Genomic DNA, 56,373 nt, shown 5'->3' on the forward strand with positions numbered 1-56,373 from the left:
CCTGCTTAACGGCTTCGATTTTGAATTCTTCAGTGTAACGGGGACGGCTCATGGATCCTCCTAGATACCTTTAGTATAAGGCCTGGAGGTGTCTAGAATACCCGGGGCGATTCACAGCAACGGTGTACTGATTTGTGAAGCACGATCAGAAGATTTTCCGATCATCTACGTTAACCCTGCTTTTGTAGAGATTACCGGCTACGAGTTAGAAGAAGTACAAAACCGCAACTGCCGTTTTCTGCAAGGCCCAGATACAGACCCTGCTCAGATCAACGACATTCGCCAAGCCCTTGTTCAGCAGCGCGATATCAGCTTGACCATTCGTAACTACCGCAAAGATGGACGCGCCTTCTGGAACAATGTGTTTATTTCACCTGTACGAGCCAACGATGGTCACGCCACCCACTTTGTCGGCATTATTAACGATATTTCAGAATATAAAGATCATGAAAATGAGTTGGCTTTTCACGCCACCCACGATGCTTTGACTGGGCTTGGCAATCGCGCGCTTTTTGAAGACCGCTTACAACACGATGTAGATTTGGCAAGACGCCATCACCAACAGCTAGCGGTGTTGTTTATTGATTTGGACGAATTTAAACCTATTAATGACACTCTCGGTCATGCTGTCGGTGACCAAGTCTTGATTCATGTGGCAAGACGTTTAGAGGAAGCCATCCGCCCTTCCGATACGCTGTGTCGCTTTGGTGGCGACGAGTTTGTACTGCTACTGCCCGATTTAGATGATCCTCACCATGCTCAGGAAGTTGCTGAACGCCTGCTGCTGGAGCTGGCACAACCCTATCGCATCGACCGTCATGAATTATATCTTTCTGCCAGTATCGGCATTGCGCTAAGTGATGAAGCGCTTGAAAATCCAGCGGCCCTGCTACAGCAGGCGGATATGGCGATGTATAAAGCCAAGCAGCAAGGCCGCAATACGCTGCAAACCTTTACCTACGACATTAATCAAAAACTCACCCAGCGGGTAACATTGCGCAATGATTTACAAGAGGCCATTACTCAAGAGCAGTTTGAACTGCACTACCAGCCGCTACTAACCCGCGATGGCGACATACACGGCTTCGAGGCGTTAGTCCGTTGGAACCACCCCGTCAAAGGCCCCATTTCACCTGGGCTCTTTATTCCGATTGCCGAAGAGACGGGGCAGATCATTGGCTTAAGCCAGTGGGTAATGGAGCGCGCTGCCAAAGATTTTTTAAAGCTACAGCCACTATTACCCAATCATTGCCGAATGGCGGTAAATCTTTCTCCGATGCAGTTTCATCGTCCCAGCTTTTTAAGCTCGTTACGCAAAACCCTTGAGGTCACCGGCTTACCTCCCACGGCGCTGGAGCTTGAGCTCACCGAGGGTATTTTAATGAATGACACCGAGGCGGCTATTGATACGCTCCATGCACTGCGCGGCATGGGGATCAGTATTACCATTGATGATTTTGGCACTGGGTTTTCCAGTCTGAGCTATCTGCGCCATCTACCCATCGACAAAATCAAAATAGATCGCAGCTTTATCTTGAATATTGTCGAAAGCAGCAAGGATGCGGCGGTCGTACAGGGGATTATTGCACTGGCACATCACCTGGAACTGAACGTGGTAGCCGAAGGCGTAGAAACCAGCGCGCAGCAGCAACACCTCCTGGCACTGAATTGCGATGTACTGCAAGGCTTCTTGTTTGCCAAACCCATGCCATTTGAGCCTCTGACCCACTGGTTAGCAGTACAGCAGCAAAACGCGCTTTAACACAGCCACCAATACAACCACTCGCAGCGCCAAGGCGCTGCTTTTTTTACGCCATTTATTTTATGAAAATACTTTCCATAAAATAATTTTTACGGCATACTAGCCATAAGTTTTATATACCAACGTCTATATAGCTGATCATTAGGAGTAACACGATGAAATATCAGGAACAGTTTCCCACCATTTGGGATACCCCAACGAAGCCCGCTAACACTCAGGCAACCAAAAAAACCGCTGCCAAGCCGCAACCCTCGGCTCTTAAAGAGGCTTTTTTAACGATTTGGGATAGCAGCAAAACGAAAACCGCTAGCTAACAGTGCATTCGCCAGCGGTCTAAGCGTACGCCAAGGAAGGCTACGGCAGGGGCTCAAACATGAAAATCACGACATAGGAAGAACGGCAATTATATGCTCTTCGAGTTGCCTTTCTGGCACCTCATCTTGGGACACAGCAAACCCTCTGACGCTGATGCCTTTTCGATGGACTCGTTCAGCATCGTTACTTAGTAATGGATGCCATCCTGCCAGCTTGCGACCTTCCGCCACTCGTCGGTACCCACAGGTTTGCGGCAACCAGGTAAACTCTTTTACCAGCGCTGGGGTCAGCTGGGTGCAGTCAGGCACGCTCTCAAAGCGGTTTTCATAATCGCTGCACTGGCAGCTATGAGTATCCAGCAGGCGGCACGCTACGTTAAGAATGGCCAGCTCTTGCGTCTCATCATCATGCAGCTTTAGCAAACAGCACTGACCGCAGCCGTCACACAGGGCTTCCCATTCTGGAGGCGTTAGCTCTTCCAACGAATAGCGTTCCCAGAAGCGCTCGCGCAACGCGGTTTCCATCGTCTAATCACCTCGGTTAAACATTAACGTTAGGCAGGCTATAGCAGCCAGCTAATCTCAGCTTGTCTTACCATCACTGGTCAGCGCCTCCCGGCACTCACCCCATAACACGCTGAAATCCGCCTCTAAAGCAGTGTAGTCTTCACGCAGCCAGGGCACTAATTCAGCCAGACGGTTGGGGCCGGAAAGGCGCTGCCCGATGCCCGCCACCGCACGACATGTAAAATCAAAATCAGCGTAACGGCGCAACCAGTCGTGCTCAACCAGCACCGGCATCATCGTCGCTAGACGTTGTGGCGCGGGCCACGCGCTGAGTAATCGATAGCAGCGATCAATCAGCTGATGTTGACTAGCCCCCTCCTGCTGGCGAGAAATAAAATGATCCCACACAACATCCAGCGCAATGCCCGCATAGCGTCTTTGAGCCTGAGGAGCGCGGTGCTTGGCCATCATAACGCTAGGGTGCTGGTCTACCCAGGCATCAACTCGCCGATGGTGGCGAATGCCACAGGCAACGCTTGGCGACCAAGCAGAAAGGTCGCTGCCTTTCACGCCATCGGCAATCAAATTACCGTAAAGAAAGCCGTCGTCCCCCGGCTGAGCCAGCCATGCGTGGGCAAGAAAGTTCATCGCTTTTGCGCCACGCTAATGCGCCGATAACTCACGAGCGATCTGTCGTCTGAGCGCGATGAATGTCTAGTAAATAGGGCTCTTTGGCAGGCGGCATTTGTAGGTAAAATCCCTGTTCCTCAATCGCAGCCATCACATCGGCAGCCTTCACGCGGGCAAGCGGCTTATCAGCAGTCAGAATCATCGTTAGCACAGGAACCGGCTTACCAAAGGTCTCCATCAGCGCCTCAGGCACTGTCTCCATTCCTTTACGCTTATCCACGTAGAGGTACATTTCGTCTTTGCGCGAGCTTTTAAAAATCTCGCATAGCAGTTTTTCGCTCATAAAGATGACTCCTCAAGCGCCTGATGAATAGCTTGCGTTAAGCAGGTATCGCGCCAACCACTCAGTTCTTGTAATGGCTGGTGTGCAAGCCGCTGCATGACCAGCGCCTCAATATCCCGGCGACGCAGCAACATTTCCGGAGCAATATTAAGAGCCGCTGCTTTTTCGGCAACCACTCCCTTAATCGCCTTGAAACGGCGCTTAAACGCAGGCTGCATGGGGTCTGGCCAACGCGTAGGTAAGTCGTTTTCTGGACAGTGCTGGGCCTGCTTCACTAGCGCCAGTAGAGCATCGCCCTCTTTTTTGACCAGCGGCGGCTTAATGCCCTCAACCTCGGCTAGCTCATAGCGGTTTTTGGGCATTTTTTCTGCCACAACGAACAGCAGCTTATCGCTCACCAGCCAATTACGCGGTAAATCTCGACGGCGGGTTTCGCCCTCGCGCCAAATCGTCATTAGTCGGTAGGCCTCAAGCTGGCGAGGCGTCAAACGCCAAAGCTGGCGCTGGCGGGTATACCACTGGCCGTCGTTTTCAACGCTGCGTCCTGCCTGTTCGATCAAGCTGGCGCACTCGCTGTCCAACCACTCACGCCGCCCTAAGGCGTCGAGTTTTTCCGCCTGAAGCTGCCACACTTTAAGCAAGTAAATCACGTCTAGCGCGGCGTACTCACATTGAGAAGACGTTAACGGACGCTCCAGCCAATTAGAGCGTGTCTCCTCTTTGGGAAGCGTTTCGCCTACCCAGTGCTCTACGAGTTTTTGGTAACCCATGCCAGGATTTTCGCCTAAGAAGGCTTGCGCCACCTGGGTATCCACCAGCGGCGTAGGCAACACGCCCGCCCAGTGTTGGAAGACTTCTAAATCTTCACTGCAGGCATGCAGCAGCTTCACCGCGCTATTTTGCAATAGCGCTTTAAAAGCGTTGGTGCAGGGTGTTGATAACGGGTCGACTAAATATGCCACTTCATGACTGGCAAACTGAATCAGCGCCGGTATGGGGAAAAACGTATTCTCGCGGAAAAACTCGGTGTCTAAGGCAATAACGCTGGCACCGGAAACCTGTTCACAGGCGGCGTCTAACGCCTCGGCGCTATCAATCCATTGATACAAAGCAGAAGTTGAAGAGGACAAAGCAATCTTCCGGGTTGGCACAACCGCATCAGCGCTTGCGTTTATTATCAGCATTAATCGCTAGCAAAGGGCTGGCGACCATTAAAAGCGCGGCTTAATGTACCGCCATCCACATACTCCAACTCACCGCCCATCGGCACGCCATAGGCGAGACGAGAAAAGGATACACCGTAATGCGCAAGCTGAGAGGCAATGTAATGCGCTGTCGCCTCACCCTCTACCGTAGGGTTAGTAGCAAGAACGACTTCACGAATATTGCCTTCAGCTACACGGCTTTCGAGCAACTCCAGCCCGATAGCTTCCGGGCCAATACCATCTAGCGGTGAAAGGTGACCATGCAGTACAAAATAGCGCCCTTGAAAACCGCCAGCCTCTTCAATCGCTAGCTGGTCTGCGGGCGATTCAACCACGCACAACAGTGCATCATCACGGCGAGAGCTCTCGCACAGCGCGCAAATATCGGCTTCGGTGAGCGTACGGCAGCGCTGGCAGTAGCCTACTTCCTCTATCGCCTGCTGAATCACTGCGGCTAATCGCTGGCCACCTGGGCGTTCACGCTCTAGTAAATGCATCGCCATGCGCTGAGCCGTTTTTGGCCCAACGCCTGGCAACACGCGAAACGCGTCCATCAATTGCTCAACAAGCGGAGAAAAGCGCATGGTTTAGAACGGCATCTTAAAGCCGGGCGGTAGATTTAAACCGGCTGTTGCTTCTTCCATTTTCGCTTTGGAGTTCGCTTCTACTTTGCGTACAGCATCGTTGACCGCTGCCGCCAGCAAATCTTCAAGCAGCTCTTTATCCTCTTCCAGCACGCTGGGGTCGATCGTGACATCGCTGACATCATGGCGACCGTTCATGATAATTTTTACCATGCCCGCACCCGCTTCGCCGTGCACTTCAGCTTTGGCCACTTCTTCTTGAACGCGCTGCATTTTTTCCTGCATTTCTTGGGCTTGCTTCATGATGTTGCCCATTCCGCCTTTAAACATGCGGTCTTCTCCTAAATCATTAATAAGCGAGTTGGTAGCCGTCGGCCGTTAGGAACGTGGCTCTGGCGCTGGTTTTACGGTTGACTCAATTAGCGTAGCCCCAAACGCCTGCTGCAACTTCTGAATATTGGGGTCGTGATGCAATAGATCAACAGCCTGCGCATGGCGTTCTTGCTGTAAACGCTCTTCCTGTTGCCGGGGTGTTTCCAGCGTGGCGTCAAGTTCAGCCACGCTGAACTGAACCCTTCTTGGTATGCCGATCTCTTTCAGCGCGCGCTCAATGCGCCCGTTATGAACCTCGGCCTTCATGGCGGACTGGCTGGGGTCAAGCCTCAGCACCACAGTGCCACCGTCATCACTGTCTAACTGGCAATGTGCCGCCAAGTTACGCGTTAGCCCGCCTAAACCTAAGGCGTCAAAACAAGCCAGCCATGCGGCGTGGTTTAAGAGATCTCCCGAGGCCAGCGATTCAGCCGAGAGAGAGGAAGGCGCCACCTTAGAGGATGAAGCGGGCTCTGGCTCTGGCTCTGGCTCTGGCTCTGGCTCTGGCTCTGGCTCTGGCTCTGGCTCTGGCTCTGGCTCTGGCTCTGGCTCTGGCGAGAGCGTAGCGGCGCTTTCTACCTCTTCAAGCGACCAGGGCGGCGGCGCATCATATTGCGGCTCTAATGCCTCGGGCGCCTCACTTGGTGGAGCTGCCTGCACCGCAGGCTCAGCCTCGGCAGCGGCGGGTGCAGGCTCAGGCTTTTTTGCGGCTGGCTCCGCTAACACAGGGGCGCTTGGCGGTGTTGCGGGGGCTGGCGTTGCATCTGCTGAAGGCGCAGGCTCAGGGCGTAGCGGCAGCGGCGTCGCAGGTGGCTTGGGAACGCCCTGAGGGCGGAAAGCCAGCATCCGTAACAGCGTCATCTCCAGAGCACTACGCAAGTCTGGGGCGTGTACCATATCGCCACGCCCCTGGATACCAATCTGGTAGTAGAGCTGGATATCTTCAGCGGTAAAACGGCTGGCCAGCTGCTGAATTTGCGCTCGGTCTCCGTGGCTATTATCCACTGCATCCGGCACCATTTGCGCCACGGCCAAGCGGTGGAGTATGGCAGTTAACTCATCTAGCACGGCGGCAAAATCAGGTCCCTGCTCGGCTAGCTGGGCCACTTCTGCCAGCAACTTCTGAACATCTACCGCTGCCAGCGCTTCAACCAAGGCCAGCACATGGCGATGATCCAACGTGCCCAGCATTGCCGCTACATCAGCATGGCGCACAGCCCCTTGGCCAAAGGCAATGGCTTGATCAGTCAGGCTCATTGCATCGCGCATGGAGCCTTCAGCAGCCTTGCCTAACAGCCACAACGCGCTTTCATCATACTCAACCCCCTCTTCGCCCAGCACATAAGTTAAGTGCTCGACTACCCGCTCAGGCGGCATATGCTTGAGCGTAAACTGCAAACAGCGGGATAGTACCGTGGCGGGGAGCTTCTGCGGATCGGTGGTCGCTAACAGAAATTTTACATGGGGTGGCGGCTCTTCCAGCGTTTTAAGCAGCGCATTAAAGCTGCTGGTGGAGAGCATGTGCACCTCATCAATGAGGTATACCTTGTAGCGCCCTTGGGTAGGCGCGTACTGAACGTTATCGAGCAGTTCGCGGGTATCTTCTACTTTGGTTCGCGAAGCAGCGTCGACTTCGATCAGGTCGACAAAACGGCCTTCATCGATGGCTTGGCAACTATCGCACTGACCGCAGGGTGTCGAGGTAATTCCCTCATCCCCGCGCCCATTAGCGGTACAGTTAAGGCATTTCGCCAAAATGCGCGCCAGCGTGGTTTTGCCGACGCCACGCGTGCCAGTAAACAGGTAAGCGTGGTGTAAGCGGCCCTGATCAAGGGCATTGACCAAGGCGCGTTGAACATGGGCCTGGCCCACGAGCTCGTGGAATGTACGCGGCCGCCATTTGCGGGCCAGAACCTGATAGCTCATTGAGCAAAACTTCCTTAGGCGGGCTGACTGTCGATGCTAAACAGCCTATCGTAAACCGTAGATGCTAATTGTTGGTGCTTCATAGAACACCATTCTAGCGGCTGCACCGCAGCCCGCCAACCGCCCGGCAGATGCCGAGCGGCATGAGGCGTTACGCTTAGGCGTTATCGCCACCTTCAGCGGCACCAGCACGTTGGGCGGCTTCTTTTACCAACTTTTCAAGCTCACCGTTTTGATGCATTTCAATCACAATATCGCAGCCGCCTACCAGCTCGCCTTCTACCCATAGCTGGGGAAAGGTCGGCCAGTTGGCAATTTTCGGCAGCTCAGCACGGATATCCGGGTTATCCAATACGTTGACGAAGGCAAAACGTTCGCCGCAGCTCATCAGCGCCTGCACGGTCTGTGCAGAGAAACCGCACTGGGGCAGTTGGGGGGTGCCTTTCATGTAGATCAAAATCGGGTTTTCGCTGATTTGACGCTGAATATTTTCGGCAGTGGTGCTCATGATGTGCTCCTAAACAAGTGATGTGATCCAAGCCAGTTTACGCAATTCGTCAACTGGCTTTAACCCCACGACCTAGTAATGCCATGGATTGGTGATTACACCAATACCCGAGCAAACTACTCGGCCTTAACGCGTGGGCGCCATTCTACGCATGCCGCCCGCGTTGCGCATCCCCTGCCGCATCGCTAGGATGGTGTTTTTGCGCGGAGAGAAGTCCATGGCGACACGCCATTTCCTTACCCTATTGGATTTGACCCCAGATGAGCTGGCGTATTTGATCCAGCGTGCCATTAAGATCAAAACGGATCTTAAAGCTAATGGCCCGGTGTACACGCCGCTACCAAACCGCACGCTGGCGATGATTTTTGAAAAATCGTCCACCCGAACCCGCGTCTCTTTTGAAACAGGCATGGCGCAATTTGGTGGCCATGCGCTCTTCCTCTCTCCTCGTGATACCCAGCTTGGCCGTGGTGAGCCAATCGAAGACACCGCACGCGTGCTCTCTGAGATGGTGGATGCAGTCATGATTCGCACCTTCTCCCACCAAGGCCTGGAAACCTATGCCAGCGCCAGCAGCGTGCCGGTGATTAATGCCCTAAGCGACGACTACCACCCCTGCCAACTACTGGCAGATGTGATGACCTGGACAGAGCTGCGCGGTAGTGTCAAAGGTCGCACCGCGGTGTGGATTGGCGATGGCAATAATATGTGCCACTCCTGGATCAACGCCGCCCGCCAGTTCGGCTTTCATCTGCGGGTCTGCTGCCCGGAAGGCTATGAACCACGCGAAGATATCATGGCCGCTGCGGGTGACTGCGTCACCCTGCTCCACGACCCACAAGAAGCGGCTAAAGGTGCTGACTTAATCACTACTGACGTATGGGCTTCCATGGGCCAGGAAGAGGAGCAGGCAAAACGAGAAGCCGACTTTGCAGGCTTCCAGGTAACTGAAGCTCTGCTCGACTCCGCTCAATCTGACGTGCTGTTTTTACACTGCTTGCCTGCCCATCGAGGCGAAGAGATCAGCCTCACGCTGCTGGACGACCCAAGGGCAGTAGTATGGCAGGAAGCCGGCAACCGCCTACACGCTCAAAAAGCATTGATCGAGTTTTTATTGCTAGGCAAAGTCGACGCATAACCTCTATCGCCTAACCTCTATCCCGCCCTGTATGCTTTGCAGGGCGGGCTTGTGCACAACGCCCTCGAAAGCAAACGCCACTACACCGGGTACAAAGCAAGCATAAAAAAACGCCACGTTATAAATAACGTAGCGTTTAGAAATATTGGTGGAGCCTAGCGGGATCGAACCGCTGACCTCAACACTGCCAGTGTTGCGCTCTCCCAGCTGAGCTAAGGCCCCACATGCTGCCAGTTTCGTGCAGCGGAGCGAATACTAATTCACAGTACTGTAAGAGTCAAGCATTAAAGCAAACCAGCATCATCTAATTCTCCTTTGCTGAGAGCTGTGGCACTCTATAGGTTCGCAGCGTGCGTATCGCTTGAGTCCACGATGATTACCTGCAGGAGCCAGACCTTTGATCAACGTTTTAATTGCCGATGATCACCACCTGGTGAGAACCAGCATCGCCCACCTGCTAAACGAAGAGTCCGATATTAAAATTGTGGGCGAAGTGGATGATGGAGAGAGCGCCGTCGCCCAGTGCCGACAACTAAAGCCCGACATTGTCCTCATGGATATTCGCATGCCGGGTATCGGCGGGCTAGAAGCCACACGGCGTATTCATCGCACCCTGGCTGACATTAAGGTTATCATTCTTACCGCCCACTTAGAGGACAGCGTCCTGAGGCGCATGCTTGAAGCCGGGGCATCGGGCTTTTTAAGCAAAGGGGCTGATGCGGTGGAAATGACCGATGCCATTCGCCAAGTCTTCCGCAACGGGCGCTATATAAGCCAAGAAATTGCACAGCGGCTAGCACTCGCCCACTTCACTGACGAAGATAGCCCATTTAACCAGCTCTCTGATCGCGAGCTACAAATTGCTTTGATGATCGTCAACTGTCAGCGAGTACAAGATATTTCTGACCGTCTACACCTTAGCCCTAAAACCGTTAACACCTACCGTTATCGCTTGTTTGATAAGCTACATGTCACCAGTGATGTCGAGTTGACCCATCTCGCCTTACGCCACGGTCTAGTCGAAGGTTTTGACGCCACTATGGGATAGACCTACCATCGCAGCTTCTGCCGTTTAAGAGCTCCAATGCCCAGCTATGACTTTTGATGCCAAGCAGTTTTTAAGCTCTGTCAGCACTTCACCCGGTGTTTACCGCATGCTGGATGAGGAGCAAAACACGCTCTATGTCGGCAAAGCGAAGCGTTTGAAAGCACGGCTGGCAAGCTATTTCCGCGGCCAGCTCAATACCAAAACCCAGGCGATGGTGGCACGCATTGCTGATATTCAAATTACGGTCACCCGTAGCGAAACCGAAGCACTGCTACTTGAACAAACATTAATCAAGGAGCTTCGCCCGCCCTACAACATCCTGCTACGGGATGACAAATCCTACCCGTTTGTGTTTGTCACTGACCGCCACCCCTACCCCGCTTTGGAATATAAGCGAGCACGCCAGCGTCGCGACGATGGCCGCTATCTGGGCCCCTACCCCAGCAGCGGGGCCGTAAAAGAGAGCCTGACGCTGATGCAGAAAATTTTTCGCATCCGTAACTGCGAAGACAGTGTTTTCGCCCACCGCTCTCGCCCTTGCTTGCAGTATCAAATTCAGCGCTGCAGCGCCCCTTGTGTTGATTACATCTCAGAAGAAGAGTATCGCCGGGATGTGGAACATGCGGTGATGTGCCTAGAAGGCAAAAGCGAGCACGTGACCCAGCTATTAACCCAAGAGATGGAAGTAGCCAGCCAAGCGCTCAACTTTGAAGAGGCCGCACGCCTGCGCGACCAAATCCAGCAGCTACGCCAGCTGCAGCAGCGCCAGTTTGTAGATAACGAGAGCGGCGACGCAGACGTTTTCGCCTTAGCCCAACGCCCTGGCGCACTCGGCATCTCCATATTGAGCGTGCGTGATGGTCGTCTACTGGGTGCTCGGCACCATACGCCAAAGAATGATCTAGACCTGCCGCCAGAAATGCTGCTGACCGAAGTGGTTAGTCAATACTATTTTGGCCAGCCGCATAACGTACCCGGAGAAGTAATTACTAGTCTCCCGCTGGAAGATAGCACTCTGATTGCCGATGCCCTCTCTCAGCAAGCAGGCAAAAAAGTCAGAGTAGCAAGCCAAGTGCGCGGGCATCGCGCCCAATGGCAGCACCTCGCCATGACCAACGCCGAGCAGCAGCTTGCATCACAGCTGGCCAATAAAACCCAGCTCACTCAGCGGTTTGAGGCACTGCAAAAAGCGCTGGGACTGGAAAAACTGCCAGAGCGGCTTGAGTGTTTCGATATCAGCCACAGCCAGGGCGAAGCCACCGTGGCGTCTTGCGTGGTGTTTGACCATCAAGGCCCGCGTAAAAGTGACTATCGCCACTTCCGCATTGAAGGCATCGCAGCAGGGGATGATTACGCCGCCATGCAACAAGCGCTGACGCGGCGCCTGAAGCGGGTAAAAAGCGGAGAAGCAGTGGCCCCCGATATTCTGATTGTGGATGGCGGCAAAGGGCAGCTCAATATGGCACGCGGGGTACTAAACGACCTTTCGGTCACCAACATCATTCTACTAGGCGTTGCCAAAGGAACCACTCGCAAGGCCGGGCTGGAAACTCTCTTCTTAGAGACCAGCGATAACCCGCTACCTTTAGATCCGGCTTCGCCGGCACTGCATTTAATCCAGCATATCCGCGATGAGTCCCACCGCTTTGCGATTGCAGGCCACCGGGCAGCGCGAGACAAAGCGCGACGCACGTCTACTTTGCAGGATATTCCTGGCATAGGCCCTAAACGGCGGCGTGAACTTCTGCGCTTTTTTGGTGGCCTACAGGGCGTACAAAAGGCCAGCCGTGATGAACTAGCCAGGGTGCCCGGAATTAATGCAGCCCTCGCAGAGAGCATTTATACGGCACTGAATGGATAAACTTGTTCTTAACATGGATGCAATGCGCTAAGGGGGATAGAATAACCCGCACATTACACTCCGACTTTCATGATTCTCCGGCAAGGATCGCGCCCTGCGATGAACATACCCAACATACTCACACTGGCAAGAATCGTCTTTATCCCGCTACTGGTAGTACTGTTTTATCTACCTTTCAGTTGGAGCATGCCGGTTGCCGCTGGTTTATTTGCCCTAGCATCGGTCACCGACTGGCTCGATGGCTATCTGGCCCGCCGCTGGAATCAGTCGACACCCTTCGGTGCCTTTTTAGACCCTGTGGCAGACAAACTTATGGTCGCCGTGGCGCTTGCACTGTTAATTGAGCGTTTTGACACGCTGATCCTGACGCTGCCCGCACTGGTGATTATCGGTCGTGAGATCGTTATTTCAGCCCTGCGGGAGTGGATGGCCGAAATGGGTAAACGCGGCATGGTGGCGGTCTCTTGGGTTGGCAAACTAAAAACCACGCTGCAGATGGTCGCCATTCTAGTGCTGCTGGCCTTCCCGCCAGGGCACGAAATCGCGCTACTGGGCGTGGTTGTTCTGTACGCTGCCGCTGCTCTCACACTTTGGTCAATGGCTCAGTATCTAAAAGCTGCTTGGCCGCACCTTAGTCGCTCAATGTAGGCAGCATAAATGTCAGCAGCACAGTAGCTCTTTGAACCCGTTGATAAATTGATTGTTTGACAAGCGCGCAGCGATGCGTATAATTCGCCCTCGAGTCGAGCGGGAATAGCTCAGTGGTAGAGCATCGCCTTGCCAAGGCGAGGGTCGAGAGTTCGAATCTCTTTTCCCGCTCCATTTGGTTAACGCCAATGACTTGTTAGGCTGGATGGCAGAGTGGTTATGCAGCGGACTGCAACTCCGTGTACGCCGGTTCGATTCCGACTCCAGCCTCCATTGTCAGTGTAGCGATTGCTGTTAAAGCGCCGATACACTGCCCGGATGGCGAAATTGGTAGACGCAAGAGACTTAAAATCTCTCGGAGGCAACTCCGTGCCGGTTCAAGTCCGGCTCCGGGCACCATGAATTGTTAGTAAGAACATGACGCTGCGAGATCTTCTGATCTACGCGGCTTTTTTGTGTTTAACGCCCACCCGATCAGTTACCTTTCGCTTTTTTGCCCACACCATCGCTAAGCGCCAGTGGTCACGCTATGATGCCATCCTCCCTGTGAAAGCGTGTTGCGCGCGCAGCTTTTGATAGCAAAAAGAAGGAGCGGGCCCCTATGAGCACGCCAACAACCGACCTACTTATTATCGGCGGCGGCGTCGCCGGCCTCACCCTAGCGCTAGAAGTTGCTGACCACTTGTCAGTCACGCTGGTACGTCCGGCAATGGATGATCAAGGAGCCAGCCGCTGGGCACAAGGCGGCATTGCGGCAGTGCTCTCTCCGGATGACAATCTCGACGACCATGTACGCGATACCCTCATCGCTGGCGATGGACTATGCGATGAAGACGCCGTTCGTTTTACCGTCACCCATGGTCCTGAGGCGATTCAATGGCTCATTGACAACGGTGTGCCGTTTACGCCCGACCCGGATCCAAGCGCCCGCTACCCCTACCACCTGACCCGAGAAGGCGGGCACAACGCGCGGCGCATTATTCATGCCGATGACGCCACCGGTCGTGCGGTAGTTGAAACCTTGGTCAATAAAGTCTCTGCCCACCCTGGCATTACTCAGCGCAGCGACCTGACGATTCTCACCCTGCTGAGCAACGCTGAGGGCCACTGCATTGGCGCCCAAGGTGTCGATAGCGAGCAACGCCTACAAGCGTTTTATGCCCATCACACCATTCTCGCTACCGGCGGCGCAAGCGGGTTATACCGGCACACCACCACCCCAGCACCCAGCAGCGGTGAAGGTATGATGATGGCGGCTGAGCTGGGAGCAACTCTTGCCAATCTTGAGTTTCAGCAGTTTCATCCTACCTGCCTATTCGACCCGGATGGCCCAGCCTTTCTGATTAGCGAGGCGGTGCGCGGTGAAGGCGGCCACCTGCTTAACGAAGCTGGCCATCGTTTTATGCCCGACCTCGATCCACGTGCCGAGCTAGCGCCTAGAGATGTGGTGGCAAGAGCCATTGATGCACAGATTCAGCAAGGCACGCTGGGGCACGTCTGGCTAGATATACGCCATTTAGGGGAAGCCTCAATACGCCATCACTTCCCTACAATTTTGGCTCATTGCGCCTCGCGGGGAATGGATATTACGCGCCAATCGATCCCCGTTGTGCCCGCCGCCCATTATAGCTGTGGCGGCGTCGCTACCGACCACTTTGGCGCTACCGACGTTGCCAACCTTTATGCCATTGGCGAAACGGCCTATACCGGCCTCCACGGCGCAAACCGTATGGCTAGCAATTCGCTGCTTGAGTGTCTGGTTTATGCGCGTAGCTGCGCCCGGCATCTGCTCTCCTTGCCCTCGCCACCCAATGAGCCGCTGAAGACAGGAGATGATCATCAAGCACCTATCATTCAGCCCAGCATTAACGTGGAACTAGAGGCACTTAGAAAGCTACGCCTCAAGATGCGCAGCGTCATGAGTCAATACGTATCGATAGTAAGAAGCGACCAAGGCCTTGCTGCCGCCAGTGAAGCACTGGCAGAAATCAAAAAAGAATTGGAAAAGCTAGATAAAGCGATGTCGCACCCAGAAAGTATGCGACTAAGGCAAGCCATTATGCTTGCTCAACTCACTGTGCTGGCCGCCTCTCAACGCCACGAGTCTCGGGGTTTGCATTACTCTATTGACTGGCCAGAACATCAGGCTACCTCCGGCCCTTCTCAACTGACACTAGATAGTTTGCGTTTAGCAGGGCTTCCGCACTAACGCCCTGCCAAACTATCGACCAGGCCGATGGAAACATCGGCGCAGGGCGCGCTGACTGTCGCCTGGGAGACTGTCTGGCCATAACCAGAGACACTGTGATCCCATACGAAGCCCTACTAGCCAAGGCCCTAGATAGTCACAGCTAACTCCTAATGTCGGCCCCGCCTCTCCAGTGGCTAGCAACCAGCATCCCTCTATCTGGCTGCCGTTCTTGGTGAGCTGAAGCGCCCCACCTGGCTGCGCACGATAGGAGCCATACACCAACGCCATACCAATGCTTAGCGTTAATACCCCTAACCAATGGCCTATCGCCCAACCTGCTAGTATCGCCAGCCCCAGCATCAACGCCCCGTAAAGCCCGCCTGCCAGCTTAGAGCGTGCGATAAGCAGTGTTATCGGTGGTTTCAGCATGCTCAACGATCATTTGCACAAGATGGCGCAAGTCAGGGTCTTCAGGCCACTCACGATGCATCAGCCAAACGAACAAATCTTGATCCTCTTCTTCAATCAAACGCTGATACGTCAACTGCTCCTCTTCGCTCAGCGTGTCGAAGCGTTTTTCTAAAAAGGGAATTAACAGCAGATCCAGCTCCCACATACCGCGCCGGGAGTGCCAGTAAAGCCGCTTACGAAGCACAGCGGCGGGGGAAGTATCGTCGCTCAACGTCAGCCTCTCCGAGTAGATGAAAATGAAAAGCCAGTATACCGAAGCTGTGGGGTCGCGCCAGGGCCAAGCTTCGCCTATGCTGTTAATCAGCTTCGTACTAACTTGCCTAGTACCTTGTTTTATCTGAATTGTTTTATGCGGTTATGCGCAGTATGCTGATTTCGAAGTTATCGAGGTCGCATGTGCATTACGGCCTTTAAACGCAGGGAGCCAACCGATGACCAAGTCTGAACTAATCGAACAAATTGCGATGCGTCAACCGGAGCTATCCGCCAAGGATGTCGAAACAGCGGTGCGTATTATCCTAGATGATATGACCGATGCTCTCGCCACTGGAGGACGAGTAGAGATCCGTGGTTTTGGCAGCTTTTCGCTTCATTATCGCGAGCCGCGCACGGGGCGTAATCCTAAAACCGGCGACCCGGTAGATTTAGACGGCAAATACGTACCGCACTTTAAACCGGGCAAGGAGCTGCGCGAACAAGTCGATGCGAGCCGCGCTTTAGGTTACTAAAGCGAGTTAATAGCGCCATCCGACCTTCTGCGGGATGACGTCGCGCCCAGACTCAGACACAATAGCATCATCGTGAACGTCACTGACTAGGAAACTCTCATGCGTTGGATCAAAGGGCTGATTCTGGCCGTCATTTTATTGGTAGTGCTGCTGGTGGGCATTCTGTTTGCTGTGAATAACCAGCAAGCCATTGCCTTAAACCTAATTTGGGCTGAACTGCCTGCCGTATCACTCTCCGTATGGCTACTAGCCACCCTAGCGGTGGGCGTCATTGTTGGCATGCTGGCCATGCTGGGTGTTTATGTTCGCCTGAAAGCACGGCTTGCCCGCAGTGAGCGTCACAATAAACAGCAGCGCAAAGAGCTAGACCGGTTACGCACTCAGGGGTTGAAGGAACTGGCGTAAATGCATGATGCTGTGCTGCTAGGCGTACTCTTGGCAGCCATTGCCATCGGCTTTGGCCTAGGCATCCGTTACGCCTACCGCCGCCAGCAGCACTCCCCCGCCTCGCGTACTCCCGGCTTATCACGGGAATACTTCGTCGGGCTGAACTATCTGCTGAACGAGCAGCCCGACGAAGCGATTAACACCTTTATTCATGCATTGGATGTTAATAGCGACACCATTGATACTCATATTGCCCTTGGCAAGCTTTTCCGTGCCCGTGGTGAAGCAGATAAAGCCGTTAGCATTCATCAAAACCTGCTAGCCCGCCCAGCACTCTCTACCACGACTAATGAAACCATTCAGCTTGAGCTCGCCCGCGACTTTATCGCCTTGGGTGTGCACGACCGAGCCCAGCGGCTACTGCGAAGCCTGCTAGAACACTCGGTGAACGAAGCGCTCCGTCTAGAAGCGAAGCGGCTGCTGATTGATTTACTTGAGCGAGAAAAAGAGTGGCAAGACGCGCTAGACGTCGTTCAACCGCTGATTAAGCAGCAACCCGCCATGCGCCGCCCTGCATCACACTGGCTCTGTGAACTTGCCCAACAGGAAATTGATCAATCTAGCCGAGCAATAGCGCGTAAGCACCTCAAAAAAGCGCTTCAGTTGGATGAGCGCTGTATTCGCGCCACCTTAATGCTGGCTGAATTAGAGATGGATAATGGTCACTATACAAAAGCTATCGAGCGGCTTGATCATATACCCCAGCAGGATATCGCTCACGTTCCGACCATGCTACCAGCACTCCAGCGCGCTTATACCCGCAATAACAACTTACCCGGTCTGGAAAGACACCTGTATAAACTACTAGGCCAAGCGCCGTATACCAGCGTCATTGTGACGCTAGGGGAACTCGTTCATCAAAGAGATGGAGTAGACAGCGCTATCGAGCGAACCGGCGAGTGGCTGAGTGAAGCGCCCAGCCTAGGAGGGCTTGATTACCTAGTTGATCTCTACCTGGAAAGTGAACGGCTCGCTGGTAAAGCCACACCGGATACCCGACTCCTCTTACTAAAACACCATACCGATGCCCTGCTGAAGGGACGCCCCCGCCATCGCTGCCGCCGCTGTGGGTTTAGTAGCGACAGCCTGGCTTGGCAGTGCCCCAGCTGCCGCCGCTGGGGCACTATTAAACCAATTACCGGCGTCGAGGGCGAATAGCTATTGCCCACCTGCCAGCTCGGCCTCAATAGCCGCTAATGCTGCCATAGGGTCTTCTGCTTGCGTGACCGGACGACCTACCACTAGATGCGTGCTACCCGCCTGCATTGCGTCAGCAGGCGTCATGATGCGCTGTTGATCGTTCGCCGCCGCAAAGCTAGGACGAATACCGGGCGTTACTTTTAAGAATGCGCTGCCGCACTGCGCTTTGATCTGCGCCGCCTCCTGCGCCGAGCACACCACGCCGTCTAATCCGCTTTGCTGGGTCAGGGCTGCCAAGCGCATGACGTGCTCAGCAGGGCTTGCAGTAATGCCCACATCCGCCAAGTCTTCCGCCTGCATGCTAGTCAGCACCGTGACCGCAATTAAGTGCGTAGTAAGCTGATGGTCGGATAAGCGCTTTGCCGCTGCCTCCATCATTTTGCGCCCGCCAGAGGCGTGAACGTTTACCATCCAAACTCCCTGCTCTGCCGCCGCCTGAACAGCACTGGCCACGGTATTAGGAATATCGTGAAATTTAAGATCCAGGAACACATCGAAACCACGTCCATGGAGCGCTTCCAGTACGGCAGGGCCACTTCGCGTAAACAGCTCTTTACCGACTTTGAGACGGCACCGAGCAGGGTCAAGCTGGTCTGCCATGCACAGAGCTGCATCAAGCGAAGGGTAATCCAGGGCAATAATCAGAGGGGAATCGGTGGACACGCGCTTACTCCGTGTTCGTGAACGCTTAAAGGGAAATTGCGCCATTGACGCGATGAGTATTGATTAGTGTACCAGCCCCACAGAGCTTGCAGTGTAAGCGATTGGCCATTTCCCTGTAGCAAAAGGCTTACAAAAACCATCGTCGATGACTTACAGCATTCACTGTTCTAAAAAGCTAATTTCACCAAGGCGGCGAATAAAGCTTCACTCCTATCGCTGCGCTCATGGCCTTTCGTGCTGAGTACGCGACTGGCTCAATGGAAAAAAACAGAAGGATGTTAACGATGCAGACAACGTTTAAGCGTATCGCAGCCGCACTACTTATTAGCCTCAGCCTTGGCCTATCAGGAACAGCGCTGGCTCAAGCCATTGCGCCGATTAACGTCAACAGTGCCGATGAGGAACTGCTTGCTGAGCTGCCCGGTATTGGCCCAAACCGCGCGACAGCGATTATTGAAGAGCGCGAAGCCAACGGTGCCTTTGAAAACGCCGATGATCTGACCCGCGTGAACGGCATTGGGCCAGCCACCGTTGACCGTATGCGTGATCAAATCAAATTTGAAGAGTAAATTTAAAAAGCAACCCACCACATGCCACCGTACGGTTACACATCGGCGGTGGCAGTGCTGACAAGCCGCTTAAATTGTATCGCCAGGCACTCGCACTCGCCCTTCCATTAACACTCGTGCACTGCGGCTCATTACCGCCTGATCAATCTGCCAGCGCCCGTCTACCAGGCTGGCTTTCGCCCCAACCCGAAGTGACCCTGAAGGATGGCCAAACGTCACCGCTTCACGCTCAATGCCACCGGCCGCTAAATTCACCAACGTGCCCTGAATCGCCGCTGCCGCGCCAATAGCGACCGCCGCCGTGCCCATCATGGCGTGGTGTAGCTTGCCCATCGAGAGCGCCCGCACCACTAGGTCAATATCTTCAGCATTGACGGCTTTCCCACTCGATGCCGTATAGCTAGCTGCGGGGGCCACAAAGGCCACTTTGGGAGTATGCTGACGGCTGGCAGCCTCCTCCACATGGCTAATCAGCCCCATGCGGACAGCACCGTGGGCGCGAATCGTTTCGAACATCTCCAGCGCCTTGGCATCCCCATTAATCGCTTCTTGCAGTTCACACCCGGTGTAGCCCAGCGCCTCAGCATTGACGAACACCGTTGGGATACCGGCGTTAATCAGCGTTGCTTTCAGCACACCAACACCCGGCACATCCAGGTCATCGACCACGTTGCCGGTGGGAAAAATCGCGCCCTCGCCGTCAGCAGGGTCCATAAACGCGACGGGGATTTCTGCCGCCGGAAAGGTGACGCCATCCAGCTCAAAGTCGCCAGTCTCTTGCACCTCACCATCAGTTATGGGCACTTGGGCAACAATGGTTTTCTGAATATTGACCTGCCAAATACGCACTTCTGCGACGCCGTTTTGCGGCACCTTGGCAGGGTCAACTAAACCGTTGGCAATGGCATACGGACCCACCGCCGCAGATAGATTGCCGCAGTTACCGCTCCAGTCCACGAAGGGCTTATTGATGGAGACTTGGCCGAAAAGGTAATCCACATCGTGATCGGGAGAGTCGCTCTTCGAGAGGATCACCGTTTTGCTGGTGCTGGACGTGGCGCCCCCCATGCCATCAATTTGTTTTTCATAGGGGTCGGGGCTGCCTATTACCCGTAGCAGCAGCTTATCCCGCGCCTCACCCGGCACCTGAGCAGCGGGGGGTAGGTCGCCCAGAGTGAAAAACACCCCCTTACTGGTGCCGCCCCGCATATAGGTGGCGGGAATACGGATTTGTGCTTTATGAGCCATGACGCACCTCTTAAAAAATAGCCTGGCAACTGCCAGGCTATTCACTATCAATCACACCCTTACCATTGCGCTGAGACCACTAGGCAACGGAGGATTCCAAAAAGTCCTGGGCAAACCGCTGCAGCACGCCACCGGCTGAATAGATGGTCACTTCTTCAGCCGTATCCAATCGGCAAACCACCGGCACGCGCTCGGTGCTGCCACTGGTGCGGTGGATAACCAGCGTGAGCGTGGCGCGCGGATCGGGCGTGCCTTCCACATCGAAGACCTCCGTGCCGTCCAGCTCAAGGGTTTTCCGCGTGGTGCCCTCCTCGAACTGCAAGGGCATGACGCCCATACCAATCAAGTTCGTGCGGTGGATGCGCTCGAAGCCTTCGGCAACGATCGCCTCTACCCCCGCGAGTGCGACGCCCTTAGCCGCCCAGTCACGAGACGAGCCCTGGCCGTAATCCGCGCCGGCAATAATAATCAGCGGCTGCTTGCGGGCCATATAGGTCTCGATGGCTTCCCACATGCGGGTCACCTTACCCTCCGGCTCAATACGCGCCAGCGACCCCTGCAGCACCTTGCCCTGCTCGTCGTGGACCATTTCGTTGAATAGTTTCGGGTTCGCCAACGTTGCCCGCTGGGCGGTCAGGTGATCGCCGCGGTGGGTGGCGTAGGAGTTAAAGTCTTCCTCCGGCAGGCCCATCTTGTCCAGGTACTCCCCCGCCGCGCTATCGAGCATGATGGCGTTGGACGGCGAGAGGTGGTCGGTGGTGATGTTGTCCGGCAGAATCGCCAGCGGGCGCATGCCTTTCAGCCCACGCTCTTTCGCCATGTTGCCTTCCCAGTAGGGCGGGCGGCGAATGTAGGTGCTCTGGGGCCGCCATTCGTAGAGCGGGCTTACCTGCGTACGCGCACTTTTATCCAGATCGAACATCGGGATATAGGTTTGGCGGAACTGCTCGGGCTTCACCGCCGACTTCACGATATCATCGATTTCGCTATCGTCGGGCCAGATATCCTTAAGCGTGACCGGATTGCCCTGCGTGTCATACCCCAGCACGTCTTTTTCAATATCAAAGCGAATGGTGCCCGCAATGGCATACGCCACGACCAACGGCGGTGAGGCCAAAAACGCCTGTTTGGCGTAGGGGTGAATACGCCCATCGAAGTTACGGTTGCCGGACAGCACCGCCGTGGCGTACAGGTCGCGGTCAATGATTTCCTGCTGAATGTGCGGCTCCAGCGCACCAGACATCCCGTTACAGGTGGTACAGGCGTAGGCCACCACACCAAAGCCGAGGTTTTCCAACTCATCCATCAAGTGCGCTTCTTCTAAGTACATCTTGACGGTTTTGGAGCCAGGGGCCAGCGACGACTTCACCCACGGTTTGCGGGTCAGCCCTAACCGGTTGGCGTTGCGGGCAATCAACCCCGCCGCCACCATATTGCGTGGGTTAGACGTGTTGGTGCAACTGGTGATGGCGGCAATAATCACCGCACCATCCGGCATTCTGCCTGCCTGCTCATCGGCCCGGGCTTTATCCAAGTCGATGGCGATACCCCGCTTTGCCAGCTCGGAAGTAGGCAGGTGGGCATGAGGGTTAGAAGGGCCAGCCAACGTGCGCGCCACGCTTGAGAGATCAAACGTCAATACCCGCTCGTAATAGGCACTCTCGAGATCATCCGCCCATAGCCCAGTATGCTTAGCGTAGGCTTCTACCAACGCGACTTGCTCATCTTCACGCCCAGTGAGCTTGAGATACTCAATGGTTTGGTTATCGATGTAGAACATCGCCGCCGTGGCACCATACTCCGGTGTCATATTGGAAATCGTGGCGCGGTCGCCCACGGTCAGCGCGTCAGCCCCCTCGCCGTAGAACTCTAAGTAAGCGCCCACTACCCGCTCTTTACGCAGAAATTCGGTAATCGCCAGCACCATGTCGGTGCCGGTAATGCCCGGCTGTAGTTTGCCGGTAAGCTCGACCCCGACAATATCCGGCAGGCGCATCATGGAGGCGCGGCCCAGCATGACGCTTTCCGCCTCCAAGCCGCCGACCCCCACGGAGATTACCCCTAATGCATCCACCATCGGCGTATGGCTGTCGGTACCCACACATGTATCTGGATAGGCAATACGCACGCCCTGCTCATCAGGGCGGCACTGCACCACTGGGGACATCTTCTCCAGGTTGATCTGGTGCATGATGCCGTTGCCAGGAGGAATCACGTCGACGTTTTCAAACGCCAGCTTGGTCCAGTTAATAAAGTGGAAGCGGTCGTCGTTACGACGATCTTCCACTTGGCGGTTTTTCTCGAAAGCGTCCTTCTCAAAACCCGCATGTTCGACGGCCAACGAGTGGTCGACGATCAGCTGAGTGGGCACGACCGGATTGACCTTGGCCGGGTCACCGCCTTTATCGGCAATGGCGTCACGCAGACCAGCTAAATCTACCAGTGCGGTCTGGCCAAGAATGTCGTGACATACCACCCGCGCCGGGTACCAGGGAAAATCTAAATCCTGCTTGCGCTCAATGAGCTGTTTTAGAGCATCAGTGAGCAGCTCCGGGTCACAGCGACGTACCAGCTGTTCGGCCAATACGCGCGAGGTGTAGGGCAGTTTGGCATAGGCGCCGTGCTGGATATCCTCGACCGCTTGGCGTGCATCGAAGAACTCTACCGGCTCGCCCTCTACCAGAACGCCCGGTAGCGGCTTGCGATAATTCGTGTTCATAACGCCTCTCACTTAGTCACCACGCAACCGATTAGTCACGCGCTTCGATGGGTACCCATTCGCTCTTCTCAGGACCGATATAATCGGCGCTGGGGCGAATAATGCGGTTGTTGGCACGCTGCTCAAACACATGTGCAGCCCAGCCCGTCAGCCGAGACATCACAAAAATCGGCGTAAACAGCTTGGTCGGAATATCCATAAAGTGGTAGGCGCTGGCATGGAAGAAGTCTGCGTTGCAGAACAGCTTCTTCTCCCGCCACATTACCTCTTCACAGCGTACCGACACCGGATAGAGCACCGTGTCGCCTACATCTTCAGCTAATTTTTTGGACCACTCTTTGATAATAGCGTTGCGCGGGTCCGACTCACGATAGATGGCGTGACCAAAGCCCATAATCTTCTCTTTACGCTCCAGCATGCCCAGCATTTCCCGCTCTGCTTCCTCTGGCGATGCCCAGTTCTCAATCATCGCCATGGCAGCTTCGTTGGCACCGCCATGCAAAGGGCCGCGCAGTGAGCCAATCGCGCCGGTGATACAAGAGTGCATATCGGAAAGCGTAGAAGCGCATACCCGAGCGGTGAAAGTTGAAGCATTGAACTCGTGCTCGGCATAGAGAATCAGCGAGACGTTCATCACGTGAGCATGAAGCTCGGAGGCTGGCTCGCCGCGCAGCATATGTAGGAAGTGGCCACCTACCGAGGCATCATCAGTTTCGGTATCAATACGCACACCGTCATGGCTGAAGCGATACCAGTAGCAAATAATCGAGGGCAGCACCGCTAGCAGGCGATCCGCCACGTCCTGCTGCTCGTCAAAGCTCTCTTCGGTTTCCAGGTTGCCCAACATGGAGGCCCCAGTACGCATCACGTCCATCGGGTGAGCGTCTTTAGGAATCTGCTCCAGCACGGTTTTCAGCGCATCAGGCAGGCCACGCAGGCCTTTTAGCTTAGTAATGTAGTGGTCAAGCTCCGCTTGGTTGGGCAGCTTGCCTTTCAACAGCAGGTAAGCGACTTCTTCAAATTTGGCTTTTTCGGCCAGCTCTTTGATATCGAAACCACGATAGGTCAGACCGGAACCGGTTTTACCCACCGTACATAGCGCGGTGGCTCCCGCGCTCTGCCCTCGTAATCCTGCACCTGCTAACGGTTTATCAGCCATGTGATGTCTCCTGACGTGCTTATTTATAAGAATTGTTGGTCTATGTCGTTGATCAATGTCATTACAAAGGAACGCGCGGCTTAAACGTCTTTCTGCTCAGCAAACAGCGCGTCGAGCTTTTGCTCAAAGTCGTGGTAATTCAAAAAGTCGTACAGTTCATCGCGGGTCTGCATGGTGTCGACCACCTCACGTTGATGACCGTTATCTAGGATGCTCTGGTACACCTTCAACGCGGCGGCATTCATGGCCCGGAACGCCGAGAGCGGGTAGAGCACCATACGACAGCCAACCTCGCCCAGCTCCTGCTGACTAAACAACGGCGTCGCGCCGAACTCGGTAATGTTGGCCAAAATGGGAGCATTTACTCGCTGGCAGAACGCCTTATAGTCATCCAGCGTATGTACCGCTTCGGCAAAGATAGCGTCGGCACCTGCTTCCACGCAGGCGTTCGCCCGCTCGATGGCCGCATCCAGCCCCTCTTTTTGGAACGCATCGGTGCGGGCAACCAGGTAAAAATCCGGGTCTAGCTTGGCATCGGCGGCGGCTTTGATGCGGTCTACCATTTCCTGCTGGGACACAATGGCTTTGTTCGGCCGGTGGCCGCAGCGCTTTTGCGCTACTTGGTCTTCCAAGTGAACAGCCGCCACGCCTGCCCGCTGCATCTCTTTCACAGTGCGGGCAATATTAAACGCACCGCCCCACCCTGTATCGATATCCACCAGCAGCGGCAACTCAGTGGCGCCACAGATGCGGTGTGCATCTTCCACCACGTCGTTCATGGTGGTCATACCTAGATCCGGCAGGCCAAACGATGCATTCGCCACACCACCACCCGAAAGATAAATGGCTTGATGGCCTACACGCTCAGCCATCATGGCCGTATAGGCGTTGATGGTGCCTAAAATCGGCAGCGGGCGATTGGCTTCAAGCGCGGCACGAAAGCGTGCCCCAGGGGTAAGCTTGGATGATGGTGTGGTAGACATGGGCGTTAGCTCCTTTAGTCGGCAGATGTTGTTGATTGTTGTTCGAGAATGGCGGCATAGCGGTCAGCGACATTGGCACGAGAAGCGCTGACATGGCGGCGCATCAATAGCTCGGCAAGTTCAGCGTCACCGGCTTCAATAGCGTCCACAATACGGTGGTGCTCTACAAATGCCCGCTGGGGGCGCGTACCGCTGGCGCTAAACTGGGTACGATAGAGGCGCACTAGGTAGTAAAGGTCATCGCAAAGCAGGTTCATCAGCATCTTGTTATGGCTGCCTTGAACAATGCAATAATGGAAATCCAGGTCGCCTTCACGCTGGTAATAGGCTTCACCGCGCTTTAAGTCGCCCTGGCTTTCATGCACCGCCAGTACATCGCGTAAGCCCTGAATCTCCTCAGGCGACATATGCTCGGCGGCCAAGCGGGCAGCCATGCTCTCTAAGGCTTCGCGTACGTCGAAGAGCTCCAGCAGCTCTTTCATGGAGAGTTTGACCACCCGCGCGCCTACGTGGGGCACGCGTTCAATCAAGCGGTGAGCTTCCAGGCGTCGCATGGCTTCACGCAGCGGCCCACGGGAGATACCGTAGGTTTTGGATAGCCCTGGCTCGGTAATTTTACTGCCTGGCGCTAGCTCGCCGCGCACAATGGCGCTTTGCAGCTGATGAAACACGCGCTCTGCGAGCGTACGCACCTCAGGTGAGACCGGCTCGGACGAGGCTTCATCGGAAGGCGAGGAGGTTGTAGCAAGTAACGTCATGGCTAATTGTCGACAATTAAGGAATAGAGGAACTTTAGCCCTCTCTATTTCCCTCGTCAACCATGCAAAATAGGCGTTTTTATACGTCTTTCGTTGCAAGCGGGTATGGCCCCGGGAAACAACTGTCAACAATCAAGTGAATTAGGATAGCTCGCACCTCAAGCGTGAGAAAGTCGTCGATGGCTTCTGCTGGTGCGATGGTGGTACGACCTCTAAAATATGGCGCCCTCACTGGCCTGGCGTTTGCTTCATGACAACGGCGTTGACGATTACAGCCCTGCCCTACTCTTCCGACCCTTTGGCACTGTTTGCCAAACTCAGGCAACGCCCCGGTGCGGTGTTGCTCGATAGCGGCCGCCCGAAGGCCACCACCGGGCGTTACGACATCCTTAGCAGTGACCCCCTCGCTACGCTAAAAATATCGCCAGATGGCCACACAGCGTTTGAGTCTGACACGCTGACACTCCCCCCATCGTTGATGGGCAACAGCCATGCACAGCAGCAGTGGCTTTTAGAGCAGCTACCCACAGCCAACCTCAAGAGCGAGCTCCCCTTTTTAGGTGGCTTGATGGGTTACTGGAGCTATGACCTTGGCCGCAACCATGCTGACATACCCAGCCAGCACCCGCCCGTCACCCAGTTACCTTTAGCGCGTTTAGGGCTGTTTGATTGGTGTATCACATTTGACCACGTCACCGAACAAGCGTGGCTGGTAGGCAGCGAACAGCGGCGCAAGCAGGTAATGGAGTGGTTAAGCGAACCAGCAACACCTAGCCACGCCTTTCGGCTCACACAGCCGTTTATAGCCGAACTTAGCCAGGCGGAATATACCGAGCGTTTTGCGGCGGTACAGCGCTATATCCTTGCGGGGGACTGCTACCAAATCAATTTGGCCCAGCGCTTTTCGGCCCGCTATCAAGGAGACGAGTGGCAGGCATACATTAAACTGCGTGAAGCGACGCCTACGCCCTTTTCAGGCTTTATGGCATGGGGTAGCCAAGCTGTTTTATCACTCTCTCCTGAGCGCTTTATTCAGTGCCGTGACGGCTTGGTGGAAACCCGCCCGATAAAAGGCACCCGCCCACGAGGAAGAACCCCAGAAGAGGATCGTGCCCTGTCGGACGAGCTGCTCAGCAGTACTAAAGATCGCGCGGAGAACGTGATGATTGTGGACTTGCTGCGCAATGACCTAGGGCGCGTATGCACACCTGGCTCTATTCGCGTGCCGCAGCTGTGCCAGCTTGAGAGCTATCCCAACGTGCACCACTTAGTCAGCGTGGTGCAGGGCCAGCTAGCTTCTCAACATACACCCCTCTCGCTGCTCACCGCTGCCTTTCCCGGCGGCTCAATTACCGGCGCACCCAAAATACGGGCGATGCAGATTATTGATGAGCTGGAACCCTGCCAGCGCAGCGTTTACTGCGGCAGCCTGGGTTATATCGATGTGCGTGGCAGCATGGATACGTCGATTGCCATACGCACGATGGTGGCTGACGGCGGCGACCTGCATGTATGGGGCGGCGGCGGGCTGGTGGCGGATTCCCAAGCAGACGAGGAGTACACCGAGACGCTGGATAAGATTCGCCATTTGATTGGTGCTTTGGAATAAGCGACCAGCGTTCTTACATCAAAAAGAAATATAAAAGCCTAACCAAACGGTATTGGGGAGAAGCCCCCCGCCTTTGGTAGCCTAGGGGCATTGCACGCTTTTTCACATAGGAGGCCGCATGCCCTCAACGCTGGAACAGATCAATCGCGACTTTGCCAACAACCCCCAAGCACTGATTGAGTGGGCGTTCAGTCAGGGTGAGCGCCCTATCTGCACCACCAACTTCCGCCCCTTCGAAGCGGTTATTCTGCACATGGTGACGCAGGTACGTCCTGACATCCCCATTGTATGGATGGATAGCGGCTATAACACTGAGGCCACTTACCAGTTTGCCGATGCGCTGATCCAGCGCCTCAACTTGAACATCGTCAGCTTTTTGCCAAAGCGTACTCGCGCCCATCGCGAAGCGCTGGAAGGCCCCATGCCCGGCATCGATGACCCGCGCCATGACGCCTTTACACAAGAGGTGAAACTGGAGCCTTTCGAGCGCGCTCTGCGTGAGATGAAGCCCGATGTATGGTTTACCGCGCTGCGCGCCGAAGATACGCCCGAACGGGCAAAAATGCAGGTAGTTAGCCGCAACAGCGACGGCTTACTAAAAGTCGCCCCACTGCTGCAGTGGACCGCTAAAGATATGTACTACTACTTAGAGGCCCACGACCTACCCAACAACTTCGACTACTTCGACCCCACCAAGGTAGAAGAGAAACGCGAATGCGGGCTACACCTTCAGCACTAAGCTACCAATAAAGCTACCAATACCCAGCACGACGCCCAGGCTCCCCGCCTGGGCTTAAAATGAAATAGTACTTAATACTCAGGCAGCTCTACACCCTCAAACAGCGCTTGCTCAAAGCGCGGGCCGGCCATGAGCGCTTCGTCCACCCGGTCACGGGTTAAGTGAGGCGCAAAGCGAGCCAGGAAGTCGTACATGTAGCCGCGCATAAAGGTGCCACGCCGAATGCCGATTTTAGTGGTGGAGCTGGCAAATAAATGGCTGGCATCCAGAGCCACTAGGTCACTATCTAGCACTGGATCTACGGCCATGTGAGCGACAATGCCAACGCCCATACCTAGGCGAACGTAAGTCTTGATCACATCGGCATCGGCAGCGGTTAGTACCACATTGGGTGTTAAGCCCTTCGCTTTGAATGCATCGTCTAACTGTGAACGCCCGGTAAACCCGAACACGTAAGTCACCAGCGGATGCTCGGCCAGGGCCTCAAGCGTTAGCGGGCCATCCAGCGTTGCCAGTGGGTGCTCTTTGGGCACCAGTACGCAACGGTTCCAGCGGTAGCACGGCAGCAGCACTAAATCGGTAAATAGCTCTAATGACTCCGTCGCAATAGCAAAATCTGCCAGCCCTTCGCTCACCATCTGGGCAATCTGCTTAGGCGTGCCTTGCTGCATATGCAGCGCCACTTCGGGGTATTTCAGAGTAAATTCACTGATAATCGGCGGCAGCGCATAGCGAGCCTGAGTATGGGTCGTGGCAATCGCCAGGCTCCCGCGGCGCTCGTCGCTATGCTCTTGCGCCACCTGCTTGATATTTTCGGTCAGCTTAAGTACCTGGCCTGCTAGCTCGATAATCGACTGCCCAGCAGGGGTGACGCGGGTTAAATGTTTGCCACTGCGAGCAAAGATCTCAACGCCTAGCTCATCCTCCAGCAAACGAATCTGCTTTGAGATACCCGGTTGAGAGGTAAACAAACTCTGCGCCGTTGCCGAGACGTTCAGGTTGTGTCGATTGACTTCCCAGATATAGCGAAGTTGCTGTAGCTTCATATCCTCACCCTATAATCTATGCAGGAAGCACGTAAAAGCGCATCCTCACGCTGCCACTGTGTGCTTAGCCAAGCGCGCGGTTTCATGGCTCAATGAGCACATTTTTGAATAAAAAAACGTCTTGTAATTCACTTATAGTATAAAAAATAGAGGCTATGAACATCTATTAATTTTTTCTATTTAAGGACAAATCGCATCAGGAATTTGCCAGCACCCTTCGCGCCCGCTAACATCTGGCAACTTGGCGCGGTGAAAATGCGCTAATATTTCGCGTAATGACCGTTGCTCCATTTGAGGCAACGAAACAGTAAGAGCAACGCAAACGGGAGAAGCAAATGGCTAATAATGTTGATGTCACCAACGCCAATTTTGAGCAAGAAGTCCTCAACGCCGAACAGCCTGTCCTGCTGAAATTCTGGGCCCCCTGGTGCGGCCCGTGTAAAGTCATGGCACCTGTTGTTGATGAAGTAGCAGCAGAGCGCGGCGACAAACTGAAAGTTGTCAGTGTGAACGTTGACGATGCACCTGAAATTGCCGCCGAACAGGGCGTGCGCGGTGTACCCACCGTCATGCTGTTTAAATCCGGCACTAAAGTCGCTTCACTGGTTGGCGCGCAATCTAAGTCGCAGTTGACCCAGTTTATCGACCAAAACGCCTAAGCTGGTAACGTTACCGCTGGCACTGCCAGCGGTATCTCTCTTCTTATTGGCATTGCCTGCCTAAGCGTCGCTTTCTTCTCGCTTCGCCCACTCTCCCCGCTTCCAAGGCGGCCGACGTGCGTCTCCAGGGCGTCTCATCTGCACATTACGCTGCTTACCCGGCCCTAATAGATGGGCTATCCAGCGCGTTTGAGGGTGGCTATCCAAAGCAATCTTTAGCGTCATCGTTAGCACCACCGACAGCAGCATGCCCGCCGCGCCAAAGATCCACCCCCACACCACCAGTGAAAGAAACGCCACAAAGGTGGATAACCCCAGCGCCTGCCCCATCACTCTAGGCTCAATCAAATTGCCCAAAATAAAGTTGATGACCAAGTACGCCGATGCCAACAGCAACGCCTGCAGCACACCGCCATCCTGAGAAACCAACAGCAGCAGTACCGGCGGAATCGCGGCCAACGCCGAGCCAATATTAGGAATAAAGTTAAGCGCAAATGCCAATACGCCCCATAGCAGCGGAAACTCAACGCCCACCAGCAGGCACGAGAGCCATACCAACACGCCGGTTGCCAAACTAATCACGGTTTTAACCGCCAAGTAGCGTTTTAGCGTTAGGCTAAATTCACTAAACCGTTTCAAACTCGGTGCTGGATTTTCAAGCGCCCGGGATACCTTATCGCGAAAATTCAGCGTCTCGAACAGCATGAAAATCACCAGCAGCGCGACGATACTGCCCTGCATAAACAGCGAGCCAATCTCTCCCAGCAGTGTGGCCACCCAGGAGCCATCCTCCTCCATGGCAAACATCGAACTGAGCTGGTCGGGGTCGATAGCCAACCCACGAGAGGCCAGCGCATTGAGCAAGTCCCAGTAGTGCTCGTAAAGCCTGGATTCAATATCAGGCAGCGCTTCAACAAAGGTACTGAAGCTATTGACCACCAACAGGCCAATCAGCGATATAAAGCCCACCAACACCAGTAGCGTAATCAACGCCGACATCCGCCGACTCAAACCGCAGCGATGCAGCCACTGCACGGGTGAGGTGCACACCACGGCAATAAACACCGCCAGCAGTAGCGGCACCAACAGGTCCGCGCCCACTTTCATTCCCGCAATAATCACTACCAACGCGGCAAGCGCTAGTGTGGCATTGAGCGGGATACTTCGATAATCCTCATCCGACAACTTCGACATAGCCCTTTCCTTAGCGTGTTATCCATACATAATGGCTGCTTGCCTGTTATTGCACAAACCATGCAAACATTAAGCAACTGTTTTCCGTCTACTCTTTGCCAGTGAACTTTATGGCGACCTTTCCTTCCAAGCAGCGATACACAATATTAGTTAGCCTACTCTACTCATTGGCTCTCTTAGCAAGGAAGTGACCTATGAATACAGCAACGCAACACTTTAAACGCCTCCGCTACGGCATCGTGGGCAGCGCTTTGTTTGCCCTATTGGCTGCCCCTATGGCTTACGCCGCGCCGCCTGCTCCGCCAAGCCTTCACGTTCAGGCGCAATCATGGGTGGAAGTTGAACCCGATAAAGCCACGCTCTCTGCGCGTTTGTGGGAAAACACCCCAGCGGTTTCAACCTTAGAAGACACCGATAGAGAAGCCTTGGGCAGCGCCCGCGAGCGGCTTGAGCAGCGTGCCAGCGAGCTGATTGCCGCCATGGAAGAGATCGGCATTGAGCAACGCGCCATCAATGCAGGCTCCCTGAACGTGTATCCTGAGCATGTCGCAGGCCCGCGCAACGACAACGGCGAACAAGAGACGCTGATGCGCACCCGCTTAGAACGTCCCTTCAGCGTTGAGCTAACTAATATAGACCAATTAGGCGATGTGCTGGACGCTTTGATTGGCGCTGGTGTAAATGCGTTAGATGGTGTGCAGTTTGACCTGCAGGATCGCGACGCCGCCACCGACGAAGCACTGACAAAAGCGTTAGAAAAAGCCCGCCATAAAGCCGACCTTATGGCGAGCACGCTAGATGTCACGCTTGGCCCTGTTCAACGCATTGAAGAGACCCAAGCGCCGGTTTTTCAACCCCGCATGATGGCCATGCGTGCTGAAAGCGACGCCATGAGCAGCGGCTCAGCCAGCGACTACCGCCCCGGCACCATTCGTATTGATGCCGGGGTAAGCGTTGAGTGGGCGCTTAGAGGGCAAGACGCTCGAGGCCGCCCAGGTAGGGTTGCAGGGGAGCAGGAACAGTAATCGACCCATCCGCCTGCTGGTGGTTTTCAAGCACCGCCAGTAGGCAGCGCCCTACCGCAAGGCCCGAGCCATTCAACGTATGCAGCAACTGCGGCTTTTTAACATCCGGATGGCGGTAACGGGCCTGCATCCGACGCGCCTGGAAATCTTCGCAGTTAGACACGGAGGAGATTTCCCGGTACGTGTTTTGGCTTGGCAGCCACACTTCCAAATCGTAGGTTTTCGCCGCGCCAAAGCCCATGTCGCCCGTACACAGCGTCACCACCCGATACGGCAACTCAAGCGCCTGCAGAATGGCTTCTGCGTGGCCGCGCATCTCTTCCAACGCGTCGTAGCTCTTCTCCGGCTCCACAATTTGCACCATCTCGACTTTATCGAACTGGTGTTGACGAATCATGCCACGGGTATCGCGCCCATAAGCGCCAGCTTCCGAGCGGAAACAGGGCGTATGCGCCGTTAGCTTCATCGGCAACGCCGCCAGCTCCACAATCTCATCACGTACAAAATTGGTCAGCGGTACTTCTGAGGTGGGAATCAGGTGGTACTCCCGCTCGTCGTTCAGCTTGAAGAGATCCTCGCCAAACTTCGGCAGCTGGCCAGTGCCCATGAGCGAATCGCGATTTACCATGTAAGGCACATAGCACTCTTCATAGCCGTGCTGCTGGGTTTGCGTATCCAGCATAAACTGCGCCAGCGCGCGATGCAGGCGAGCGATGGGCCCGCGCATCACTGCAAAGCGCGCGCCGGTCAGCTTGGCCGCCAGTTCAAAATCGAGATAGCCGGATTTCTTACCCAAATCCACATGGTCCAGCACCTCAAAGTCGAACTCACGTGGCGTGCCCCAGCGGTGCAGCTCCACGTTATCATCTTCGCTCTTGCCTTCCGGCACGCTCTCATGGGGCAGGTTGGGAATACCGCTAATTGCGTCATCCCACTCAGTCTGCACCTCGGCCAGCTCGCGCTTGGCAGCGTCCAAACGGCCACCTAAGTCGCTCACCTCATCCAGCAGCGGCTGGATATCTTCGCCACTGGCTTTGGCCTTACCAATCGCTTTGGAGCGCATATTACGCTCATTCTGCAGCTGCTCGGTCTGGGTTTGCAACTCACGGCGGCGCGACTCTAGCGCCTGCAGTGCCGCTTTATCGAGTACGAAGCCCCGCCGGGCCAGTTGTTGCGCAGTCGCATCAAGATCACCGCGCAGCAGTTTCGGATCGAGCATGAGTTATCCCTTGGCCAGAATTCAGTGAAACACGGCTCTCAAAGGCCGTGACAAAGGGGCCTATTGTAGGCAAAAGCGCGAGTTGGGGCTATGGCAGCGCGCCACCATGCTGAACTTAGTCGTTGGCGGGTATACACCATGACCCTTGCGCATATCCCTCCCCCCTTATTAGCCAAAAGTGATAGAGTGCCCGCCGCTTTAAAGCAAGAACCACTAACAACGGGTTATAGAAAAGGAGAAAGTTTATGCAGGAGACCGCAACGCAAGGAAAATTTGGTTGGTGGCGACGTATCGCTCTATGGCAGAAAATCTTGGCTGGTTTGGCGCTCGGGGTGTTGGCAGGCGCACTGCTCGGCGAAACAGCGAGTGTATTTAAGCCACTGGGCGACATCTTCATCAACGCCATTATGATGCTGATTGTGCCGCTGGTCTTTTCGACGCTGGTGGTGGGTATTACCTCCATGCGCGATCCACAGAAGATGGGCCGTATTGGGGCTCGCACCATTATCCTTTACTTGGTGACCACTGCCTTTGCCATCAGCATTGGCCTTGTGCTCTCTACCCTGCTGCAGCCTGGGGTGGGTGTCGGGCTAAGTTTCGACTCTGAAGTATCGGCTAACGAAGCACCGTCGCTAATGTCGATTCTCATTAATCTTGTGCCGCGCAACCCGATTGATGCCCTGGCTAATGGCAACATTATGCAGATCATTGTGTTTGCCATTGGCTTGGGCATCTCGCTAACGCTTATCGGTGAAAAAGGCGAGCCGGTGATGAAGGTCTTCGATAGCTTCGCGGAAGCCATGTATAAACTCACTGGCCTCGTGATGGCGTTTGCGCCATTCGGGGTGTTTGGTTTGATTGCCCATGTATCGGGCCAGTATGGCTTAGAAATTTTGCTCCCACTCGCCAAACTGATCGGTGTGGTCTATCTCGCCAGCATTTTGCATGTACTCGTTATCTACTCTGGCTTTATTTCTCTGATGGGTCGTTTGAACCCGGTGCGCTACTTAAAAGGCAGCCTGGATGCCATCGTGGTGGCGTTTTCTTCTGCTTCCTCAGCAGGCACCCTGCCCGTCTCAATTCGCTGCGCACAGAAAAACCTGGGCGTATCGGAAGGGGTGTCCGGCTTTGTACTGCCCGTAGGCGCCACCATCAATATGGATGGCACCGCACTGTATCAAGGCGTGGTGGTGCTGTTTATTGCTCAGATGACCGGCACCGATTTGAGCATGATGGATTACGGCATGATTGTTGCCACCGGTACTCTGGCCTCTATTGGTACCGCAGGCGTTCCTGGTGCAGGCCTGATTATGCTCTCTATCGTGATGGCGCAAATTGGTCTGCCCCTTGAAGCCATTGCCGTGGTGGCAGGTATAGACCGCATTCTGGATATGGCGCGTACCAGCGTTAACGTCGCAGGCGATCTTATGGTCACCACGCTGGTAGGTAAAAGCGAAGGCGAACTCAACGAAGAGATCTACAACACCAGCCGCTCTTAATTATCGATTAGGCTATCCCTCGCGCCCGCTGCCCTTGGTAGCGGGCGCTTTTTTATACCGAACTACAAGCTGCTAGGATGTCACTCTGACCACTGAACCAAGCGAGCCGATATGTCTTCTGCCTTTGAACACACCCTTGCCGCTATTGATGCGCTTCATGCTCAAGACCCCCGGCCAACCACTCTCGCAGATGGCACTTCTCATCCACAAGAGCTTATCTATGCCCAGCGTATGAGCCGGTGGCTAGAGCGACTGCAGGAGACGCCGAGCGAACTGTTGCGCATTGCCGTGCGCGCCCAGCACCTGCAGCGCTGGCAGCTGCCGCGAAGCGATTACCCAGAAGGCCGTATTGGCTACTTAACTTGGCGGCGGGACCAAAGTGCCCAGGCTGGTGATACCACGGCGGCACTCATGGAAGAGGCGGGCTATTCCCAAGAGGAGGCCAAACGCGTCGCCAGCATGATTCGCAAGCAAGGCCTGGGGCGCGATAGCGATGTGCAAGCCCTGGAAGACTGCGCCTGCCTAGTGTTCTTAGAAAACTACTTCGCCGATTTCTCCCGCAAGGTGGAGCACGACCACATGGTGCGCATTGTGCAAAAGACCTGGGGCAAGATGTCGCCGCAGGCGCATGCGCTAGCCCTGACGCTGCCCATGAACGACGCCTGTGCAACGCTCGTCAAAGAGGCGTTAGACAGCCACTGAGATGCCCCATCAAGATGCACCGCCGCAGTAGCTGCGGTAAAGTAGCGCTATCCCCTACCCGCTTCTAGCAGTGACGGCTTAACCCCCTATGATTGCATCCCTGGATTCTCGCACGGCCCCTTTTGAACGCCTGAACAGCCGCTATGTACGTTTTCTCGACGTCCTCCGCGCCCGCGGGTTTGAAGGCGAAATAGCGCCGGATTATGCCAACCGCACCGTGCTGGCGACGGATAACTCGATTTACCAGCGCCTTCCCCAGGCGGCGGTGTTTCCTAAGCATGCGGAAGACCTTGAGCGCCTTGCCAAGCTGGCTACTGAGCTGCCCCACCGCGATATCGCGCTCACGCCTCGGGGCGGCGGCACCGGAACCAACGGCCAGTCGTTGACCGATGGCATCGTGGTGGATGTCTCTCGCCACATGAACCAAATTCTTGAGATCGATGTGGAAGCCCGCCGGGTGCGGGTACAAGCGGGCGTGGTCAAAGACCAGCTCAACGCCGCGCTAAAGCCCCATGGGCTGTTTTTCGCCCCCGAACTATCGACATCGAATCGCGCCACCATTGGCGGTATGATCTCTACCGATGCCAGCGGCCAGGGGAGCTGCCAGTACGGCAAAACTCGCCACCACGTGTTAGAGCTGGATACCGTCCTTCTCGGCGGCCAGCACTTGCATAGCCGCCCACTTAGCGCAGAAGAGGAGCAGCAGGCGCTGGCCCAGGAAGGCGTGTTGGGCAAGGTACACCGCACCGCCGCGACGATTATCGACCAACAGCGCGAACTGATTGAGGCAAAATTCCCACCGCTCAACCGCTGTTTGACCGGCTACGACTTGGCGCATCTGCGCGAAGAGGGCCAGCTCAACCTGAATAGCCTGCTGTGCGGCTCGGAAGGCTCCCTGGGCTTTTTAAACGAAGCCGTGCTCAACGTCTTGCCGATTCCCAAGCACGCTACGCTAGTGAATGTTCGCTACCCGAGCTTTATGGCTGCCTTGCGGGATGCCAAGGCGCTGATGACCGCCAGCGCATCGCCCACCTCCATTGAAACCATCGACGACACCGTGCTGCAACTAGCGATGGAAGACTTCGTTTGGGACAGCGTGGCAGAATTTTTCCCGGCGGGCAGCACGCCCATTCAGGGCATCAACCTGATCGAGTTCAACGATGATGACCCCGAACAGCTCGCAGGGCGTGTCAAAGCGTTTACCCAGCACCTGAGCCAGGATGCCACCGTGGAGCGGCTAGGCTACACCCTGGCGGAAGGCCGCCCGCAGATTCAGAAAGTCTACGCCATGCGCAAACGCTCGGTAGGTCTGCTGGGTAACGTGCAGGGGGAGAAGCGTCCGCTGCCGTTCGTGGAGGACACCGCCGTTCCGCCGGAACATTTGGCCGACTTCATTACCGAGTTCCGCGCCGCGCTGGATGCACGCAAGCTCTCCTACGGCATGTTTGGCCATGTGGATGCGGGGGTGCTGCACGTGCGCCCGGCGCTGGATATGAAAGACCCCGCCCAGGAAGCGCTGATTCGCGAGATTTCTGACGAAGTCGCTGCGCTCACCCAGAAGTACGGCGGGCTGCTGTGGGGCGAACACGGTAAAGGCGTGCGCTCCGAGTACGGGCCGAAGTTTTTCGGTGAGCTTTACCCCTGCCTGCAGCAAGTCAAGGCGGCGTTCGACCCGCACAACCAGCTCAACCCAGGCAAGATTGCTTCGCCTTCTGACAACACCGCGCTGATCGCCAAAGAGAGCGACCCGGAACTGCTCACCGTCGATGGTGTTCCTATGCGAGGCCAGCTCGATCGCACGATTGATGAGCGGGCCTGGCAGGCCTATGACGCAGCGGTGTACTGCAACGGCAACGGCGCTTGCTACAACTACGATGTGGACGACCCCATGTGCCCATCGTGGAAGGCCACCCGCGACCGCCGCCACTCCCCTAAGGGCCGCGCCAGCCTGATTCGTGAATGGCTGCGCTTGCAGTCGCAAGCGGGCATCGACGTGGTGGAAGAGTCGCGTAAAAAGAAAGCCGAGCGCACCTGGGGCTTTATTAAAAGCTTCCCCAAGCGGGTGATGAACACCGTTAGCCGCCAGCAGCACCACGACTACTCCCATGAAGTCTACGACGCCATGGCGGGCTGCTTGGCGTGTAAGTCCTGCGCGGGCCAGTGTCCGATCAAAGTCAACGTACCGCAGTTCCGCTCACAGTTTTTAGAGGTGTATCACGGCCGCTACCTGCGCCCGCTGCGGGATTACGTGATTGGCGGCACCGAATTTATGCTGCCTGCGTTAACCAAGATGGCTCCACTGTATAACGCCGCCCTTGGCCAGCGCTGGGTAGAGCAACTCATGCAGAAAGGGCTCGGTATTAGCGACTCCCCCGCGCTATCTCGCGCTAGCGTGAAAAAACAGCTGCGCGCCTGGGGCGTTGCGGAAGCCACGCCCACATCGCTTGCGCTACTCACCGAGCAGCAGCGGGCCAACAGCGTCGTGATTGTGCAGGACGCTTTCACCACTCACTTTGAAGCCAAGCTGGTGATGGATGTGGTAGAGCTGCTATCGCGGCTGAACCTGCGCGTGTTTGTCATGCCGTTTTCTGCCAACGGCAAGCCGCTGCACGTACAGGGCTTTTTGGGTGCCTTTGAGCGGACGGCAGAAAAGCAGGCCAAACGCCTTCGCGCACTCAGCGAGTTCGAGGTGCCCATGGTAGGCATCGACCCTGCCATGACGCTGACCTACCGCCAGGAGTACGTCAAAGCGCTGGGCCCTGAGCAAGTGCCGAACGTACTGATGCTGCAGGAGTGGTTAGCGACCCGCGTCAACACCCTCGCCCCCGGCCAGCTAACGCTCAAAGACCCTGGCTTTAAGCTGCTTTCCCACTGCACCGAAAAAACCAATGCGCCGGGCAGCCCAAAAGCGTGGCAGCAGGTATTTGCAGCGTTTGGTTTGCAGCTAGAGCTGGCCACCACGGGCTGCTGCGGTATGTCCGGTACCTACGGCCATGAGACCCGTAACGTCGCTACCTCGAAAACGATCTACGCTCAGTCGTGGCAGCCACAGGTGGAAGCCGAAGAGAACAGCGGTAAGCTACTGGCCACCGGCTACTCCTGCCGCAGCCAGGTGAAGCGCTACTCGGCGCAAACCCTGCCCCACCCACTGCAAGCTCTGCTGACCAGTATCAAACAGGCCAGCCGCTAACGCGGCTGGCCTGCTGGGGCTTGCTGGTTCCGTGTGAACGTTTAGAAAAACAGCCGCTTGAGGGCCAAACCAGGGTCCTCTTCGCGCATAAACGCTTCACCCACCAAAAAGCCATTGACCTCGTGGTCACGCATTAGCTCTACGTCATCACGCGTGTGAATGCCGGATTCGGTAATCACGGTCACGCCTTCAGGGATACGTGGCAGCAGATCCAGAGTGGTATTCAGGCTGGTGTCAAAGGTGTGCAGGTTGCGGTTATTGATACCCACCAGCTTGAGGTCCAGCGCCAGGGCACGCTCTAGCTCCTCTGCATCGTGAACTTCCACCAGCACATCCATCCCCAATGCGTTGGCCTGCTGGTGCAGGTCGCGCAGCTGAGCGTCATTGAGCGCCGCCACAATCAATAGGATGCAGTCCGCACCGATGGCGCGCGCTTCAGTGACCTGATAGCCGTGGGTAATAAAGTCTTTACGGATCAGCGGCAGGTCGCAGGCATCGCGAGCGGCAATGAGGTAATCCTCATGGCCCTGGAAGAAGTCGGCATCAGTCAGCACGGAAAGGCACGCTGCGCCGCCCTGGGCGTAGCTTTTGGCGATATCCGCTGGGTGAAACTCTTCCCGCATCACGCCTTTAGAGGGCGAGGCTTTTTTCACCTCGGCGATTACTGCCGCGTCGCCTGCCGCAATACGCTGATTCAATGCATCAATAAAGCCACGGGGCGCGCTCTGCTTCTCCGCTAGCGCTAGCAGATCCGCTTCAGATACGGCTTGCTGACGCTCAGCGACTTCCTGGTCTTTACGGGCCAAAATGCGCGTTAAAATAGTCGGCGTTGCCTGGTCACTCATTGGAAGTTTTACCCTTTAAAGACGCTAGTGAAGTGCGAAAGCTCTCTGAGCTTTTCAAGCGGTAGTTTGGAGGCCTGGGCATCCTGGGCCACCATCACGCCCTCTTTCAAGCTATCGGCCACGCCCGCGCAGTAGAGCGCCGCCCCGGCGTTGAGTGCCACCATATCTGCCGCAGCCCCCTCGCCGCTAAGGGCGGCTTTCACCAAACGCAGGCTATCTTCCGCGCTGGACGCTTTAAGGGTGGCGAGGCTTTGGCGCTCGATACCCAGGGATTCCGGCGTAATGGTGTACTGGGTAATCTCGCCCTCTTTTAGCTCCGCCACCAGGGTGGGCGCCGCCAGAGAGATCTCATCAAGGCCATCTTCAGAATGCACCACCATGACATGGCGGCTACCCAGCTTGCGCAATACTTCGGCCATCAGCGGCACCAGCTCCGCTGAATATACGCCCAGCACTTGATTGGGCGCACTGGCGGGGTTGGTTAACGGGCCAAGAATATTGAACAGCGTACGTACGCCCATTTCCCGCCGTGGCCCAATGGCATAGCGCATGGCTGGGTGGTGGTTGGGTGCGAACATAAAGCCAACACCTACCTGCTCAATGCAGCGCGCCACTTGTTCAGGCTTGAGGTCGAGATAGATGCCGGCAATATCGAATAAATCGGCGCTGCCAGAAGAAGAGGAAACGCTGCGATTGCCATGTTTAGCCACATGGGCACCGCCAGCGGCGGCCACAAAACTAGACGCCGTGGACACATTAAACAGGTTCGCGCCATCGCCGCCGGTGCCGACGATATCCACCACGTTCTCGGTGTGTAGCTCGACGCGTTTCATTAAATCGCGCATCACCTGGGCGGCGGCGCTGATCTCTTCAGCGCTTTCGCCTTTCATGGCCAGCCCCACCAGCAGGCCGCCAATTTGCGCGTCGGAGGCTTCGCCGGTCATGATCTGGCGCATCAGTGCGTGCATCGCATTGAAAGAGAGGTCTTCGCGGCGCATCACCGCGTTAATTGCGTCTCGCATTTGCATGAGCAGGAAAGCCCCTAAAGCGTATGAATTTGGCGATCAGCCGCGTTGTAAAAAATTGGCCAATAACGCATGGCCCTGGCGCGTGAGTATCGACTCAGGGTGAAACTGTACCCCTTCCACATCAAGGGTGCGATGACGAAAGCCCATAATCAGCCCGGGCGTTACGTCATCCTCGGCGGTCCAGGCGGTCACTTCCAGGCAGTCGGGCAGGCTCTCCTGCTCAACTACCAATGAGTGATACCGCGTCACTTCCAGCGGGTTTTCCAGCCCGCTGAACACGCCCTGCCCACGGTGTACAACGGCCGAGGTTTTACCGTGCATCACCTGGGGTGCCCGCACCACCTTGCCGCCGTACACTTGGCCGATGGCCTGATGCCCCAGGCAAACGCCCAAAATAGGCAGTTTGCCCGCAAAGTGCTCAATGGCCGCCAGCGAAATGCCCGCTTCGTTGGGCGTACACGGGCCGGGCGAAATCACCAGATGGGTAGGTGCCAGGGCGCGCATCTGCTCCAGGGTAATCTCATCGTTGCGATAGGTCATCACCTCGGCATCCAGCTCACCCAGGTACTGGACGATGTTAAACGTGAAGCTGTCGTAGTTATCCAGCATCAACACCTGTTGCACTGCCTGCGCTTGCGCCATCGCCCCGCTTACTCCATCACATAAATAAAACCGCACAGGCGAGATGATACCCCAACCCAGACGCTCCTTGCAGGGGCAGCGCGCGCTTAGTGGGGCTGCGGCACCGCTGCCCGCTCCAGTCGGCAGGCGGCGTACTTGAACTCGGGTATTTTACCGTAGGGGTCCAGGGCTGGGTTGGTGAGCAGATTGGCGGCGGCCTCGGCGTAGGCAAACGGCACAAACACCATCCCATCGGGGATTTTATCGTCCACTCTGGCGGTCAGCGTTATTGTGCCTCGCCGCGTGGTTATGGTGAGCTTCTCACCCGGCGCCACCCCCAGGCGATTGAGTTCGCCCGGTGAGAGGCTGGCAACCGCCTCTGGCTCTAGGGCGTCGAGCACCTGGGCACGCCGCGTCATGGAACCCGTATGCCAATGCTCCAACTGGCGGCCGGTGGTCAGTACCGTGGGGTACCCGTCATCCACCGGCTCGTCCGGCGGTAGCGGGCGCGTAGGGGCGAATTTAGCCAGCCCGCCAGCCCGCGGAAAGGCGTCGCTAAAGACCACGTCCTGGCCGGGAGCATCCTCGGCTGGGCAGGGGTATGTGACGGAGTTCTCCCGCGCTAGCCGCTCCCAGCTAATGTGATTGAACGAGTGCATGCCCTGCTGCATTTCGGCAAACACTTCTTGCGGGTGCTGATAGCGCCAGCCCAGCCCAAAGCGGTTGGCGATCTCTTGGATGATCCACCAGTCCGGCTTGGCTTCTCCGGGCAGCGGTAAGGCCGCCCTGCCCAGCTGTACTTGGCGGTTAGTGTTGGTCACGGTGCCGTCTTTTTCGGGCCACGCGGAGGCAGGCAGAATCACGTCCGCGAACTGAGCGGTTTCGGTGATAAACAGATCCTGCACCACCAAATGCTCAAGCTTACCCAGCGCAGCGCGGGCGTGGGTAAGGTCCGGGTCAGACATCGCTGGGTTTTCACCCAAAATGTACATACCGCGCACCTCGCCTGCGTGAATCGCATTCATCACTTCCACCACCGTCAGCCCAGGCTCATCGCTCAGCGGCGTGTTCCATAGCTCTTCAAACGCGGCGCGCAGCTGGCTATCGCCTACTGGCTGGTAGTCCGGCAGCACCATGGGAATCAGCCCCGCATCCGAGGCACCCTGCACGTTATTCTGGCCGCGCAGCGGGTGCAGGCCCGTGCCGGGGCGACCGGCATGGCCGCACGCCAGTGCCAGCGAAATCAAACAGCGGGCATTGTCGGTACCGTGGGTGTGCTGAGAGATGCCCATGCCCCAGAAAATCATCGCTTTCTCGGCGTTGGCGTAGCGGCGCGCCACCTCACGAATAGTGTCGGGGGCTACGCCGCACAGCGCGCTCATGGCCTCCGGTGTGCTGTGCGCCACGCTCTGCTTGAGCGCTTCAAAGCCTTCGGTGTGGGCATCGATGTAGGCTTGGTTATACAGGCCTTCCGCGATAATCACGTGGAGCAGCGCGTTGAACAGCGATACATCCGCCCCCGGTGTAAAGCGCACGCTCATGGTTGCGTAAGCATCCAACGCCTGCCCGCGAGGGTCGAGAATGATGATCTCGGTACCCTGCTTGGCTGCCTGCTTGAAGAATGTTGCCGCCACGGGGTGATTCACCGCCGGGTTGCAGCCGGTTAGGATCACCACGTCAGCTTCCAGCGCCTGCATAAACGAAGCGGTCACCGCGCCTGAACCCAGGCACTCCATCAGCGCCGCAACGGAGCTGGCATGGCAAAGCCGCGTGCAGTGGTCCACGTTATTGCTGCCAAAGCCGGTACGCACCAGCTTCTGGAACAGCCACGCCTCTTCATTAGAGCACTTGGCGCTGCCAAAGCCCGCCAATGCTTTGGGACCTTGCGCATGCTTAATCGCCATTAGGCCACCCGCCGCGATTTCCAGCGCTTCGTCCCAGCTGGCTTCGCGGAAGTGGCTAAATGGATTGGCAGGGTCAAAGGTAGAGTCGAGCGCCTTAGGAATACCCGGTAAGCGTATCAGCGGCTTGGTCAGGCGTGTCGGGTGGCTCACGTAATCAAACCCAAACCGGCCTTTCACGCACAGGCGGTTCTGGTTAGCGGGGCCGTTGCGCCCTTCCACATAGGCCAGGGCATCGTCGTTAATATGGTACGTCAGCTGGCAGCCCACCCCGCAGTAGGGGCACACGGAATCCACCTGCCGCTGGCTTTGAGAATCGCCCTGACCTTGGGCATTGACCATGGTGGCGGGCATCAAGGCACCGGTGGGGCACGCCTGCACACACTCGCCGCAGCCCACGCAGGTGCTCTGGCCCATCGGGTCGGCAAAATCAAACACGACGTTGGCGGCAGCACCCCGCTGGGCCATGCCGATGACATCGTTACTCTGCACCTCGCGGCAGGCGCGCACGCACAGGTTGCAGGTAATGCAGGCGTCCAAGTCGACATGCATCGCCGGGTGGCTGGTATCTGGCTGGCTCACCTTTGGCGCAGCCGATGCATGGTTGACGGCTGCTTTACGGCGTGGCGGCAGCCATGACTTAACGGCCGCTTCGTCGACCGCTAACTGATCGGCCACCTCCCAGAAGTGGCTGGAGCGGTCAGGGCTTTGGGCGCGGCTGGGCTGGTCGGCCATCAGCAGTTCCAATACCGTTTCACGCGCTTGTGTGGCACGGGGCGAGTGGGCGCTGCGTACCACCATGCCGGGTTTGGCCTCGCGGATACAGCTTGCCGCTAGCACGCGCTCGCCTTCCACTTCCACCATACAGGCACGGCAGTTGCCATCGGCGCGGTAGCCGGGGGCATCTTTAAAGCAGAGGTGGGGAATGGTCTCTCCAGCGCGCTTGGCCACCTGCCAAAGGGTTTCTCCGGGGTAGGCAGTGACTTCTTGATCATCCAAGACAATAGTGAACGAAGCGGTCATGGTGCACTCCCTTCAGCGGCATCGCTGACGATAATCTGCTGCTGGGCGAGCGCAGGGCGGAAATCCTTGAGTAGCCCCAATACAGGATTTGGAGCCGCTTGCCCCAGGCCGCAAATCGAAGCGTCCTGCATCACTTGTGCCAGTCGATTGAGCGCCTGCACATCCCATGTGGGTTGCTCTAGCAAGCTGAGCATTTTCTCGGTGCCTACCCGGCAAGGCGTACACTGCCCGCAGGATTCATCGGCAAAAAAAGCCAACAGGTTGGTGGCCACCGCCTGAAGATTGTCTTGCTCAGAGAGCACGATAATCGCCGCCGACCCAATAAAACTGCCGTGCGCCTGCAGCGTGTCGAAATCCAGCGGCACATCGGCTTTGCTGGCGGGCAGAATGCCACCCGAGGCGCCGCCGGGCAGGTAAGCGGCCAGCGAATGCCCTTCCGCCATGCCGCCCGCATACTCCTCTATCAACTCGCGCAGCGTGATGCCTGCTGGCGCCAAGTACACGCCGGGCTTGTTCACTCGCCCTGAGACAGAAAAACTGCGCAGGCCTCGTCGACCATTGCGCCCATGCCCAGCAAACCACTCAGCCCCTTTGTGCCAAATGGTAGGAATCCAATAAACTGTTTCAACGTTATTGACCAGCGTGGGGCGGCCAAACAGCCCCTGCTGGGCTACGTAAGGCGGGCGGTGACGCGGCTTGCCGGGCTTGCCTTCCAAGGATTCGATCAGCGCCGACTCCTCACCGCAGATGTAAGCGCCCGCGCCCCGGCGCATGATGATGAATTCAGGCGCGACAATGCCCGCCTGTTCAAGCTCCGCAATCGCTTCATGGAGCACGCGGTGCAGGCCGGGATACTCGTCGCGCAGATAGATATAGAGCGCCTCGGCTTCTATCGCCCAAGCGCTAATCAGCGCGCCCTCAAGAAACTGATGCGGCGCGCGCTCTAAATAGTAGCGGTCTTTAAACGTCCCCGGCTCGCCTTCGTCAGCGTTAATCACGCAGTAGCGCGGCCCGGCGGCTTGGCGCACGGCCTGCCACTTTTTAAAGGTAGGGAAGCCCGCACCTCCCAAGCCTCGCAAGCCCGAGACTTCAAGCGCCTGCAGCACATCATCAATGCTGACCTTACCGCTGCGGACATTGGCCAGTAACTGGTAACCGCCAGCCTGCTGATAGGCGTCAAGCCGCTGCCACAAAGTCGCTTCAGGGTGAAAGTGGCCGGTATCCACTACGGCTTCGACGCCTTCTGCGGTGGCATACAGCACATGGTGATGGCCCACCTCGGCCACCGGCGCGGTATCGCAGCGCCCCATGCAGGGCGCACGGGTCACCCGTACACAGTCAGGATCGACGCGGGCCTCTAAGGCTTTGTGCAGCGCACTGGCCCCCGCTAATTGGCAGGAAAGAGAATCACAGACGCGAATCGTGGTATCCGGCGGGGGCGCTTGGTGGTCGTGCACCACATCGAAATGGGCATAGAACGTCGCCGTCTCGTACACCGCTGCCATGGGCAGGTTCATATAGGCTGCCAGGGCGCGCAGTTCCACAAGCGATAAGTGGCCGTGGGCATCCTGAATGGCGTGTAGATGCTCAATCAACAGGTCGCGACGCTTCAGGCTTGGCGTCTGGCGCTCATCGCCTAACAGGTCACGCAGCGCCGCCAGTGCGACAGGCGCTACATCACGCCCTTTAGGGTACCCGCGGCGGCGAGAGGACATACCATTTTGAGAGGTCATGACACGCTATCCAGAAAGCTGTTCAAAAGAGTGATTTAAAAAAAGCTACGCTTGTCAAAAGAGGACTAGGCTTAGGGCTAGGCGAACATAGATAGTAGCTATTTTGTCCACCATGTCGTTATTTAGCGGCATTTTTTTAAAGCATAGAGGTTAACAGGCGTGGGTGAAACCACTTCGTTTGCAGGAGTTGGCACTACGCTTTGCTCTAAAGCAAAGCGCGGCAATGGCTCTAGCAACAAAGCAGGACACTCTTTATGATTTGCCGTCATGTTAATAGGTTAGGAGCGTGGTATGGACAAGCGGGCACCCTGGATAATCACGCTCTTATTAGTGGCGACATTCATCACCCCCCAGGCATTCGCGGCCACTTCGATTAAAGTGATAGCGTCGTTTTCGGTCATCGAAGATTTAGTCAAGCGTGTCGCAGGCGATGATATCAGCATCACGACGATTGTACCGGTGGGCGACGATGTTCACCGCTGGGAGCTGACGCCCCCTAACGTACTTGCAGTGGAAGAGGCCGATATCGTGTTTTACAACGGCCACGGGCTAGAGCCATGGATCCGTCATGTAGAAGCGATGGCCAACGACACGCTAACGCTAATGGCTCTGGCCGAAAGCGCCAACTATGCGCCGCTGACGATTCCAGTGGGTCAGCATAAAGGCAATCCGGACCCCCATATGTGGATGGACCCAAAAGGGGCTGCCGCTTATATCGAGGTAATCACTCACACCCTAAGCGTACGCTATCCCGACAAAGCAGCCGCTTTTCAGGCTCGAGCGGTGCAAGCCAGGGAGGCGCTTGCCCTACTCGACCAGCAGATAAAAGAGCGCCTGGAGGGGATTCCGCAAACCAATCGTATACTCACTACCAGTGAAGCGGCTTTTGGCTATTTTGCCCACGCTTACGGCTTTGAGTATGCCGCGATTTGGGGCCTAGGCAGCGAGACACTGGGCAGCGCCCAGGCTATGGAAATCATGAGCAAACGCTTAACCGACAAACGTCCGCCCGCGCTGTTTTATGAAAGCACGACACCTTATATCCATATGGATGCCCTAGCGCGAGAGGCTGGCCTTACGCTAGCAGGCCCGCTCTATGTGGATACGCTGAGTGATACCGATGGCCCCGCCTACAACTACCCGGCGATGCTGCGCCACAATGCCGAGCTGTTGCATGAAGCGCTGGGAGGTGCCAGGGCCGAGGAGTAGCCGCTAGCTAACCAGCTCGCGAAGCGATGCCACTATCAGATCCGGGTGGCTCTGCTCGATGGGGTCGCCGTGGTTATAGCCATATGGCAGTGCCACCGTCGTAAAACCCGCCGCCCTACCCGCCGCGATATCATGGCGAGAGTCCCCCACCATCACGCTTGCCGAGGGGGCAATATCCAGCGTATGGGCAACATGCAGAAGCGGCAACGGGCTGGGTTTTTTCTCGGCTAGCGAGTCGCCGCCCACGGTAGACGTGAACAGCGCCAGCACACCAAAGTGGCTTAATATAGGCGCAATGAACCGCTCGGGTTTATTGGTAATCAAGGCCAGCACAAAACCCGCCTCATGCAGCGCATGAAGCACCTCAAAGGCACCCGGGTAGAGTTTGGTTAATGCATTGGGTGCGGCCCCGTAGTGGCGCATAAACGCTTCATAGGCGTTTTGTTGTAGCGCTGCCTCAGGTGCGACGTTCAGCGCCCAGGTCAGGGCTCGCTCTACCAGTACCTGCGCGCCGTTGCCCACCCAATCGCGCACCTGATCTTCACTCGGCTGCGCCAGCCCAACTTCTTGCAGCGCCCGCTGCACGCCAACGGCCAAATCGGGCACTGAGTCGATTAACGTGCCGTCTAAATCAAAGGCGATTAACCGCTTTCCTTGCAAAATGGTATGCACGCGTGGCCTCACTTATGTGCTTAGGCTGCTAGTTGGCAACAATGTCGATTAATTTGACCATCTTACCTACTTAGCCCTTCGTCATACACCGCATAAAGTTCTATGCTGTGGCTATATTTGCCAAGGAGAGAGTAATGGCCATTCCCCGAATTGTGATTGTGGGCGGCGGCGCGGGCGGGCTAGCCCTAGCCACCCGTCTTGGACATACGCTAGGTAAAAAAAAACGCGCTGAGATTGTCCTGCTTGACCGCAACGCCACCCACGTATGGAAGCCGCTGCTGCATGAGCTGGCCACCGGGGTGCTGAACTCCAGTATGGATGAAGTGGATTATCGTGGGCACTCCTCGGCCCACTACTACCGCTACCAGCGCGGTTCCCTCAACGGTTTGGACCGGGAACAGAAGGTCATTCACCTGGCACCTATTGAAGATGAAGATGGCGTAGAGGTGCTGCCCGCCCGCCAGCTCACCTACGACTACTTGGTGCTATCGCTGGGCAGTGTTTCCAATGATTTTGGTACCAAGGGGGTCGCAGAGCACTGCCACTTTATTGACTCCCCACAGCAGGCCAAAGCCTTCCAGCGGGACATGATCAATACCTTCCTGCGCTATACCGACCCCAAGCTGCGTCAGAACACCCAGCTCACCATTGGCATTGTCGGCGGCGGTGCAACAGGGGTAGAGCTTTCTGCCGAACTGCTCGACGCCTCGCGCCTGCTCAATGCCTATGGTGTCACTGCAGTGGACCACCAAACCATTAGCGTGCATTTGATTGAAGCGGCACCGCGTCTGCTCCCCGGTTTATCTGAGCGCATCAGCCAAACCGTTCAGCAAGAGCTGGAGAGCATGGGGGTCACCGTGCATGTGGGCACGGCGATTCAAGAAGCCCAGGAGTACCAACTGGTGACAGGCGACGGAGAAGTGATTGAAACCGATCTCAACGTATGGGCGGCAGGTATTAAAGCGCCGCCGTTTCTCACCGAACTGGGCTTAAGCACCAACAAGCGCAACCAAATTAACGTCAAGCAGACGCTGCAAAGCGTGGACGATCCGCATATTTTTGCGATGGGCGACTGCGCTTGCTGCCCCCAAGGCGATGATGCAACGGTGCCGCCTCGCGCTCAGGCCGCCCATCAGCAGGCCAAGCTATTGGCGAAGAACCTTGAGCGCTGTCTGACCAAAAAGCCGCTGCAAGACTTCATTTATCACGACCACGGCTCACTGGTGTCGCTGGCTCGCTACGATGCCGTAGGGAATTTGATGCGCAGCTCAGCATCGCGGGGGCTGTTTTTGGAGGGCTGGCTGGCGCGCCAAGCCTATGCATCGCTCTACCGCATGCACCAGCTCTCGATTCACGGCGCACCAAAAACCGGGCTTGCATGGCTAGTGGATAAATTAAACCGCTACCTCAAACCACGCATGAAACTTCACTAAAGACATGCAAAGGGCGGGATCAGCCCGCCCCTCTTGTGTCTTAGCGCGCCTTCCGTCTCAGCGAACCTTAGCGAGCTCCGCGCGCATCTGCTGAATCACGCTGTCGTAGCCGTGCGGGTCACTTGCCTGGTGGGCGTTAAAGATCGCTGAACCCGCTACAAAGGTATCGGCACCGGCGGCGGCGATATCCGCGATATTGTCGACTTTGACGCCACCATCAATCTCCAGACGAATCGGCAGCCCAGAGGCGTCAATACGCGCCCGTGCTTCGCGTAGCTTATCCAGCGTACCGGGGATGAACGACTGGCCGCCAAAGCCGGGGTTGACGCTCATCAGCAGCACCATATCGACCTTGTCCATTACGTAATCAAGATACGAAAGCGGCGTTGCCGGGTTAAACACCAGCCCCGCTTTACAACCACCATCACGAATCAGCTGCAGCGAACGATCAATATGCTCGGATGCTTCGGGGTGGAAAGTGATGTAGCTGGCACCCGCCTCAATAAAATCGCTAATCATGCGATCCACCGGCTTCACCATCAGGTGCACATCAATGGGTGCCGTCACGCCATGCTCGCGCAGCGCCTTACATACCATCGGCCCAATAGTCAGGTTCGGCACGTAATGATTATCCATGACGTCGAAATGAACCACATCGGCGCCGGCCGCCAGCACGTTGTCGACCTCCTCGCCCAGCCGCGCAAAGTTAGCGGAGAGTATCGAAGGGGCAATCAAGAAATCCTGTGCAGCGCTCATGAAGGGGTCCTCAGGTAATAAAAATAAAGGCGCCATCTTACCAGAGCCACACACGAAGCCCTATTACACGTGAAGGTCATGCAGCACGCTTGCCGTCAATGCATATCCTTAAACAGATATTTCCAAATAGAATATAAAACACAATTGTAATTCCACAATCCTAGGTTTAACCTTAGCGGCATCGCGACTAAATCGCCCCCAGAATTAAGGAGTCTGCAATGACGCTATCCTCTGCATTCCGTACTGGCCTTCGCCGTAGCCTACTGGCCGTTGCCGTTGGCACCGCCGTTTCTGGCATGACCTTCTCCAGCGCCGCCGTCGCTCAGGAGCGCGAGCTACTGAACTCCTCCTATGACATCGCCCGCGAGCTGTTCGCCGCGATTAACCCGGAGTTCCAGGCGTGGTGGGAAGAAGAGCATGGCGAAGAGATCGCTATCAGCCAGTCCCACGGTGGCTCCTCTGCCCAGGCGCGCGCCATTATGCAGGGCCTGCGTGCGGACGTAGTGACGTTTAACCAAGTGACCGACGTTCAAGTACTGGCCGATGCAGGGTTGGTGGCTGAAGATTGGCAGGATGCGTTTGAGAACAACGCTTCGCCCTACTACTCCACCACCGCTTTCCTGGTGCGCAAAGGCAACCCGAAAGGCATCGAAAGCTGGGATGACCTCGTTAAAGAAGACGTGCAGATGGTCTTCCCGAACCCGAAAACCTCCGGTAACGGCCGCTACACGTACCTGGCTGCCTGGGGCTTCGCCGAGAATGAATTCGACGGCGATGAAGAGAAGATCCAAGACTTCATGCGCAACTTCCTGCGCAACGTAGCGGTGTTCGACACCGGCGGTCGCGGTGCCACAACCAGCTTTATCGAGCGCGGCATTGGCGACGTACTGATCAGCTTTGAGTCTGAAGTGAATAACATCCGCAGCGAATACGGCAGCGATGACTACGAAGTAATCGTCCCGCCGGTGAGCATTCTGGCGGAATTCCCGGTCGCGGTGGTGGGTGAAAACGCCGAACGTAACGGCAACAGCGACTTAGCCCAAAGCTACTTAGAGTACCTCTATACCGAAGACGCCCAGCGTCAGCTGGCAGGCTTTAACTACCGTGTCCATAACGACACTGTGGTAGAAGAGTTTGCCGACCAGTTCCCCGACACCGAGCTATTTGAAGTCGAAAACGTGTTCGGCAGCTGGGAAGAAGCGATGGAGAACCACTTCGAAGGCGGTGCTCTGCTTGATCAACTGCAACGTCGTTAACGGAACCCCATGAGCCAATTAGCATTTTGGCGATCCGGCAGCACGCGCGTGCTGCCGGGTTTTGGCCTATCTATGGGTATCAGCGTGCTATTTATTTCGCTGGTACTGCTACTCCCCATTACCGGGCTGTTTGGCCAGCTTTCTGAACTAAGCCTGGCCGAGTACTTTGCCATCATCACCGAAGGCCGCGTCGTCGCCAGCTATATGGTCACCATCGGCGCGGCAGCCGTGGCGGCGCTGGTGAATGCGGTGTTTGGTCTGCTGCTGGCATGGGTACTGGTGCGCTATGAGTTTCCTGGCAAACGCCTGCTCGATGCCTTGATGGATCTCCCCTTCGCCCTGCCCACCGCCGTTGCGGGCATCACCCTGGCCACGCTCTATGCAGGCAACGGCTGGGTGGGCAACATCATTGAGCCCATGGGGTTTCAAGTGGCTTACACCTGGGTAGGCATTGCCCTGGCGATGGCCTTCACCAGTATTCCCTTTGTGGTACGCACGGTGCAGCCGGTGCTGGAAGATTTGCCTGCCGAGGTAGACGAAGCCGCGATGTCTCTGGGTGCCACCGATGGCGTGGCGTTTCGCCGTGTGATTATGCCGCATCTATGGCCCGCGCTCGTCACCGGCACCGGGCTTGCCTTCGTACGCTCATTAGGTGAGTTCGGGGCGATTATTTTTATCGCAGGCAATATGCCTTACGAAACCGAAATTACCGCGCTGATGATCTTCGTCAAACTGCAGGAGTATGACTACGCTGGGGCGTCTGCCATTGCCTCGGTGGTGCTGTTTGTTTCGTTGGCGCTGCTGCTCGCCATCAATATCTGGCAGGGCCGCTTTGTGCGTCGTCTGCATGGAGGTAAAGGATAATGCGCCGGATTGGTGATGCGCCTTTAGTGCGGCGCTTATTAATTGGCGCAGCCCTACTGCTGTCTGCGCTATTTCTGCTGCTGCCGCTGGTGGCTATTTTTGCTCAGGCGTTCTCCCAGGGCGTCATGGTATTTTGGGAGAACGTGAGCAATACGTTCACCCTCCACGCCATTGGTCTCACGCTGGTCATCGCGTTAATGACCATCCCCATCTGCTTGGTGTTTGGCGTTGCGCTGGCATGGCTGGTGACGCGCTTTAGCTTCCCAGGGCGGCGCATTCTGCAAACGCTGATTGATATTCCGTTTGCCGTCTCCCCTGTCGTCGCTGGCTTAATTTATCTACTGCTGTATGGCCGCAACGGCTGGATTGGCGGATGGTTAGATAGCCACGATATTCAGCTGATGTTTGCCTGGCCGGGCATTTTGATGGTCACCATCTTCGTCACCTGCCCGTTTGTGGCGCGTGAATTAATCCCGCTTATGCAGGCCCAAGGCTCACGGGAAGAAGAAGCCGCCGTAACGCTGGGCGCTTCTGGCTGGACAACGTTTTGGCGGGTCACGCTACCCAACATTCGCTGGGCACTGCTCTACGGCATCATCCTTACCAACGCCCGCGCGGTGGGTGAATTTGGCGCGGTCTCGGTTGTCTCAGGGGCCATTCGCGGGCAAACCAATACGCTACCGCTGCACCTTGAGCAGCTCTATCAGGATTACAACGCCGTGGGCGCGTTTGCGAGCGCCGCCCTGCTGGCCCTGATTGCCCTGTTAACTCTTGCGGCCAAGGCAGGCCTGGAATGGCGCGCATCGCGCCGGGAGGCATACACATGAGTATTCGCTTACAGAATATTGCCAAGCACTTTGCCAACACCCAGGCGCTTGAACCCATCAACCTGGACATTCACGAAGGTGAATTGGTGGGCTTGCTAGGTCCTTCCGGTTCGGGCAAAACCACCCTGCTGCGTATCATTGCTGGCCTAGAGAACGCCGATAGCTCGCCGCAGCCGGGTAAAATTCTATTTGGCGACCGAGATGTCACCAACGTCCATGTGCGCGACCGCCGCATCGGCTTTGTTTTTCAGCACTACGCCCTGTTTCGTCATATGAGCGTTTATGACAACGTGGCGTTTGGCCTTACGGTGATGCCGAAAAAGCGCCGCCCCTCCAACGGTGAAATTCGGGCGCGCGTCTTCAGGCTCCTTGAGATGGTGCAGCTACAGCACTTAGCCAACCGCTTGCCTGCCCAGCTCTCGGGTGGGCAACAGCAGCGCGTATCGCTGGCGCGCGCGCTTGCTGTAGAGCCTGACGTCCTGCTGTTAGACGAGCCGTTTGGCGCCCTGGATGCCAAGGTTCGCCAAGACCTTCGCCGCTGGCTCCGCCGCTTGCATGACGAACTGAACTTTACCAGCGTGTTCGTCACCCACGACCAGGAAGAAGCGCTGGAACTTTCCGACCGTGTGGTGGTGATGAGTAACGGCCGGATCGAGCAAATCGACACGCCAGACACACTCTACCGCGCGCCGAAGAACCGCTTTGTATTTGAGTTTTTGGGTGATGTGAACCACCTAGAGGGCCGCGTGCGCAATGGCGTGCTGACCTGCGGCGATGCGCATCTCAACGTGGACTTACCCGATGGCGATGAAGAGCTGCTGCTGCGCCCCCATGAGGTGCGGTTGGCGGAAGAGCCCAGCGCTGAAAGCCACCTGCCGGTGACGATTACCGCTATCTCCCCGGTCGGTGCCGAAGTGCGTCTGGAGCTAGAGGCCGACTGGCTGGCAAAACCGTGGCTAGCCACCGTTCGCCACGCCGATTTCGAGCGCCTGCACATGCGCCGGGGGCAGCGCTTGTTTGCTCATCCGCGCCAGTGGCATCGCTTTAAAGAAGACGCTAAAACACCTGAGCAGCAGGCACGAGTGGCTTAGGGACTGCTAGCGCGGCAGGCTAGCACAACGCTATACTGCCGCGATTATTGCAATGCCTTGTTTCTTAACGCTTTGCTTTTTAATACCTTGTTGCGACAGGTATGTTTATCGTTTAACCACAATGATTGCGGAGAGTTTTATGCGTCGGCGTCACTTTTTACGCGCGTCTGGTGCGTTGTTAACCACCCTATTGCTGGCAGGCTGTGCAAGTCCTCAATACCTACAGCTAAACCCCACCCGTAGCGCTAACGTGCCGCAAACCGGCTCGGGTCAGCAAGTGACCGTGGTGGCCGTCGATGCGCGGCCAGGCGAAGTGATTGGCACGCGCACGGGCGGCAACATGTCGACGGCGCAGATTACCGTAAGCAGCCATGAATTGATTCCACGCCTACAGGCCGAAGCGGAGCGTGCCGCACGCGATATGGGGTTTACCCCCACCCGCGAAGCCGCCCAAGGCCGCCCCAGCCTGACTCTGGAACTTGCCAGCTTGCACTATGGCCGTGGCGACAGCGGGCAGCCGCTAATTGATGAAGCGCGTATTGAAGGGGTTTTCCGGGCCATCGCGCAGAACCAGGGCACGACGTATACCGGGACATATACGTCACGTCGCACCCAAGGTTATGCGCTTAAACCGGGTGAAGATGCCAATACACGGATGTTGAACGACTTGCTTAGCGATGGCCTAAACCGGGCGTTCAGCGACCCAGAGCTGGGTCGGCTTCTCGCCCGTTAAGGGGGATAATTAAACCCGTGGCCCGCGCCGCTCAAGCGCCCAGATGCTTTCGCTTCGGCCACGGGCATCGGCGGGCAGGTGCGCTAATCGCTCGATACGGAAATTGGGCGCCATCAGGCGCTCAATTTCCTCATCCGGCACGCTAAATGGTGGCCCTGCCTCACCATCGCCATGGGTAAGCCCTACCAACAGCCCTTTCGCCCCAGGCGGTATCAACTGCGCTAAATGAAAGGCGTACCGCTCACGAGTCGCGGGCGGTAATGCAATCAGCGAGGCACGGTCGTAAAAAGCGCCCACTTCCGCGGCCTGCTGAATATGCAGATGAAAGAAGTCTCCGCACCAGAGCTCGATGTTACCCTGCCGGGACACGTCAAACCCCGCCTGGGTATAGCGAGAGATACCGCCACTACGCTGGGCCAAAAATTGCTCGATAGCCTCCGGGGCAAGCTCTATGCCCAACACCGGGTGCCCTTGGTCCGCGAGCCAGCGCATATCTAAGCTCTTCCCACATAGCGGCACCAACACCTTGGCTCCAGAGGGCACGCCTAGCGTTGGCCAATACTTCAACAGTGCCGGGTGGGTCTCCTCCAGGTGAAAGCCTATCCGGCCCTCTTGCCAACGCTGCCGCCAGGAATTCTCCATGGACATGCCCTCTTACTATCCTAAAAACCTAACTGTTTAGAACCAGCGGTCACGCTTGTTACGACGGCGCGGCAAGTGCGGCACAATCAGCCCCACCAGCAGGCCAGCGCCCGCCACACCGCCACCGTACATAAAGTAGCGCATCAGCAAGTCTTCCTCTTGAGTGTCCAGACGTGCCTGCAGCGCTCGCACCTGTTGGCGTGACTGCTCTGCCTCGTTATCCAGCTCAAGGTTCCTCGCTTCCAGGTCTGCGATGCGCTGCTCGCGAACATCAAGCGTGGCGGTCATGGAAGAGACCCGCTGCTCCCAGGTATCGTTGATACCGTCAAGCTCTTGGGTCAGCTCTTCCACCTGGGCCTGCAGCTCGGGCAATTGCTGACGAGCACTAGGCGTTTGCTGAAGCTCATTGCTCAAAACCCACACCGTATCGCCGCTATTGCTGCGCACCCGGGTGTAATCACCGCTGGTTTCCAGCACTTCCACCTGCTCGCCTGCATTGAGCGTTCCCACAATGCGATAACCATCTGTCGGCCCACTGCGCACGTAGGTACTTAGCTCATCGCTGACCCAGGCTTGGTTATCGGATTGAGCGAATGCCGCTTGGCTGCTCATGCTTAGCAGCATGCCAACTGCGGCGGCATAACAATTACTGCGAAATTTATCTACTTGCATGACGTCATGTCCTGATCATAAAAACGCGCGTGGCCGACGAAGCCACCGCGCGTATCGCTCAAAGCGTTGCGCGTGTCTAAAGCGCTTACCCTTCCCCGCGGGGCGGTAACGGGAAGGGACGAGGAAACTCTGCGACGCGAGCATCACTTTTCACGGCCTTCAGGGGGCCTTCACGCTCTACCTCATCAATCCGCACAATGGCG

Annotated in this window: 53 protein-coding genes and 4 tRNA genes (1 of these 57 only partly in view); 27 read left to right on the forward strand and 30 right to left on the reverse strand. The window is 56.4% G+C overall.

Features of this window, described 5'->3' with window-relative positions:
* The first annotated feature begins 88 nt into the window (after positions 1–88).
* Positions 89–1,762 (forward strand): putative bifunctional diguanylate cyclase/phosphodiesterase, encoded by a 1,674-nt coding sequence (locus tag ACIGG6_RS03965; protein ID WP_399842453.1) that lies wholly within the window; start codon positions 89–91, stop codon positions 1,760–1,762.
* 380 nt (positions 1,763–2,142) lie between these two features.
* Here the strand turns inward: ACIGG6_RS03965 and ACIGG6_RS03970 are convergent, their stop codons facing one another.
* From ACIGG6_RS03970 to grxD, 8 genes are all read right to left on the reverse strand, one after another.
* Positions 2,143–2,601, reverse strand: coding sequence for a YcgN family cysteine cluster protein (locus tag ACIGG6_RS03970; protein ID WP_044630126.1), 459 nt, complete (start codon positions 2,599–2,601; stop codon positions 2,143–2,145).
* Between the two features lie 57 nt (positions 2,602–2,658).
* The gene (locus tag ACIGG6_RS03975) at positions 2,659–3,231 is read right to left on the reverse strand and encodes an acyl carrier protein phosphodiesterase (RefSeq protein WP_399842455.1); all 573 of its coding nucleotides are present in this window, start codon (positions 3,229–3,231) and stop codon (positions 2,659–2,661) included.
* A 31-nt stretch (positions 3,232–3,262) separates the two neighbouring features.
* A complete protein-coding gene (locus ACIGG6_RS03980) occupies positions 3,263–3,556 on the reverse strand; it encodes a YcgL domain-containing protein (protein ID WP_253506830.1) in 294 nt (97 codons plus the stop codon).
* A complete protein-coding gene (gene rnd, locus ACIGG6_RS03985; protein WP_399842458.1) occupies positions 3,553–4,686 on the reverse strand; it encodes a ribonuclease D in 1,134 nt (377 codons plus the stop codon). The genes ACIGG6_RS03980 and rnd overlap by 4 nt, the downstream gene beginning before the upstream one ends.
* 53 nt (positions 4,687–4,739) lie before the next feature.
* Entirely contained in the window at positions 4,740–5,345 is a 606-nt protein-coding gene (gene recR / locus ACIGG6_RS03990) for a recombination mediator RecR (RefSeq protein ID WP_044630129.1), read from the reverse strand.
* A 3-nt stretch (positions 5,346–5,348) separates the two neighbouring features.
* Positions 5,349–5,675 (reverse strand): YbaB/EbfC family nucleoid-associated protein, encoded by a 327-nt coding sequence (locus tag ACIGG6_RS03995; protein ID WP_253501291.1) that lies wholly within the window; start codon positions 5,673–5,675, stop codon positions 5,349–5,351.
* A gap of 48 nt (positions 5,676–5,723) precedes the next feature.
* A complete protein-coding gene (gene dnaX / locus ACIGG6_RS04000; RefSeq protein ID WP_399842461.1) occupies positions 5,724–7,643 on the reverse strand; it encodes a DNA polymerase III subunit gamma/tau in 1,920 nt (639 codons plus the stop codon).
* 157 nt (positions 7,644–7,800) lie between these two features.
* Complete coding sequence (gene grxD / locus ACIGG6_RS04005) at positions 7,801–8,151, reverse strand: Grx4 family monothiol glutaredoxin (protein ID WP_044630132.1); 351 nt, start codon at positions 8,149–8,151, stop codon at positions 7,801–7,803.
* A 217-nt stretch (positions 8,152–8,368) separates the two neighbouring features.
* Here grxD and argF point away from each other — a divergent pair, with 217 nt between their 5' ends.
* Positions 8,369–9,289 (forward strand): ornithine carbamoyltransferase, encoded by a 921-nt coding sequence (gene argF, locus ACIGG6_RS04010; RefSeq protein ID WP_044630133.1) that lies wholly within the window; start codon positions 8,369–8,371, stop codon positions 9,287–9,289.
* A gap of 146 nt (positions 9,290–9,435) precedes the next feature.
* Here the strand turns inward: argF and ACIGG6_RS04015 are convergent.
* Positions 9,436–9,511 (reverse strand) — tRNA-Ala (locus ACIGG6_RS04015).
* Between the two features lie 175 nt (positions 9,512–9,686).
* Here ACIGG6_RS04015 and uvrY point away from each other — a divergent pair.
* The 7 genes from uvrY (at position 9,687) to nadB (ending at position 15,055) form a co-directional block, all read left to right on the forward strand.
* Entirely contained in the window at positions 9,687–10,337 is a 651-nt protein-coding gene (gene uvrY, locus ACIGG6_RS04020) for a UvrY/SirA/GacA family response regulator transcription factor (RefSeq protein ID WP_058576295.1), read from the forward strand.
* A 46-nt stretch (positions 10,338–10,383) separates the two neighbouring features.
* Positions 10,384–12,198 carry an excinuclease ABC subunit UvrC gene (uvrC, locus tag ACIGG6_RS04025; RefSeq protein ID WP_399842465.1) on the forward strand — a complete coding sequence of 605 codons (1,815 nt, stop codon included), beginning with the start codon at positions 10,384–10,386 and terminating at the stop codon, positions 12,196–12,198.
* A gap of 99 nt (positions 12,199–12,297) precedes the next feature.
* Entirely contained in the window at positions 12,298–12,846 is a 549-nt protein-coding gene (gene pgsA / locus ACIGG6_RS04030) for a CDP-diacylglycerol--glycerol-3-phosphate 3-phosphatidyltransferase (RefSeq protein WP_044628106.1), read from the forward strand.
* Positions 12,847–12,945: 99 nt separating this feature from the next.
* Positions 12,946–13,020: transfer RNA gene (locus ACIGG6_RS04035), tRNA-Gly, on the forward strand.
* A 25-nt stretch (positions 13,021–13,045) separates the two neighbouring features.
* A tRNA-Cys gene (locus ACIGG6_RS04040) sits at positions 13,046–13,119 on the forward strand.
* A gap of 39 nt (positions 13,120–13,158) precedes the next feature.
* Positions 13,159–13,245: transfer RNA gene (locus ACIGG6_RS04045), tRNA-Leu, on the forward strand.
* A 202-nt stretch (positions 13,246–13,447) separates the two neighbouring features.
* A complete protein-coding gene (gene nadB / locus ACIGG6_RS04050) occupies positions 13,448–15,055 on the forward strand; it encodes an L-aspartate oxidase (protein ID WP_399842466.1) in 1,608 nt (535 codons plus the stop codon).
* A 12-nt stretch (positions 15,056–15,067) separates the two neighbouring features.
* On the opposite strand, the gene ACIGG6_RS04055 is transcribed toward nadB, so the two are convergent.
* Positions 15,068–15,466 carry a hypothetical protein gene (locus tag ACIGG6_RS04055; protein WP_399842468.1) on the reverse strand — a complete coding sequence of 133 codons (399 nt, stop codon included), beginning with the start codon at positions 15,464–15,466 and terminating at the stop codon, positions 15,068–15,070.
* The gene (locus tag ACIGG6_RS04060) at positions 15,426–15,719 is read right to left on the reverse strand and encodes an FAD assembly factor SdhE (protein WP_044628108.1); all 294 of its coding nucleotides are present in this window, start codon (positions 15,717–15,719) and stop codon (positions 15,426–15,428) included. Before ACIGG6_RS04060 ends, ACIGG6_RS04055 begins: the two co-directional genes overlap by 41 nt.
* Before the next feature lie 220 nt (positions 15,720–15,939).
* Between ACIGG6_RS04060 and ACIGG6_RS04065 the strand changes: the two genes are divergently transcribed.
* The 3 genes from ACIGG6_RS04065 (at position 15,940) to lapB (ending at position 17,841) form a co-directional block, all read left to right on the forward strand.
* A complete protein-coding gene (locus tag ACIGG6_RS04065) occupies positions 15,940–16,236 on the forward strand; it encodes an integration host factor subunit beta (protein ID WP_253501276.1) in 297 nt (98 codons plus the stop codon).
* 99 nt (positions 16,237–16,335) lie between these two features.
* The gene (locus ACIGG6_RS04070; RefSeq protein ID WP_253501273.1) at positions 16,336–16,641 is read left to right on the forward strand and encodes a lipopolysaccharide assembly protein LapA domain-containing protein; all 306 of its coding nucleotides are present in this window, start codon (positions 16,336–16,338) and stop codon (positions 16,639–16,641) included.
* The gene (gene lapB / locus ACIGG6_RS04075) at positions 16,642–17,841 is read left to right on the forward strand and encodes a lipopolysaccharide assembly protein LapB (protein ID WP_399842472.1); all 1,200 of its coding nucleotides are present in this window, start codon (positions 16,642–16,644) and stop codon (positions 17,839–17,841) included.
* Here the strand turns inward: lapB and pyrF are convergent, their stop codons facing one another.
* Positions 17,842–18,546: an orotidine-5'-phosphate decarboxylase gene (gene pyrF / locus ACIGG6_RS04080; RefSeq protein WP_083024582.1), complete on the reverse strand. Its 705-nt coding sequence runs from the start codon at positions 18,544–18,546 to the stop codon at positions 17,842–17,844.
* Between the two features lie 284 nt (positions 18,547–18,830).
* On the opposite strand from pyrF, the gene ACIGG6_RS04085 reads away from it, so the two are divergent.
* The gene (locus ACIGG6_RS04085) at positions 18,831–19,115 is read left to right on the forward strand and encodes a ComEA family DNA-binding protein (protein ID WP_399842475.1); all 285 of its coding nucleotides are present in this window, start codon (positions 18,831–18,833) and stop codon (positions 19,113–19,115) included.
* Positions 19,116–19,184: 69 nt separating this feature from the next.
* Here ACIGG6_RS04085 and prpF read toward each other — a convergent pair whose 3' ends face one another.
* The 5 genes from prpF to ACIGG6_RS04110 form a co-directional block, all read right to left on the reverse strand.
* Positions 19,185–20,363: a 2-methylaconitate cis-trans isomerase PrpF gene (gene prpF, locus ACIGG6_RS04090; protein ID WP_399842476.1), complete on the reverse strand. Its 1,179-nt coding sequence runs from the start codon at positions 20,361–20,363 to the stop codon at positions 19,185–19,187.
* Between the two features lie 79 nt (positions 20,364–20,442).
* A complete protein-coding gene (acnD, locus tag ACIGG6_RS04095; RefSeq protein ID WP_399842478.1) occupies positions 20,443–23,082 on the reverse strand; it encodes a Fe/S-dependent 2-methylisocitrate dehydratase AcnD in 2,640 nt (879 codons plus the stop codon).
* 31 nt (positions 23,083–23,113) lie between these two features.
* Positions 23,114–24,241 carry a bifunctional 2-methylcitrate synthase/citrate synthase gene (gene prpC, locus ACIGG6_RS04100; protein WP_399842480.1) on the reverse strand — a complete coding sequence of 376 codons (1,128 nt, stop codon included), beginning with the start codon at positions 24,239–24,241 and terminating at the stop codon, positions 23,114–23,116.
* An 80-nt stretch (positions 24,242–24,321) separates the two neighbouring features.
* Positions 24,322–25,224 carry a methylisocitrate lyase gene (prpB, locus tag ACIGG6_RS04105; RefSeq protein ID WP_399842482.1) on the reverse strand — a complete coding sequence of 301 codons (903 nt, stop codon included), beginning with the start codon at positions 25,222–25,224 and terminating at the stop codon, positions 24,322–24,324.
* Between the two features lie 14 nt (positions 25,225–25,238).
* Positions 25,239–25,982, reverse strand: a complete 744-nt coding sequence (locus ACIGG6_RS04110; RefSeq protein ID WP_044628118.1) for a GntR family transcriptional regulator — start codon at positions 25,980–25,982, stop codon at positions 25,239–25,241.
* A 250-nt stretch (positions 25,983–26,232) separates the two neighbouring features.
* On the opposite strand from ACIGG6_RS04110, the gene pabB reads away from it, so the two are divergent.
* Together pabB and ACIGG6_RS04120 are read left to right on the forward strand one after the other, a co-directional pair.
* The gene (pabB, locus tag ACIGG6_RS04115; protein ID WP_399842485.1) at positions 26,233–27,591 is read left to right on the forward strand and encodes an aminodeoxychorismate synthase component I; all 1,359 of its coding nucleotides are present in this window, start codon (positions 26,233–26,235) and stop codon (positions 27,589–27,591) included.
* A gap of 118 nt (positions 27,592–27,709) precedes the next feature.
* Entirely contained in the window at positions 27,710–28,330 is a 621-nt protein-coding gene (locus tag ACIGG6_RS04120) for a phosphoadenosine phosphosulfate reductase domain-containing protein (RefSeq protein WP_399842487.1), read from the forward strand.
* Between the two features lie 71 nt (positions 28,331–28,401).
* Here the strand turns inward: ACIGG6_RS04120 and cysB are convergent, their stop codons facing one another.
* Positions 28,402–29,376 (reverse strand): HTH-type transcriptional regulator CysB, encoded by a 975-nt coding sequence (gene cysB / locus ACIGG6_RS04125; protein ID WP_062375744.1) that lies wholly within the window; start codon positions 29,374–29,376, stop codon positions 28,402–28,404.
* A 335-nt stretch (positions 29,377–29,711) separates the two neighbouring features.
* On the opposite strand from cysB, the gene trxA reads away from it, so the two are divergent.
* On the forward strand, positions 29,712–30,035 hold the full coding sequence (gene trxA / locus ACIGG6_RS04130; protein WP_253501242.1) for a thioredoxin: 324 nt from the start codon (positions 29,712–29,714) through the stop codon (positions 30,033–30,035).
* A gap of 60 nt (positions 30,036–30,095) precedes the next feature.
* Here trxA and ACIGG6_RS04135 read toward each other — a convergent pair whose 3' ends face one another.
* Entirely contained in the window at positions 30,096–31,229 is a 1,134-nt protein-coding gene (locus ACIGG6_RS04135; protein WP_399842490.1) for an AI-2E family transporter, read from the reverse strand.
* A 194-nt stretch (positions 31,230–31,423) separates the two neighbouring features.
* On the opposite strand from ACIGG6_RS04135, the gene ACIGG6_RS04140 reads away from it, so the two are divergent.
* Positions 31,424–32,254 carry an SIMPL domain-containing protein gene (locus ACIGG6_RS04140; RefSeq protein WP_399842491.1) on the forward strand — a complete coding sequence of 277 codons (831 nt, stop codon included), beginning with the start codon at positions 31,424–31,426 and terminating at the stop codon, positions 32,252–32,254.
* Here the strand turns inward: ACIGG6_RS04140 and serS are convergent.
* Positions 32,196–33,473, reverse strand: a complete 1,278-nt coding sequence (serS, locus tag ACIGG6_RS04145; protein WP_399842494.1) for a serine--tRNA ligase — start codon at positions 33,471–33,473, stop codon at positions 32,196–32,198. The two genes, ACIGG6_RS04140 and serS, sit on opposite strands and share 59 nt — an antisense overlap.
* Positions 33,474–33,718: 245 nt before the next feature.
* Between serS and ACIGG6_RS04150 the strand changes: the two genes are divergently transcribed.
* The 3 genes from ACIGG6_RS04150 (at position 33,719) to ydiJ (ending at position 38,864) form a co-directional block, all read left to right on the forward strand.
* Positions 33,719–34,972: a dicarboxylate/amino acid:cation symporter gene (locus ACIGG6_RS04150; protein WP_399842497.1), complete on the forward strand. Its 1,254-nt coding sequence runs from the start codon at positions 33,719–33,721 to the stop codon at positions 34,970–34,972.
* A 111-nt stretch (positions 34,973–35,083) separates the two neighbouring features.
* The gene (locus ACIGG6_RS04155) at positions 35,084–35,674 is read left to right on the forward strand and encodes a DUF4202 domain-containing protein (protein ID WP_172515649.1); all 591 of its coding nucleotides are present in this window, start codon (positions 35,084–35,086) and stop codon (positions 35,672–35,674) included.
* Between the two features lie 88 nt (positions 35,675–35,762).
* The gene (gene ydiJ, locus ACIGG6_RS04160) at positions 35,763–38,864 is read left to right on the forward strand and encodes a D-2-hydroxyglutarate dehydrogenase YdiJ (RefSeq protein WP_399842499.1); all 3,102 of its coding nucleotides are present in this window, start codon (positions 35,763–35,765) and stop codon (positions 38,862–38,864) included.
* Between the two features lie 41 nt (positions 38,865–38,905).
* Here the strand turns inward: ydiJ and trpC are convergent, their stop codons facing one another.
* The 5 genes from trpC to ACIGG6_RS04185 all read right to left on the reverse strand — a co-directional run bounded on the left by trpC (position 38,906) and on the right by ACIGG6_RS04185 (position 46,015).
* On the reverse strand, positions 38,906–39,709 hold the full coding sequence (trpC, locus tag ACIGG6_RS04165; protein WP_399842501.1) for an indole-3-glycerol phosphate synthase TrpC: 804 nt from the start codon (positions 39,707–39,709) through the stop codon (positions 38,906–38,908).
* A gap of 8 nt (positions 39,710–39,717) precedes the next feature.
* Complete coding sequence (gene trpD, locus ACIGG6_RS04170; protein ID WP_062374264.1) at positions 39,718–40,737, reverse strand: anthranilate phosphoribosyltransferase; 1,020 nt, start codon at positions 40,735–40,737, stop codon at positions 39,718–39,720.
* Between the two features lie 36 nt (positions 40,738–40,773).
* On the reverse strand, positions 40,774–41,379 hold the full coding sequence (locus ACIGG6_RS04175) for an anthranilate synthase component II (protein ID WP_399842505.1): 606 nt from the start codon (positions 41,377–41,379) through the stop codon (positions 40,774–40,776).
* Positions 41,380–41,465: 86 nt separating this feature from the next.
* Positions 41,466–44,282: a formate dehydrogenase subunit alpha gene (fdhF, locus tag ACIGG6_RS04180; protein WP_399842508.1), complete on the reverse strand. Its 2,817-nt coding sequence runs from the start codon at positions 44,280–44,282 to the stop codon at positions 41,466–41,468.
* Positions 44,279–46,015 (reverse strand): NADH-ubiquinone oxidoreductase-F iron-sulfur binding region domain-containing protein, encoded by a 1,737-nt coding sequence (locus tag ACIGG6_RS04185; protein ID WP_399842510.1) that lies wholly within the window; start codon positions 46,013–46,015, stop codon positions 44,279–44,281. Before ACIGG6_RS04185 ends, fdhF begins: the two co-directional genes overlap by 4 nt.
* 291 nt (positions 46,016–46,306) lie before the next feature.
* On the opposite strand from ACIGG6_RS04185, the gene ACIGG6_RS04190 reads away from it, so the two are divergent.
* Entirely contained in the window at positions 46,307–47,224 is a 918-nt protein-coding gene (locus tag ACIGG6_RS04190) for a metal ABC transporter solute-binding protein, Zn/Mn family (RefSeq protein ID WP_253501207.1), read from the forward strand.
* Positions 47,225–47,227: 3 nt separating this feature from the next.
* On the opposite strand, the gene ACIGG6_RS04195 is transcribed toward ACIGG6_RS04190, so the two are convergent.
* Positions 47,228–47,896 (reverse strand): phosphoglycolate phosphatase, encoded by a 669-nt coding sequence (locus ACIGG6_RS04195; RefSeq protein ID WP_399842512.1) that lies wholly within the window; start codon positions 47,894–47,896, stop codon positions 47,228–47,230.
* Between the two features lie 134 nt (positions 47,897–48,030).
* Between ACIGG6_RS04195 and ACIGG6_RS04200 the strand changes: the two genes are divergently transcribed.
* Entirely contained in the window at positions 48,031–49,329 is a 1,299-nt protein-coding gene (locus ACIGG6_RS04200) for an NAD(P)/FAD-dependent oxidoreductase (protein ID WP_399842515.1), read from the forward strand.
* 57 nt (positions 49,330–49,386) lie between these two features.
* Here the strand turns inward: ACIGG6_RS04200 and rpe are convergent, their stop codons facing one another.
* Positions 49,387–50,085: a ribulose-phosphate 3-epimerase gene (gene rpe, locus ACIGG6_RS04205; RefSeq protein WP_399842518.1), complete on the reverse strand. Its 699-nt coding sequence runs from the start codon at positions 50,083–50,085 to the stop codon at positions 49,387–49,389.
* Positions 50,086–50,303: 218 nt separating this feature from the next.
* Here rpe and cysP point away from each other — a divergent pair, with 218 nt between their 5' ends.
* The 5 genes from cysP to ACIGG6_RS04230 all read left to right on the forward strand — a co-directional run bounded on the left by cysP (position 50,304) and on the right by ACIGG6_RS04230 (position 54,856).
* Entirely contained in the window at positions 50,304–51,341 is a 1,038-nt protein-coding gene (cysP, locus tag ACIGG6_RS04210; RefSeq protein WP_399842521.1) for a thiosulfate ABC transporter substrate-binding protein CysP, read from the forward strand.
* A gap of 9 nt (positions 51,342–51,350) precedes the next feature.
* Positions 51,351–52,205: a sulfate ABC transporter permease subunit CysT gene (gene cysT / locus ACIGG6_RS04215; RefSeq protein WP_399842523.1), complete on the forward strand. Its 855-nt coding sequence runs from the start codon at positions 51,351–51,353 to the stop codon at positions 52,203–52,205.
* Complete coding sequence (cysW, locus tag ACIGG6_RS04220) at positions 52,205–53,032, forward strand: sulfate ABC transporter permease subunit CysW (RefSeq protein WP_399842525.1); 828 nt, start codon at positions 52,205–52,207, stop codon at positions 53,030–53,032. Before cysT ends, cysW begins: the two co-directional genes overlap by 1 nt.
* Positions 53,029–54,123, forward strand: coding sequence for a sulfate/molybdate ABC transporter ATP-binding protein (locus tag ACIGG6_RS04225; RefSeq protein WP_399842528.1), 1,095 nt, complete (start codon positions 53,029–53,031; stop codon positions 54,121–54,123). The genes cysW and ACIGG6_RS04225 overlap by 4 nt, the downstream gene beginning before the upstream one ends.
* A gap of 139 nt (positions 54,124–54,262) precedes the next feature.
* A complete protein-coding gene (locus ACIGG6_RS04230) occupies positions 54,263–54,856 on the forward strand; it encodes a YajG family lipoprotein (RefSeq protein WP_083024609.1) in 594 nt (197 codons plus the stop codon).
* 9 nt (positions 54,857–54,865) lie between these two features.
* On the opposite strand, the gene ACIGG6_RS04235 is transcribed toward ACIGG6_RS04230, so the two are convergent.
* The 3 genes from ACIGG6_RS04235 to ACIGG6_RS04245 form a co-directional block, all read right to left on the reverse strand.
* Positions 54,866–55,498, reverse strand: coding sequence for a thiopurine S-methyltransferase (locus tag ACIGG6_RS04235; RefSeq protein WP_399842531.1), 633 nt, complete (start codon positions 55,496–55,498; stop codon positions 54,866–54,868).
* A gap of 36 nt (positions 55,499–55,534) precedes the next feature.
* The gene (locus ACIGG6_RS04240; RefSeq protein ID WP_399842534.1) at positions 55,535–56,170 is read right to left on the reverse strand and encodes a TIGR04211 family SH3 domain-containing protein; all 636 of its coding nucleotides are present in this window, start codon (positions 56,168–56,170) and stop codon (positions 55,535–55,537) included.
* A gap of 85 nt (positions 56,171–56,255) precedes the next feature.
* Positions 56,256–56,373, reverse strand: partial view of a DUF1820 family protein gene (locus ACIGG6_RS04245; protein ID WP_009100748.1) — the final stretch only. It continues 212 nt past the right edge of the window; only the last 118 of its 330 coding nucleotides appear in the window; its start codon lies off the right edge, out of view — the gene reads right to left on this strand; its stop codon occupies positions 56,256–56,258.

Origin of the sequence: Vreelandella lionensis (genome assembly GCF_044543515.1) — a bacterium.
GTDB lineage: Bacteria > Pseudomonadota > Gammaproteobacteria > Pseudomonadales > Halomonadaceae > Vreelandella > Vreelandella lionensis.

Excerpts from the sequence above, each read along its gene's own strand:
- ACIGG6_RS03970 (WP_044630126.1), bottom strand. The coding sequence starts at position 2,601 with ATGGAAACCGCGTTGCGCGAGCGCTTCTGGGAACGCTATTCGTTGGAA.
- ACIGG6_RS03975 (WP_399842455.1), bottom strand. The coding sequence starts at position 3,231 with ATGAACTTTCTTGCCCACGCATGGCTGGCTCAGCCGGGGGACGACGGC.
- ACIGG6_RS03980 (WP_253506830.1), bottom strand. The coding sequence starts at position 3,556 with ATGAGCGAAAAACTGCTATGCGAGATTTTTAAAAGCTCGCGCAAAGAC.
- recR (WP_044630129.1), bottom strand. The coding sequence starts at position 5,345 with ATGCGCTTTTCTCCGCTTGTTGAGCAATTGATGGACGCGTTTCGCGTG.
- ACIGG6_RS03995 (WP_253501291.1), bottom strand. The coding sequence starts at position 5,675 with ATGTTTAAAGGCGGAATGGGCAACATCATGAAGCAAGCCCAAGAAATG.
- dnaX (WP_399842461.1), bottom strand. The coding sequence starts at position 7,643 with ATGAGCTATCAGGTTCTGGCCCGCAAATGGCGGCCGCGTACATTCCAC.
- grxD (WP_044630132.1), bottom strand. The coding sequence starts at position 8,151 with ATGAGCACCACTGCCGAAAATATTCAGCGTCAAATCAGCGAAAACCCG.
- argF (WP_044630133.1), top strand. The coding sequence starts at position 8,369 with ATGGCGACACGCCATTTCCTTACCCTATTGGATTTGACCCCAGATGAG.
- uvrC (WP_399842465.1), top strand. The coding sequence starts at position 10,384 with ATGACTTTTGATGCCAAGCAGTTTTTAAGCTCTGTCAGCACTTCACCC.
- pgsA (WP_044628106.1), top strand. The coding sequence starts at position 12,298 with ATGAACATACCCAACATACTCACACTGGCAAGAATCGTCTTTATCCCG.
- nadB (WP_399842466.1), top strand. The coding sequence starts at position 13,448 with ATGAGCACGCCAACAACCGACCTACTTATTATCGGCGGCGGCGTCGCC.
- ACIGG6_RS04055 (WP_399842468.1), bottom strand. The coding sequence starts at position 15,466 with ATGCTGAAACCACCGATAACACTGCTTATCGCACGCTCTAAGCTGGCA.
- ACIGG6_RS04065 (WP_253501276.1), top strand. The coding sequence starts at position 15,940 with ATGACCAAGTCTGAACTAATCGAACAAATTGCGATGCGTCAACCGGAG.
- ACIGG6_RS04070 (WP_253501273.1), top strand. The coding sequence starts at position 16,336 with ATGCGTTGGATCAAAGGGCTGATTCTGGCCGTCATTTTATTGGTAGTG.
- lapB (WP_399842472.1), top strand. The coding sequence starts at position 16,642 with ATGCATGATGCTGTGCTGCTAGGCGTACTCTTGGCAGCCATTGCCATC.
- ACIGG6_RS04085 (WP_399842475.1), top strand. The coding sequence starts at position 18,831 with ATGCAGACAACGTTTAAGCGTATCGCAGCCGCACTACTTATTAGCCTC.
- prpF (WP_399842476.1), bottom strand. The coding sequence starts at position 20,363 with ATGGCTCATAAAGCACAAATCCGTATTCCCGCCACCTATATGCGGGGC.
- acnD (WP_399842478.1), bottom strand. The coding sequence starts at position 23,082 with ATGAACACGAATTATCGCAAGCCGCTACCGGGCGTTCTGGTAGAGGGC.
- prpC (WP_399842480.1), bottom strand. The coding sequence starts at position 24,241 with ATGGCTGATAAACCGTTAGCAGGTGCAGGATTACGAGGGCAGAGCGCG.
- prpB (WP_399842482.1), bottom strand. The coding sequence starts at position 25,224 with ATGTCTACCACACCATCATCCAAGCTTACCCCTGGGGCACGCTTTCGT.
- ACIGG6_RS04110 (WP_044628118.1), bottom strand. The coding sequence starts at position 25,982 with ATGACGTTACTTGCTACAACCTCCTCGCCTTCCGATGAAGCCTCGTCC.
- pabB (WP_399842485.1), top strand. The coding sequence starts at position 26,233 with ATGACAACGGCGTTGACGATTACAGCCCTGCCCTACTCTTCCGACCCT.
- ACIGG6_RS04120 (WP_399842487.1), top strand. The coding sequence starts at position 27,710 with ATGCCCTCAACGCTGGAACAGATCAATCGCGACTTTGCCAACAACCCC.
- cysB (WP_062375744.1), bottom strand. The coding sequence starts at position 29,376 with ATGAAGCTACAGCAACTTCGCTATATCTGGGAAGTCAATCGACACAAC.
- trxA (WP_253501242.1), top strand. The coding sequence starts at position 29,712 with ATGGCTAATAATGTTGATGTCACCAACGCCAATTTTGAGCAAGAAGTC.
- ACIGG6_RS04135 (WP_399842490.1), bottom strand. The coding sequence starts at position 31,229 with ATGTCGAAGTTGTCGGATGAGGATTATCGAAGTATCCCGCTCAATGCC.
- ACIGG6_RS04140 (WP_399842491.1), top strand. The coding sequence starts at position 31,424 with ATGAATACAGCAACGCAACACTTTAAACGCCTCCGCTACGGCATCGTG.
- serS (WP_399842494.1), bottom strand. The coding sequence starts at position 33,473 with ATGCTCGATCCGAAACTGCTGCGCGGTGATCTTGATGCGACTGCGCAA.
- ACIGG6_RS04150 (WP_399842497.1), top strand. The coding sequence starts at position 33,719 with ATGCAGGAGACCGCAACGCAAGGAAAATTTGGTTGGTGGCGACGTATC.
- ACIGG6_RS04155 (WP_172515649.1), top strand. The coding sequence starts at position 35,084 with ATGTCTTCTGCCTTTGAACACACCCTTGCCGCTATTGATGCGCTTCAT.
- ydiJ (WP_399842499.1), top strand. The coding sequence starts at position 35,763 with ATGATTGCATCCCTGGATTCTCGCACGGCCCCTTTTGAACGCCTGAAC.
- trpC (WP_399842501.1), bottom strand. The coding sequence starts at position 39,709 with ATGAGTGACCAGGCAACGCCGACTATTTTAACGCGCATTTTGGCCCGT.
- trpD (WP_062374264.1), bottom strand. The coding sequence starts at position 40,737 with ATGCAAATGCGAGACGCAATTAACGCGGTGATGCGCCGCGAAGACCTC.
- ACIGG6_RS04175 (WP_399842505.1), bottom strand. The coding sequence starts at position 41,379 with ATGGCGCAAGCGCAGGCAGTGCAACAGGTGTTGATGCTGGATAACTAC.
- fdhF (WP_399842508.1), bottom strand. The coding sequence starts at position 44,282 with ATGACCGCTTCGTTCACTATTGTCTTGGATGATCAAGAAGTCACTGCC.
- ACIGG6_RS04185 (WP_399842510.1), bottom strand. The coding sequence starts at position 46,015 with ATGACCTCTCAAAATGGTATGTCCTCTCGCCGCCGCGGGTACCCTAAA.
- ACIGG6_RS04190 (WP_253501207.1), top strand. The coding sequence starts at position 46,307 with ATGGACAAGCGGGCACCCTGGATAATCACGCTCTTATTAGTGGCGACA.
- ACIGG6_RS04200 (WP_399842515.1), top strand. The coding sequence starts at position 48,031 with ATGGCCATTCCCCGAATTGTGATTGTGGGCGGCGGCGCGGGCGGGCTA.
- rpe (WP_399842518.1), bottom strand. The coding sequence starts at position 50,085 with ATGAGCGCTGCACAGGATTTCTTGATTGCCCCTTCGATACTCTCCGCT.
- cysP (WP_399842521.1), top strand. The coding sequence starts at position 50,304 with ATGACGCTATCCTCTGCATTCCGTACTGGCCTTCGCCGTAGCCTACTG.
- cysT (WP_399842523.1), top strand. The coding sequence starts at position 51,351 with ATGAGCCAATTAGCATTTTGGCGATCCGGCAGCACGCGCGTGCTGCCG.
- cysW (WP_399842525.1), top strand. The coding sequence starts at position 52,205 with ATGCGCCGGATTGGTGATGCGCCTTTAGTGCGGCGCTTATTAATTGGC.
- ACIGG6_RS04225 (WP_399842528.1), top strand. The coding sequence starts at position 53,029 with ATGAGTATTCGCTTACAGAATATTGCCAAGCACTTTGCCAACACCCAG.
- ACIGG6_RS04230 (WP_083024609.1), top strand. The coding sequence starts at position 54,263 with ATGCGTCGGCGTCACTTTTTACGCGCGTCTGGTGCGTTGTTAACCACC.
- ACIGG6_RS04235 (WP_399842531.1), bottom strand. The coding sequence starts at position 55,498 with ATGGAGAATTCCTGGCGGCAGCGTTGGCAAGAGGGCCGGATAGGCTTT.
- ACIGG6_RS04240 (WP_399842534.1), bottom strand. The coding sequence starts at position 56,170 with ATGCAAGTAGATAAATTTCGCAGTAATTGTTATGCCGCCGCAGTTGGC.